The sequence below is a fragment of the Cryobacterium sp. HLT2-28 genome, assembly GCF_004402495.1.
Classification (GTDB): Bacteria; Actinomycetota; Actinomycetes; order Actinomycetales; family Microbacteriaceae; genus Cryobacterium; species Cryobacterium mannosilyticum.
Genome location: NZ_SOFH01000021.1, coordinates 1 through 57,671, shown reverse-complemented (window position 1 = coordinate 57,671; position 57,671 = coordinate 1). Strand labels below are relative to the sequence as shown.

42 protein-coding genes and 1 pseudogene (1 of these 43 running past the window's edge) are annotated in these 57,671 nt (G+C 69.7%); 24 read left to right on the top strand and 19 right to left on the bottom strand.

Annotation, left to right across the window (positions count from 1 at the left end; genetic code table 11):
• The 3 genes from E3O48_RS10420 to E3O48_RS10410 form a co-directional block, all read left to right on the top strand.
• Positions 1-494: the end of a fructose-specific PTS transporter subunit EIIC gene (locus tag E3O48_RS10420; protein ID WP_134538649.1), read on the top strand. It extends 1,513 nt beyond the left edge of the window; 494 of the gene's 2,007 nt are visible here — the last part of the coding sequence; its start codon lies off the left edge, out of view; it ends in the stop codon at positions 492-494.
• Positions 495-586: 92 nt separating this feature from the next.
• Entirely contained in the window at positions 587-2,272 is a 1,686-nt protein-coding gene (gene ptsP / locus E3O48_RS10415; protein ID WP_134538647.1) for a phosphoenolpyruvate--protein phosphotransferase, read from the top strand.
• Positions 2,273-2,355: 83 nt separating this feature from the next.
• Positions 2,356-2,634 (top strand): HPr family phosphocarrier protein, encoded by a 279-nt coding sequence (locus tag E3O48_RS10410; protein ID WP_134511029.1) that lies wholly within the window; start codon positions 2,356-2,358, stop codon positions 2,632-2,634.
• 55 nt (positions 2,635-2,689) lie between these two features.
• Here E3O48_RS10410 and E3O48_RS10405 read toward each other — a convergent pair whose 3' ends face one another.
• Entirely contained in the window at positions 2,690-6,175 is a 3,486-nt protein-coding gene (locus E3O48_RS10405) for a bifunctional RecB family nuclease/DEAD/DEAH box helicase (RefSeq protein ID WP_134538645.1), read from the bottom strand.
• Positions 6,176-6,469: 294 nt separating this feature from the next.
• Here E3O48_RS10405 and E3O48_RS10400 point away from each other — a divergent pair, with 294 nt between their 5' ends.
• The 3 genes and pseudogenes from E3O48_RS10400 to E3O48_RS18030 form a co-directional block, all read left to right on the top strand.
• Positions 6,470-6,673, top strand: a complete 204-nt coding sequence (locus tag E3O48_RS10400) for a hypothetical protein (RefSeq protein WP_134511045.1) — start codon at positions 6,470-6,472, stop codon at positions 6,671-6,673.
• A gap of 2 nt (positions 6,674-6,675) precedes the next feature.
• Positions 6,676-7,707, top strand: coding sequence for an FHA domain-containing protein (locus tag E3O48_RS10395; RefSeq protein WP_174774789.1), 1,032 nt, complete (start codon positions 6,676-6,678; stop codon positions 7,705-7,707).
• A gap of 203 nt (positions 7,708-7,910) precedes the next feature.
• Positions 7,911-9,125 (top strand): annotated as a pseudogene (locus tag E3O48_RS18030) (putative Ig domain-containing protein); the annotation flags it as partial.
• Positions 9,126-9,349: 224 nt separating this feature from the next.
• Here the strand turns inward: E3O48_RS18030 and E3O48_RS18025 are convergent.
• The 3 genes from E3O48_RS18025 to E3O48_RS10375 all read right to left on the bottom strand — a co-directional run bounded on the left by E3O48_RS18025 (position 9,350) and on the right by E3O48_RS10375 (position 13,232).
• The gene (locus E3O48_RS18025; protein WP_134538641.1) at positions 9,350-11,014 is read right to left on the bottom strand and encodes a DHA2 family efflux MFS transporter permease subunit; all 1,665 of its coding nucleotides are present in this window, start codon (positions 11,012-11,014) and stop codon (positions 9,350-9,352) included.
• Positions 11,011-11,817 (bottom strand): tryptophan-rich sensory protein, encoded by an 807-nt coding sequence (locus E3O48_RS10380; protein ID WP_134538639.1) that lies wholly within the window; start codon positions 11,815-11,817, stop codon positions 11,011-11,013. Before E3O48_RS10380 ends, E3O48_RS18025 begins: the two co-directional genes overlap by 4 nt.
• Before the next feature lie 125 nt (positions 11,818-11,942).
• Positions 11,943-13,232, bottom strand: coding sequence for an LCP family protein (locus tag E3O48_RS10375; RefSeq protein WP_134538637.1), 1,290 nt, complete (start codon positions 13,230-13,232; stop codon positions 11,943-11,945).
• Positions 13,233-13,365: 133 nt separating this feature from the next.
• Here E3O48_RS10375 and E3O48_RS10370 point away from each other — a divergent pair, with 133 nt between their 5' ends.
• Positions 13,366-13,752 (top strand): VOC family protein, encoded by a 387-nt coding sequence (locus tag E3O48_RS10370; protein ID WP_134538636.1) that lies wholly within the window; start codon positions 13,366-13,368, stop codon positions 13,750-13,752.
• Here the strand turns inward: E3O48_RS10370 and E3O48_RS10365 are convergent, their stop codons facing one another.
• Positions 13,753-14,469: an HAD family phosphatase gene (locus E3O48_RS10365; protein ID WP_134538634.1), complete on the bottom strand. Its 717-nt coding sequence runs from the start codon at positions 14,467-14,469 to the stop codon at positions 13,753-13,755.
• A 94-nt stretch (positions 14,470-14,563) separates the two neighbouring features.
• On the opposite strand from E3O48_RS10365, the gene E3O48_RS10360 reads away from it, so the two are divergent.
• Together E3O48_RS10360 and E3O48_RS10355 are read left to right on the top strand one after the other, a co-directional pair.
• Positions 14,564-16,735 carry a S9 family peptidase gene (locus E3O48_RS10360; protein ID WP_134538632.1) on the top strand — a complete coding sequence of 724 codons (2,172 nt, stop codon included), beginning with the start codon at positions 14,564-14,566 and terminating at the stop codon, positions 16,733-16,735.
• A 144-nt stretch (positions 16,736-16,879) separates the two neighbouring features.
• Positions 16,880-19,987 carry a DEAD/DEAH box helicase gene (locus E3O48_RS10355; protein ID WP_134538630.1) on the top strand — a complete coding sequence of 1,036 codons (3,108 nt, stop codon included), beginning with the start codon at positions 16,880-16,882 and terminating at the stop codon, positions 19,985-19,987.
• A 15-nt stretch (positions 19,988-20,002) separates the two neighbouring features.
• On the opposite strand, the gene E3O48_RS10350 is transcribed toward E3O48_RS10355, so the two are convergent.
• Positions 20,003-20,530, bottom strand: a complete 528-nt coding sequence (locus tag E3O48_RS10350) for a flavodoxin domain-containing protein (protein ID WP_134538628.1) — start codon at positions 20,528-20,530, stop codon at positions 20,003-20,005.
• Between the two features lie 406 nt (positions 20,531-20,936).
• Between E3O48_RS10350 and E3O48_RS10345 the strand changes: the two genes are divergently transcribed.
• The 6 genes from E3O48_RS10345 (at position 20,937) to E3O48_RS10320 (ending at position 31,020) form a co-directional block, all read left to right on the top strand.
• Positions 20,937-23,120 carry a bifunctional diguanylate cyclase/phosphodiesterase gene (locus E3O48_RS10345; protein WP_166788674.1) on the top strand — a complete coding sequence of 728 codons (2,184 nt, stop codon included), beginning with the start codon at positions 20,937-20,939 and terminating at the stop codon, positions 23,118-23,120.
• The gene (locus E3O48_RS10340; protein ID WP_134538624.1) at positions 23,117-25,387 is read left to right on the top strand and encodes a bifunctional diguanylate cyclase/phosphodiesterase; all 2,271 of its coding nucleotides are present in this window, start codon (positions 23,117-23,119) and stop codon (positions 25,385-25,387) included. The genes E3O48_RS10345 and E3O48_RS10340 overlap by 4 nt, the downstream gene beginning before the upstream one ends.
• Before the next feature lie 128 nt (positions 25,388-25,515).
• Positions 25,516-26,301 carry a hypothetical protein gene (locus E3O48_RS10335; RefSeq protein WP_134538622.1) on the top strand — a complete coding sequence of 262 codons (786 nt, stop codon included), beginning with the start codon at positions 25,516-25,518 and terminating at the stop codon, positions 26,299-26,301.
• A 161-nt stretch (positions 26,302-26,462) separates the two neighbouring features.
• On the top strand, positions 26,463-27,017 hold the full coding sequence (locus E3O48_RS10330; RefSeq protein WP_134538620.1) for an MOSC domain-containing protein: 555 nt from the start codon (positions 26,463-26,465) through the stop codon (positions 27,015-27,017).
• Between the two features lie 87 nt (positions 27,018-27,104).
• Positions 27,105-29,393 (top strand): bifunctional diguanylate cyclase/phosphodiesterase, encoded by a 2,289-nt coding sequence (locus tag E3O48_RS10325; protein WP_134538618.1) that lies wholly within the window; start codon positions 27,105-27,107, stop codon positions 29,391-29,393.
• 196 nt (positions 29,394-29,589) lie between these two features.
• Positions 29,590-31,020 (top strand): short-chain fatty acid transporter, encoded by a 1,431-nt coding sequence (locus E3O48_RS10320; RefSeq protein WP_134538616.1) that lies wholly within the window; start codon positions 29,590-29,592, stop codon positions 31,018-31,020.
• 61 nt (positions 31,021-31,081) lie between these two features.
• On the opposite strand, the gene E3O48_RS10315 is transcribed toward E3O48_RS10320, so the two are convergent.
• Positions 31,082-31,999 (bottom strand): DarT ssDNA thymidine ADP-ribosyltransferase family protein, encoded by a 918-nt coding sequence (locus tag E3O48_RS10315; RefSeq protein WP_166788673.1) that lies wholly within the window; start codon positions 31,997-31,999, stop codon positions 31,082-31,084.
• A gap of 111 nt (positions 32,000-32,110) precedes the next feature.
• Between E3O48_RS10315 and E3O48_RS17645 the strand changes: the two genes are divergently transcribed.
• The 4 genes from E3O48_RS17645 (at position 32,111) to E3O48_RS10300 (ending at position 35,432) form a co-directional block, all read left to right on the top strand.
• Positions 32,111-32,272: a hypothetical protein gene (locus tag E3O48_RS17645; RefSeq protein WP_166788672.1), complete on the top strand. Its 162-nt coding sequence runs from the start codon at positions 32,111-32,113 to the stop codon at positions 32,270-32,272.
• A 179-nt stretch (positions 32,273-32,451) separates the two neighbouring features.
• Positions 32,452-33,327: a potassium channel family protein gene (locus tag E3O48_RS10310; protein ID WP_166788671.1), complete on the top strand. Its 876-nt coding sequence runs from the start codon at positions 32,452-32,454 to the stop codon at positions 33,325-33,327.
• A gap of 381 nt (positions 33,328-33,708) precedes the next feature.
• Positions 33,709-34,803, top strand: a complete 1,095-nt coding sequence (locus E3O48_RS10305; RefSeq protein WP_134538610.1) for an S-(hydroxymethyl)mycothiol dehydrogenase — start codon at positions 33,709-33,711, stop codon at positions 34,801-34,803.
• Entirely contained in the window at positions 34,803-35,432 is a 630-nt protein-coding gene (locus tag E3O48_RS10300) for an MBL fold metallo-hydrolase (protein WP_134538608.1), read from the top strand. The genes E3O48_RS10305 and E3O48_RS10300 overlap by 1 nt, the downstream gene beginning before the upstream one ends.
• Positions 35,433-35,674: 242 nt before the next feature.
• On the opposite strand, the gene E3O48_RS10295 is transcribed toward E3O48_RS10300, so the two are convergent.
• Complete coding sequence (locus E3O48_RS10295) at positions 35,675-40,546, bottom strand: NAD-glutamate dehydrogenase (RefSeq protein WP_134538606.1); 4,872 nt, start codon at positions 40,544-40,546, stop codon at positions 35,675-35,677.
• A 230-nt stretch (positions 40,547-40,776) separates the two neighbouring features.
• On the opposite strand from E3O48_RS10295, the gene E3O48_RS10290 reads away from it, so the two are divergent.
• Together E3O48_RS10290 and E3O48_RS10285 are read left to right on the top strand one after the other, a co-directional pair.
• Positions 40,777-41,754 (top strand): NAD(P)H-quinone oxidoreductase, encoded by a 978-nt coding sequence (locus tag E3O48_RS10290; RefSeq protein ID WP_134538604.1) that lies wholly within the window; start codon positions 40,777-40,779, stop codon positions 41,752-41,754.
• Positions 41,755-41,850: 96 nt separating this feature from the next.
• Positions 41,851-42,195 (top strand): hypothetical protein, encoded by a 345-nt coding sequence (locus E3O48_RS10285; RefSeq protein ID WP_134538602.1) that lies wholly within the window; start codon positions 41,851-41,853, stop codon positions 42,193-42,195.
• Between the two features lie 46 nt (positions 42,196-42,241).
• Here the strand turns inward: E3O48_RS10285 and E3O48_RS10280 are convergent, their stop codons facing one another.
• The 3 genes from E3O48_RS10280 to E3O48_RS10270 all read right to left on the bottom strand — a co-directional run bounded on the left by E3O48_RS10280 (position 42,242) and on the right by E3O48_RS10270 (position 44,896).
• On the bottom strand, positions 42,242-43,015 hold the full coding sequence (locus E3O48_RS10280) for an endonuclease/exonuclease/phosphatase family protein (protein ID WP_134538600.1): 774 nt from the start codon (positions 43,013-43,015) through the stop codon (positions 42,242-42,244).
• A gap of 279 nt (positions 43,016-43,294) precedes the next feature.
• Positions 43,295-44,314, bottom strand: a complete 1,020-nt coding sequence (locus E3O48_RS10275; protein ID WP_134538598.1) for an LLM class flavin-dependent oxidoreductase — start codon at positions 44,312-44,314, stop codon at positions 43,295-43,297.
• A gap of 132 nt (positions 44,315-44,446) precedes the next feature.
• A complete protein-coding gene (locus E3O48_RS10270; RefSeq protein ID WP_134538596.1) occupies positions 44,447-44,896 on the bottom strand; it encodes a hypothetical protein in 450 nt (149 codons plus the stop codon).
• Between the two features lie 165 nt (positions 44,897-45,061).
• On the opposite strand from E3O48_RS10270, the gene E3O48_RS10265 reads away from it, so the two are divergent.
• Entirely contained in the window at positions 45,062-45,661 is a 600-nt protein-coding gene (locus E3O48_RS10265; RefSeq protein ID WP_134538595.1) for a histidine phosphatase family protein, read from the top strand.
• Positions 45,662-45,766: 105 nt separating this feature from the next.
• On the opposite strand, the gene E3O48_RS10260 is transcribed toward E3O48_RS10265, so the two are convergent.
• Positions 45,767-46,621 carry an alpha/beta fold hydrolase gene (locus tag E3O48_RS10260; RefSeq protein ID WP_134538593.1) on the bottom strand — a complete coding sequence of 285 codons (855 nt, stop codon included), beginning with the start codon at positions 46,619-46,621 and terminating at the stop codon, positions 45,767-45,769.
• Entirely contained in the window at positions 46,614-46,964 is a 351-nt protein-coding gene (locus E3O48_RS10255) for a hypothetical protein (protein ID WP_134538591.1), read from the bottom strand. Before E3O48_RS10255 ends, E3O48_RS10260 begins: the two co-directional genes overlap by 8 nt.
• Positions 46,965-47,005: 41 nt before the next feature.
• Here E3O48_RS10255 and E3O48_RS10250 point away from each other — a divergent pair, with 41 nt between their 5' ends.
• Positions 47,006-47,779 carry an alpha/beta fold hydrolase gene (locus E3O48_RS10250; RefSeq protein WP_134510691.1) on the top strand — a complete coding sequence of 258 codons (774 nt, stop codon included), beginning with the start codon at positions 47,006-47,008 and terminating at the stop codon, positions 47,777-47,779.
• A gap of 114 nt (positions 47,780-47,893) precedes the next feature.
• Here E3O48_RS10250 and E3O48_RS10245 read toward each other — a convergent pair whose 3' ends face one another.
• From E3O48_RS10245 to E3O48_RS10220, 6 genes are all read right to left on the bottom strand, one after another.
• On the bottom strand, positions 47,894-48,538 hold the full coding sequence (locus E3O48_RS10245; RefSeq protein ID WP_134538589.1) for a bifunctional 4-hydroxy-2-oxoglutarate aldolase/2-dehydro-3-deoxy-phosphogluconate aldolase: 645 nt from the start codon (positions 48,536-48,538) through the stop codon (positions 47,894-47,896).
• A complete protein-coding gene (locus tag E3O48_RS10240; protein ID WP_241982494.1) occupies positions 48,535-49,557 on the bottom strand; it encodes a sugar kinase in 1,023 nt (340 codons plus the stop codon). The genes E3O48_RS10245 and E3O48_RS10240 overlap by 4 nt, the downstream gene beginning before the upstream one ends.
• On the bottom strand, positions 49,533-51,077 hold the full coding sequence (locus tag E3O48_RS10235) for a UxaA family hydrolase (protein WP_134538587.1): 1,545 nt from the start codon (positions 51,075-51,077) through the stop codon (positions 49,533-49,535). Before E3O48_RS10235 ends, E3O48_RS10240 begins: the two co-directional genes overlap by 25 nt.
• Before the next feature lie 53 nt (positions 51,078-51,130).
• Entirely contained in the window at positions 51,131-52,606 is a 1,476-nt protein-coding gene (locus E3O48_RS10230; protein ID WP_198413056.1) for a glycoside-pentoside-hexuronide (GPH):cation symporter, read from the bottom strand.
• Between the two features lie 121 nt (positions 52,607-52,727).
• Positions 52,728-54,125 (bottom strand): glucuronate isomerase, encoded by a 1,398-nt coding sequence (uxaC, locus tag E3O48_RS10225; RefSeq protein ID WP_134538585.1) that lies wholly within the window; start codon positions 54,123-54,125, stop codon positions 52,728-52,730.
• A 20-nt stretch (positions 54,126-54,145) separates the two neighbouring features.
• Positions 54,146-56,536, bottom strand: coding sequence for a tagaturonate reductase (locus tag E3O48_RS10220; RefSeq protein WP_134538583.1), 2,391 nt, complete (start codon positions 56,534-56,536; stop codon positions 54,146-54,148).
• A 244-nt stretch (positions 56,537-56,780) separates the two neighbouring features.
• Here E3O48_RS10220 and E3O48_RS10215 point away from each other — a divergent pair, with 244 nt between their 5' ends.
• On the top strand, positions 56,781-57,578 hold the full coding sequence (locus E3O48_RS10215; RefSeq protein ID WP_134538581.1) for an IclR family transcriptional regulator: 798 nt from the start codon (positions 56,781-56,783) through the stop codon (positions 57,576-57,578).
• Positions 57,579-57,671 lie beyond the last annotated feature (93 nt).

Here is a 57,671-nt window from a genome sequence, read left to right as displayed (position 1 = left end):
ACAAGGTTGCCTACGCGTTCGCCGTCGCCGGCCTCGGCACCGCCACCATCGCCAACCAGGCGCCGTGGCAGATCATGGCCGCGGTCATGGCCGCCGGAATGGTTCCGCCGCTCGCCATGGCCCTGGCCACGGTGGTCGACAAGAAGCTGTTCAGCCTGGTCGAACGTGAGAACGGCAAGGCGGCCTGGCTGCTCGGGGCATCCTTCATCTCCGAAGGCGCCATCCCGTTCGCCGCGGCCGACGTGTTCCGGGTCATCCCGGCCAGCATGATCGGCGCCGGCGTCACCGGTGCCCTGTCGATGGCCTGGGGAGTGACCTCGAAGGCCCCGCACGGCGGAGTCTTCGTCTTCTTCGCCATCGACAGCTTCCCGCTCTGGGTCCTCGCGATCGCGATCGGAACCGTCGTCGCGGCGTTCGTCGTGATCGTGCTCAAGCGGTACGCAGTAAGGAAGTCCAGCGTCGACGCGGAGACCCCCGCACTCGTCAACGCGTAACCATCACGTCGGCCGCCGTGTCACAAGCACGGCGGCCGACGCGTAGCATGAAATAGCGTGGGCAAATCGCTGCGCATGAAAGAGGTTATCCCGTGCAGAATTTCTCTGGAGTAGGCGTCAGCCCAGGACGGATCATCGGTTCCGTCCGACAGATGCCGAAACCGGTCAGCGAACCCCCCGTCGGTGAGCGCATGTCGTCCTCGACGACAGCGGATGAGGCCACGGCCAGTCTGCGCGCGGCGTCGAAGGTCGTGCAAGCCGAGCTCCAGGGGCGCGCCGCGGCCGCAACGGGTGCCAGCAAGGCAGTCCTCGAGGCCACCGCGCTGATGGCAGCCGATCCCATGCTGATCAAGGCGGCCGTGAAACTCATTGCCACCGGCACCTCGGCCGAGCGGGCGATCTGGGAATCCGGCGCATCCGTCGCCGAGATGCTGCACAATCTCGGCGGCTACATGGCAGACCGGGCCACGGATGTCCTCGACGTTCGCGCACGCATCGTCGCGGAGCTGCGCGGGGTGCCTGCGCCCGGGATCCCGCAATCCACCGAACCCTTTATTCTCGTGGCGGAGGACCTCGCCCCCGCCGACACCGCCACCCTGGACCCGGCGAAGGTCCTGGCCCTGGTCACCTCCGGCGGCGGCCCGCAGTCGCACACCGCCATTATCGCCCGCGCCCTCGGCCTGCCGGCCGTGGTCGCCGCCCCCGGCGTCGACGAACTCGTCGACGGCACCGAGGTCTACGTCGACGGCGCCGCCGGCACCGTCAGCGTCAACCCCGGCGCCGACGAGCAGGCGCTGGTTGCGGCCTGGCTGCTCGCCGCTGAAACCCTCGCCGTGTTCGACGGCACGGGCAGCACCGCCGACGGGCACCTCGTGCCCCTGCTCGCCAACGTGGGCGGCGCCGTGGACGCGGTCAAGGCCGCCGAGCTCGGCGCCCAGGGCGTCGGTCTGCTCCGCACCGAGTTCTGCTTCCTCGAGCGCGACACCGAACCGACCATCGACGAGCAGGTCGTCGCCTACCGCGGTGTCTTCGACGCGTTCCCGGGCAAGAAGGTCGTCGTGCGCACCCTCGACGCCGGCGCCGACAAGCCCCTCCCGTTCCTGACCGACACCACCGAGCCCAACCCGTCCCTGGGTGTGCGCGGCTACCGCACCGACCTGACCACCCCCGGCGTGCTCAAGCGCCAGCTCACCGCGATCGCCACCGCGGCCACCGATTCCCCCGCCGAAGTGTGGGTGATGGCGCCGATGATCGCGACCGTCGACGAGGCCGCCGACTTCGCCGCGATGTGCCGCGTCGCCGGGCTGAAGATCCCCGGGGTCATGGTCGAGGTGCCGTCCGCGGCGCTGCTCGCGGATCGGATCCTCGGCGAGGTCGACTTCGTCAGTCTCGGCACGAACGACCTCACCCAGTACACGATGGCCGCCGACCGTCAGCTCGGCACCCTTGCCGCGCTGAACTCGCCGTGGCAGCCGGCCGTGCTGCATTTGATCAAGCTGACCGTCGCCGGTTCGATCGCCCAGGGCAAGAACAAGCCCGTCGGCGTCTGCGGCGAGGCCGCGGCTGACCCCGTGCTCGCCGTCGTGCTCGTCGGTCTCGGCGTCGCGACGCTCTCGATGACCGCACGTTCGCTCTCCGCCGTCGGCGCTGTGCTGAAGAGCGTCACCCTCGACGAGGCGAAGCGCCTGGCCGAGCTGGCTCTCTCGGCCCGGAACGCCGACGAAGCGCGCAGCCGCGTGCGCGTCGAGCTGCCGATCCTCGAAAAGCTGGGCCTCTGAGCCCCGACGCACCATTTCGCGGCGCACCGCGCCGCCCCACGATCGCCGGGCACAACTCGACGAGCACCAAATGAGGAGAAACCATGTCCGAACGTAAAGCCACCATCGCCAGCAGGGTGGGCCTGCACGCCCGCCCCGCGTCCATCTTCGCCGCGGCCGTCGGCGAACTGCCGATCGAGGTCACCATCGGCCTCGAGGCCGACCCGGTCGAAGACGCAATGGATGCCTCGAGCATCCTGAGCCTGATGAGCCTCGGCGCCGCCAACGGTGACGTCGTCGTGCTCCGCGCCGAGGGTGAGGGCGCCGACGAGGCCCTCGAAGCCCTCGTCAAGATCCTCGAGACCGACCTCGACGCCGAGTAACACCCGGACGTTCCCCCTGGCCGGCCTGTCCCGGTCGGCCAGGCCCGGCGCCCCGCTACGACCCGGCGGGGGTCACCAGCGTGATGAACGCGCTCAGCTGGGTGAGCACCTCGACGCTGGTCGGCAGCGACTCGGTCAGCGCCGGCGAATAGACCAGCCAGGCCGCCCACTGCGCCCTCGAGACGGCCACGTTCAGCCGGTTCGCGAGGAGCAGGAACTCGAGGCCCCGTGGCACGTCCTCGGCGGCCGACGCCGCGAGTGAGACGATCGCGACCGCCGCCTCCCGCCCCTGGAACTTGTCCACGGTCCCGACCGGCACCAGGCCGAAACCGGTCGCCTTCAGCCTGCCGCGGAGGAGTTCCACCTGGGCATTGTACGGAGCCACGACGATCACGTCTTGCTGCCCGAGCGGCGCGGTGACCCCCGCGGATGTCCAGGGTCGCCCCAGCAGGTCGGCCACGAGCCCGACCACTTCCTCCGCCTCCTCGACCGATGAGGTCGCGTTGCCGGAATGTGCCACCGGCAGCGGGTGCAGTCCGGGAGTCACCCCGGCCAGGCTGCGGTCCGACGGGTGCGAGAGCAGCTTGCCCTCATAGGACAGCGCCGAGACGGGAGCGCAGACCGCGGGGTGCATCCGCCAGCTGGTGGCGAGGAAGTAGCCGAATTCGGCCGGGAGCACACGGTGCCCGTCACTCAGCCAGCCGAGGGCGGACACGTCGACAGGTTCCGGGTGGGTGCCCTGGCTCACCTGCGGCAGTTGCTGCGGATCGCCCAGGAGCAGCAGTCGCTCCGTCGACACGGCCGCGGCGATCGTGCTGGCCAGGGAGAACTGGCCGGCCTCGTCGACGACGAGCAGGTCGAGGGACCCGCGTGGCAACCGGTCGGCGTTGCTGAAGTCCCAGGCCGTGCCGCCGACCACCCAGCCGCCGGGGCGGCCGGTGAACGCGCCGAAGGTCCGGGTGTCGAGCAGCGCCCACGGAACGGGCTTGTTCTCCTCGCCCTTCCTGGCCTTCTTGCCGACCCGGTCGGGGTCGAGGCCGACCGTTTCGCCGGCGGTGAGCACCGCGCGGAGCATGTTCTCCACTGCGGCGTGGGACTGGGCGACAACGCCGATCGTCCAGCCGTGGTTGACGACGAGGTCGGCGATCACCCTCGACCCGACGTAGGTCTTGCCGGTGCCGGGCGGTCCCTGCACCGCGAGGTAGGAATGGTCAAGGCGCAACAGGCTGTCCAGGATTGCCGGCTGCACGTCGCCGTCCCGCGGCCGGGCGAGGCCGTGCTCCGCGGTGCCTCCGGGCGCGTCGGCCGGGCCGGCCCGGAGGCGTGGCGGCCGGCGCCGGAGCAGGTCGAACGCGGCATCCGGCACCGGCTCCGGCCAGGCGCCGAGCACGGCCCGGCCCCATTCCGAGATCGCCCCGACCTGGCTGCCGGCCGGCGGCGGGGTGCCGGGGGTCAGCGCGATCGGCAGTTCGTGGTGGGTGGGGGCGTCCCGCTCGAGGATCTCCTCGACGACGAACACCGACTCGTCGATCGCCTCGACGATGGTGGCCTTGTTGTGCGCGGTGCGCGCGCCCGGCTCGGCGCTGGGCCGGATCGGCGGATACGGCGGGTCGTAGAGCAGGAACGGGTTCTGTCCGACCTTGAGAGAGCTGCCGGGGGCGAGCGCGCCCGAGATCCGCAGCAGCCGCCGGTCGAGGCGTTGCCGGCCCTCCCGGTGCCACCCCGTCTGCACGGTGACGGAGTCCACGACGAGCACATCGCGGGTGTCGGCCCACTCGTCTACGGGCGAACCGAGGCGCGAGTAGTGGTCCCACCAGAATGACTTCTGCTCCCGCCGGTGATAGTCGATCGCGGCGGCGGCCAGGGCGAGCGCGGTCTGGTCGGTGCTCCGATCGGCGGGTGCCACCGCGGCGAGGAGGTCGGTGAGCTCGAGGTAGACGGGGTCGGGCTCGCGCACCGGAAGGTCGAAGGCCGGCTCCGCGGCCGCCGCCGCGGGAACCGCGCTCTCGGCGGCGCGCTCGAGCAGCCAGTCGCGGAGCCGCCGGGTGGAGCGGCAGTCGTAGGCGTTGTACCGGGCGATGTCGGCGAGAACGTCGGCCGCGGCATCCGCGTCGCCGTCCGCCAGCAGCTCGCGCGACCGCACGTACTCGGTGATCGAGTCGGCGGCGTTGGCGACGCCCTCGCGCTCCTCGCTGCCCATGTAAAGCGGCTCGAGCTTCTTCAGCGAGTAGCTGCGGCTGCCGATGCGCAGGCCCTGCCGCACCACCGGGTAGAGGTCGACGAGGACGTGGTCCCTGAGCAGGCCGTCGACGGCGTCCTCGCCCACTCCGTGCCGGGCCGCGAGGGTGAGCAGGTGGGTGCGTTCGTAGGGGGCGTAGTGGTAGATGTGCATCCCCGGATGGCGCTCCCGCCGCGCTCGCACGTAGTCCAGGAACTCGACCAGTGCCCGGCGTTCGTCGGCGTGGCTGTGCGCCCAGAACGAGCGGAAGGTGTCGTCGGGCTCGACCAGGCCGAAGAGGTAGTCCAGCCCCCAGACAACGCCGGCCTGGCCGGCCTCGCCCGCGTCTTCCTGGTACAGCGGGTCGCCCTCGAAATCGAAGAAGATGTCGCCCGGGTCGGGTGCCGGCAGCGCCTGGAGCGCGAGCGGGTTGATCACCTCCCAGTTCACGGGCCGGTCGGCGCCGGCCGGCGTGACCTGCAGCCTGGCCTGCTCGCTGAGCGTGTGCAGCGTGGCATCCGAAAGGCCGGGGACCGGGCCCACCGCCGCCGCCAGCTGTTCGATCGTCGCCACGCCGGCGGCGCGCAGTTTCGCGCGCTGGCTGAGCCGCAGGTTGGCCACGAGCAGCACGTCGCGGTGCTGCTGCACCTGGTCGTCGCAGAGGTCGCAGCGCCCGCAGGCGGTGTAGCGCGGGTCGCCCCACTCGGTCGGCCCGGTGTCGGCGAGCCGGTCGTCGACGAGGCGTTCCAGCCTGGCCCGGCGGGTGCGGTAGACGGGCAGGATGTCCCGCAGCCGGTGCGAACTCGTGCGCCCGTCGCCGAGCAGGAGGTGTACCTGCTCCCCCGTCGGGATGCCCATCCGTTCGAGCTGGTCACTGTAGGCAGCGAGCTGGAGCAACGCGGTGATCTTCGCCTTGCGCGCCAGCTTCGTGTCGTACACCTCGTAGCTCGCGCCGTCGTCGGAGCGGATGATGAAGTCCGCGTAGCCGAGGAACCGGCCGTCGAAGAAGGCGGCCTGGAAGACCACCTCGGCGCCACCGGTGAGCGCCGCCTCGCTCGCCCGCACGGCGGAGCCGATCTCGGCGAGGGCGGGGCGTTCGATCTCGACGACCTGGCGGGTCTCCCGCAGCCGGGTGAGCATCCGCAGTTCGTGGGCATCGCCGAGCTCGGCGGTGCGCGCGAGCATGGCGTCGGCGGTCTCGGCGATCGGGTCGATCCGCCCGAGTTTCGCGTCGAGCCTGCGCATCAGCGCCCATTCGCAGCCGGCGGCGGCGCTGAGGTCGCTCGCTGAGTAGACGATGGTGCCGGGATCGAGCAGGAACACGGTTAGCCTCCAGGGGTGCTCCCCCGAGGCTAACCGAACCCTCCGACGGTGTCGTCCTGAGAGCCTGCTGTGGATTCGCTCCGGACGGTCGGGCCTCAACTACTCTGGCGTCACGGCAGGCAGTGGCGCAGCTGGTTGCCGGAGCAGACGGACCCGGATCCGGGACGGTTCCGCACCTGCCTGAGCCAGTCTCATCCCGGTGAAACCGAAAGAGAGTGCACCGTGACGAACGATTCGACCACAGACCAGACCTCGCCCGCCGAAACCGGCGCGAACGGACCCGGGGCCCACAGCATCCAGGACTGGACCGACCTCGGCAAGGAGATGTGGTCCTATCTCACCGGCAAGAGTGCCGTCATCAACTACAGCTTCATCGACATGACCGTCGAGGTGCCGCGGGACATCGGACCCGACGCACCGCGGGCGACCTGGAAGCTCAACGGCACCCTGCGCGTCACCACGAGTGAGAACGCCGGCGCCGAATCCCTCCCCCAGTAGCCATGACCGCGACCACCCGGCTGGACATCGACCTGGCCTTCTCCCTGGTCCAGCCGAGCCCGCCCCCCTCGACCGCGGCGGACCAGAGGGCGGCCGGTGCGGCGGTGCCGACGCCGACCGTCGAGACGATGTCGGGCACGGTCAAGGCCGCCGGCCTCGACGTGGAGATCTTCGCCGGCAAGCCCGAGCTGTTCGTGTCCCCGGCGGTCAGGCTGAAGGACCTTCGCCGGATCGCGGCCGATCTCGCCGACCGCGGCCTGACCGTGTCGCTGAGCGGGCCGAACGGCCTCATCGTTCGCGTGGGAGCGGTGACGTCACCCCCGCTCCAGCGGGTCCTGACCGGGTCGTCCCATATCGTCCTCGGAAGCCGGGCCGCACTCACGCCGCTGCTGCGGCGGCGGTCCCGGCGCCGGGGGGCGCCACCGCTGCCCACCGTGCCATTGCCGCCGTCGACCCTGTTCCCGTTGGTCCCGACATTCGACCGGCGGATCCGCCGCCGGATCACGACGACGCACTACGCGCCGGGTGCCGGACGGCCTCGGCTGGTGTTCGTCGTCGGCTCGGAGAACTGGAACGGACAGGCACCGCGAGAGTTCGATCTGCTGCCCGGGGTCACCACGATCGGGTCCGGACCGGACTGCGACCTCCGGCTGGACGGTCTGCAACCGGTGCACGCCGAAATCCGTCACGACCGGAACGACGAATACGTCCTGTTCCCCCTCGGCCCGGTGGCCGGCGGCACGAAGCAGGAGGTTCGGCCGCACGGCGGCGGACAGATTCTGCGCACCGGCGCCCGGATCGAAATGGGGCCGTGGCGAATGGCCTACTTCCGGGAGGAATACGCCGACCACGGTCGACCGTTCGGCGGCCGGCTTGGCGGCGAACTCGCCGTGCAGCGACCGCAGCCCGCCCGCCCCGCGGCTCCGCCGGAGCGCACCGGGGCCGCGCGGTCCGGCACCGGTGCGAGCAGCGCTCGACAGGATCGCGACGCGCGCCCTGACCTGGCTGGACGATTGGACGATTCCGAGATCTGAGGCGGACCCGGTCGCGGCGCACCCTCGGGAAGCCGGCGCACCGCAAAGCGTGCGCCCGCTTGCGTAGGGTGCGCCGCGACGGATGCCGCCGGCCGCGCCGACCCATACGCCCCGCATTCGGGGGGGTCCCGTCCCTATCGGAGTGCCCGCTGGGCGACTACTGTCCCCATCGACGGCTGTCCCCACGGACGACGGGAGACTCCATGCGCACACCCTCCGCCGGTCGTCCGGGGCTCCGGGCCGGCGCGGCACTCGCCCTGGCCGGCGCGATGGTCGTCGCCCCGGTCGCACTCGAGGCCGCCTCCGCGGCCTGGGCCGTCGCCGACACCATCCCGGTGGGCTTCAACCCGTTCGGGGTTGCCGTCGACGAGGGCACGAACACCGTCTACGTCGCCGCCGGCTCTCCCGCCGCGGTGTCGGTCATCGACGCGGGGGTCGTCGCCGCGACCATTCCCCTCCCCTCAGGAGCCACCGGCGTCGCGGTCGACCCCGTGACCCACACCGTGTATGTCACCGGTGACAACCGGGTCTCCGTGATCGACGGCGCGACGGATGCCGTGACCGGCACGATCGACCTCGGCTTCCCTGCCGACCAGGTCGCCGTGGACCCCGGAACCAGGGCCGTCTACGTCACCTCCCCGGACAGCGGCACGGTGACTCTGGTCGACGGCGCAACGGAGTCGGTCACGGGCAGCGTCACGGTCGGCACCAACGTCAAGGGAGTCGCCGTCGACACCGGCAGCCATGCCGCCTACGTCACGGACGCGGACAACGCCACGGTCACCGTGCTCGAGGGCACCAGCATCGTCGGTACCATCCCGGTCGGGGCGTTCCCCTATGGCGTCGCCGTCGATTCGACCAGCCACACCGTCTATGTCACGAACGCGGGCGACAACACCGTCTCGGTCATCGACGGCAGCACCGCCGCCGTGACCGCCACCATCGCTGTCGGCACCGCCCCGTACCGGGTCGCGGTCGACCCGTCGAACCGGACCGTCTTCGTCACCAACATCAACGGCAACACCGTGTCGGTGATCGACGCCGCCGCCAACACGGTCACCGCGACCGTCCCGGTGCCCAACGCGCCCTACGGTGTCGCCGTCGACCCGGGGACGCACCGCGCCTACGTGGGCAGCACGGATGGCAGCACCGTCACCGTGCTCGCCGACCTGCCTGCCATCACCTCCGGGCCGCCGTCCAGCGGCCTCGTCGGCAGCGCGTACCGCTTCATTCTGACGGCCTCCGGCCTCTCCAACCCCGTCTTCCGGATCATCGGCGGGTCTCTCCCCCACGGCCTGATCCTCGACTCGGCGACCGGAGTGATCGCCGGTACACCTTCGGCCGCCGGGACCAGTTCGGTCGTCATCTCCGTCGCCGATGACGACAACACCGGTGGCAACCCCGCCGCGACGGCAACCTACTCGATCGTGATCGCCCCCGCGGCAGCACCAGCCCAGCCGGGTCCGGCCGCGCCGGGCGTCCCGCGAAGCCGCACCTGGCCCGCACCGGCGTCGACCTCGGTGGGGCGGCCGCCGCGGCGGCGCTCATCCTCGCCGGTGCCGCTCTCGTGTGGCTCCGCCGCCCACGCCGGCGCCTTCCCTGACGCGGAGCCCAGGGCGCCGTGCGGTGACGCCGGGTCGATTCAGGCGGAACCGCCGACTCCGGCGGGGGCGGCATCCGCTTCACGGGGAACCCGGTGCGGAGCAGTGCCGGAGAGCCGCAGCGTCGCCAGGAAGCCGAGCACGAGGAAACCGGCGGCGGCGAAGGCGGAGTACCGGGTGCCCTCGCTGAACGCGTCCCGCGCGGCATCCGCGAGGGCCGGGCTCCGGGCCTCGAGCGCCGGGATGGCCGCACCGGCGCTGTCGACGACGGCGTCGACGATCTGGGACTGCGCGACCGCCGGGATGCCGGGGACGTCGGCGAGTTTCGCGTCGAGCGACGCCCCGACCGAGGTGAACAGCACGGTGCCGAGCACGGCGATACCCAGGGCGGAACCGATCTGTCTGGCCGTGCTCGAGGTACCGGAGCCCTGGCCGCTCTTCTCGACCGGCACGTCCTTGAGCACGACCCCGGTCAGTTGCGCCGTCGCGAGGCCGACGCCGATGCCGTAGACGAAGAGGAACGGCACGACCGACAGCCAGGTGGCATCCTTCGAGATGACGACCCCGAGACCCGTGACGCCGATGATCTCCGCGACGATGCCCAGCCGCACGATGGTCTCGGGCGAGACCTTGTTGCCGAACGCGCCGGCCAGGCCGCTCGCCACGAAGGAGCCGAGGGCAAGGGCGAGCAGCACGAAACCGGTCTGCAGCGCATCGTAGCCGAGCACGTTCTGCAGCCAGAGCGGCAGGGAGAGGATGATCCCGAACTCGCCGAGCGAGACGATCATGGCCGCGATGTTGCCGTTGCGGAACGAGGCGATCCGGAACAGTGAGAAGGCGAGCAGGGTGGTGCGGCCCGTGCGCTGGCGGTGCAGACCCCAGGCGACGAACGCCGCCCCCGCGACGAGCGTGATCGCGAACACGAACGGGATCGGCGACAGCTCGAACGGCCAGGTCCAGTCGCCGACCACCATCGCCTTGTTGGTCAGCCACCAGCCGTAGCTGCGCCCCTCGATCAGCCCGAAGACGAGCGACGCGCTGGTGATCACCGAGAGCACGGCGCCGACGACGTCAACCCGGCGCGGCTCGCCGGCATTCCGCGATTCGACCACGAAGGTGAGCACGCCGATGACGATGATGATGCCGAGGGGCACGTTGATGCCGAACGCCCAGCGCCAGGAGAAGTAGGTGGTGAGCCAGCCACCGAGAAGCGGGCCGACGGCGACCATGCCGCCGATCGTGGAGCCCCAGATGGCGAACGCGATGCCACGGTCGCGGCCGCGGAAGGTGGCGTTGATCAGCGACAGGGTGGTCGGCAGCACCATGGCCCCGCCGACGCCCTGGACCAGGCGCGCGCCGATCAGAAGATCGCCCGATCCGGAGAACGCGGCGAGCACGGATGCCGCGGCGAAGACGACGACGCCGAGCAACAGGATGCGGCGGCGCCCGTACCGGTCAGCGAGGGTGCCGAACACCAGCAGCAGCGCCGCGAAGACGAGCGTGTAGCTCTCCTGCACCCACTGCACCTGGGTGGAGGTGATGGCGAGGTCGTCGACGATCGAGGGGATGGCCACGTTGATGATCGTGGAATCGACGATGATGAGCGCGACGGCGACGCTGATGAAGACCAGGCCGGCCCAGCGGCGACGGGGAGACCCCGTGGCGTCGGCGGGTCGCGCGGCACGGTCGGAGGCGGGGATGCTCATGCGGTGGCCAATCGGGGAGCGACGGACCGTGCGCCGCGCAGGCGCAGGGTGAGGGTGAGAATGACGATGACGGCGACGGCGACCAGGGCCGCGACCGCCGCCGGAGTGGACGGCGGGCTGCCGGTCAGCCGCGCGACGGCCAGCCAGGCCAGTCCCCAGGACAGGGACACGGCGGGGGCGAGACGCCCGCGGCCGGCGACGGCGAGCAACACCCCGACGAGCCCGGCGACGGCCACGATGGCGACAGCCCACCCGTCCGGCGAGGCGCCGAACCCGTCGAAGCCGGCCGCCACGAGGACCGCGGTCACGTTGGCGGCGGTCGCCACGCAGACCCAGCCGAGGTAGAGGCCGATCGTGCCATCGGCGAGAACGGTCTCGATCAGGTTCTTCGGACGCGAAGCCAGGGTGATCCGGAACGTCAGCACGAGCACGGCGAGCAGCAGCACGATCACCGACACGCTCAACCAGAGCTGGTCGAACTGCACGCTCAGGATCCACGCCGCGTTCAGCAGGAGCGACGCCGCTACCGGGTAGCCGAGGCGACGCTGACGGGCATCCGTCTTCTGCGCGGGCAGGAACTGCCAGATGGCGTAGCCGATCAGGCCGAGGTAAATCGGGGTCCAGATGCCGAACGCCGGAACGGCGGGGGCGATAAGGGTGGCGTCGGCGGCAAGTGCACCGCCCGACGCGTTCTGGATCGGCGTGCCGCCGGCCGCACCCGAACCGATGAATGAGCCGATGATCGCCAGGATCGCGCTGACCAGCACGACGCCCTGGCGGAGAAGGTCACTGCCCTGTTTCATCTCATCCTCCTAATAGTCAATTAGCTTAGCTAGTTGACGTTAGCACTGGATGAGGGTGCGGAAAAGGGCCCGCCCGGCCCGAACCCCGCCGGGTCAGGTCGAGTCAGACGGGCTCACCAGCCGGGTCAGTAGTCGTAGGCGATGGAGCAGGTCTGCTGATTCGCGGTCTGGCCGCGCAGCCCGGCGATCGTTTCCGGCGCGGCGGGGGCCGGCGTCGCGGCCGGGTCGGTCGCGGCCGAGTCGGCCGTCTCAGCCGGTGCCGGGGTTTCTGCGGGAGCCGGCGCGGCCGGGTCCGCCTGGGCGCCGTTGCCGAGTGAGTTCTCGTCGAGGGTGAACGGCTGGTCGGCTTTCACCTTGGCGAACAGCGCAGTGGCGAGCTCCTCCGACGGCACGAGCTTCGCGGTGTTTTCGGGATCCTCCGCCGACGGGTACTGCACGAAGACGAGCTTGTTCAGGTCGATGTCCTTCAGCGCGAGCGCCATGCTCACCATCGTGGGGATGTTCGCGAGCGAGGTGGAGAGCTTGAGGTTCGTGCCGGCCGCGTTGGCCAGGCCGGTGAGCTTCGACACGTCGGTGAGGGTCGAGTTGCTCTTCATCACCCGCATCAGCGAGGACATGTAGGCCTGCTGCGACGAGATGCGGGACAGGTCGCTGCCGTCGCCGACGCCGTGGCGGCTGCGCAGGTAGGAGAGGGCCGTCTGGCCGGCGACGACGCTGGTGCCCGCGGGGAGGTTGAGGCCGGAGGCAGGGTCTTCGATGGCATCGTTGAGGCAGATCGGAACGCCGCCGACGGCATCCGCCATTGCCACGGTGCCTTCGAAGGAGATCAGCCCGGCGAAGGGGATGTCCAGGCCGGTAAGTTCGGAGACCGTCGAGACGACGCAGCCGAGGCCGCCGCGACCGTAGGACGCGTTGACCGCCTCGGCGTCGACGGCGGGGTTGACATCGCCGGTGTCGGGGTTGGTGCACTCGGGCTGGGCGATGACGAGGTCACGCGGGATGCTGACGACGACGGCGCTCTTATGGTCTGCGGAGACGTGCAGCAGGATGTTGACGTCGTTCAGGGTCGAATCGCGTTCGCCGTAGGACTGGCCCTGGGCGGTGGAGTTGTCGACACCGACGACCAGCACGTTGAAACCGCCGGCGAAGGAGGCCGCCTTTGCGGTTTTCGCAGGCTTCTTGCCGTTGGAGATGTCCACCGAGTTGGCGGCGACCTTGGTGGCGAGCTGGTTCACGGCGATGGCGGCGACGGATGCCCCGCTCACCAGTGCGACGGCCAGCGTGATCGCGACGACCTTGAGCAGCGGCCCCCAGAATTCGCGCCAGCGGGAGTGGCCTTTGTGGCGCACCAGACCGGTCGCTTTGGCCTGGCGACGGGCGTCTCCACGCCCGATCGGCTCCTGCTCCCGTGCCATTGATCTCCCTGTCTCGGTTTTTTGCACTAATCGCCCACCATATAGTCCGCACCCGTGTGCGCCCTGAATATTCCTGTGGATGCCTCACAGAGTGCGCCCCTGGGAGCCACGGCGGCCGTGCCAGACTGCCGGGATGCGGATAAACGGAGTGCACCACATCGCCATCATCGCCAGCGACTACGAAGCGTCCAAGGCGTTCTACCAGGACGTGCTCGGCGCCACCCTCGAGGCCGAGTACTTCCGGGCCGAACGGGATTCCTGGATGGGCAAGCTCGCCCTGAACGGGCACTACCTGATCGAACTGTTCTCGTTCCCGGACACCCCGCCGCGGCGCAGCGGCCCGGAGGCGCTCGGCCTGCGCCACCTGGCCTTCGAGGTCGACGACGTAGCGGCGGCCCACGCCGAACTCCTGCGGAAGGGCGTCGACTGCGAGGAACTGCGGGTGGACCCGAACAACGACAAGGCCATGTTCTTCTTCCGTGACCCCGACGGCCTCCCGCTGGAGATCTACCAGAGCTGACTAGGCCGGCAGCAGATCGAACCTGACCCCGTCGTCCTGCACCAGGATGCGAAGCCGGTCCAGGCCGGGCACGACGAGGTCGGCGACCAGGTCGGCCGCCGCGTGGGTGCCCTCGACGCCGATGGTCGCGCAGCCGGCGGCCCGGGCTGCCTCCAGGCCGGCCGGAGCGTCCTCCACGACGAGGCAGCGGGCCGGGTCGACGCCGAGGCGCGCGGCGGCGGCCAGGAACGGCTCGGGGAACGGCTTGCCCCGGCTCGTCTCCTCGATCGTCACGACGGTGGCGACGGTGGGCACGCCGGCGGCGGTCAGGCGCACCAGGCAGAGCGCCCGGGTGGCGGAGGTGACGATCGCCCGCCGGTGCTCGGGGATACTCGCGAGCAGCTCCCCCGCGCCGGGGAGGATCGCGATGTCGCCGGTGTCGGCCAGCTCGAGCTCGGTCAGCCGCACGACGGCCTGGTCGACCTGGTCGGCCGGCACCAGCGTGGCGAGCATCTGGCGGGCCGGCACCCCGTGGCGGGCACCCTGGAACGACTCGCCGAGGCCGGCTTCGTCGGCCCAGCGCCGCCAGGACCGGTTGACGGCGTTGGTCGAGTCGACGAGGGTACCGTCCATGTCGAACAGCACGGCCTCGAAGACCCGGCCGAGCAGGGTGTTCGAGGTGTCGGGAGACTCCCGAGGCGCGGTCGGGTCGGTCGGGGCGGTCGGGGCGTTCGTCATGGGTGTCCTTTCCCGGGGCCGCGATTGTCGGCTCCGGTCACCCGGCAATTCTCCCGCACCGGCGCGCACGGGTGCTCCCCCGTACGCTGGACCAATGATCATTCCTCCCCTTGCGGCGAAGAAACCGACCCGGCGGGTGCACCACGACGACGTCTACATCGACGACTACGAGTGGCTGCGCGACAAGGATGACCCGGCCGTCCTCGCCCATCTCGGCGCCGAGAACGACTACACGGATGCCCGCACCGCCCACCTCGAACTGCTGCGGGAGCAGCTCTTCGAGGAGTTCAAGGGCCGCACCCAGGAGACCGACCTCAGTGTGCCCGTGCGCGAGGGCCGGTGGTGGTACTACACCCGCACGGTCGAGGGGCAGGAGTACGGCATCCACTGCCGGGCCCCGATCACCGGGCCGGACGACTGGGAGCCGCCGGTGATCACCGCCGACGGCGACCCGGCCGCGGCCGGGCTCCCGGGCGAGCAGCAGCTGCTCGACGACAACGCCGAAGCGGCCGGGCACGATTTCTACTCCCTCGGCAGCTTCGATGTCAGCGCCGACGGGAGCCGGCTGCTCTACGCCGTCGACACCGAGGGAGACGAGCGGTACACGATCCGGGTGCGCGACCTGGCCACCGGGCAGAACCTCCCCGACGAGATCGAGGACACCGCCGAGGGCGCCCTGTTCGATCCGAGTGGCCGCTACCTCTTCTACACCACGGTCGACGACGCCTGGCGGCCGGACACCGTCTGGCGGCACGAGGTCGGCGCGGAGGCATCCGTCGACAGCGAGGTGTTCCACGAACCGGACGAACGGTTCTGGGTGGGCGTCGGCGTCACCCGCAGCCGCAAGTTCCTGCTGGTCGAGGCCGGGTCGAGCGTGACCACCGAGACCCGGCTGCTCGCCGCGGCCGACCCGACCGGCGAGTTCGTCGTGGTCTGGCCGCGCCGCGACGGCGTCGAATACGACGTGGAGCACGCCGTCGTCAACGGCGAAGACCGCCTGCTGATCGTGCACAACGACCACGCGGTCAACTTCGAACTGGTCAGCGTGGCCGCGGCGGACCCCCAGGGTCCGCAGCGGATGCTGCTGCCCCACGACGACGCCGTACGTCTGGAGGGCGTCGACGCGTTCCGCGACTTCGTCACCGCCGAATACCGCCGGGACGGGCTCACCCGGGTGGCCATCGCCCGCACCGATACCGGCTCCGGCTCTGACTCTGACTCTGGCTCCGGCTCCGGCGGGCTCGACTTCGCCGAACTCACCTTCGACGAGCCGCTCTTCACCGTGGGCGCCGGCGCCAACCCGGAGTGGGACCAGCCCACGGTGCGGTTCGGCTACACCAGCTTCCTCACGCCGTCGACCGTGTACGACCATGTCGTCGCCACCGGCGAGCGCCGCCTGCTCAAGCAGCAGCCGGTGCTCGGCCGCTACGACCCGGGCCTGTTCGAACAGCGTCGCGAGTGGGCGACGGCCGCGGACGGCACCCGCGTGCCGATCTCCCTGGTCTTCCGCCGCGACCTGGTGCGCCCGGGGGTGCCGGCGCCGACCGTCCTCTACGGCTACGGGGCGTACGAACACAGCATCGACCCCGGCTTCAGCATCCCGCGGCTGAGCCTGCTCGACCGCGGCATGGTCTTCGCCATCGCCCACGTGCGCGGCGGCGGCGAACTGGGCCGCCCCTGGTACGAACAGGGCAAGAAGCTGCACAAACGCAACAGCTTCACAGACTTCATCGACTGCGCCCGGCACCTGGTCGACCTGGACGTGACCAGCCCCGACCGGCTCGTCGCCGACGGCGGCAGCGCCGGCGGGCTGCTGATGGGCGCGGTCGCGAACCTGGCGCCGGAGCTGTTCGCCGGCATCCACGCCGCCGTGCCGTTCGTCGACCCGCTCACCTCGATCCTCGATCCGTCGCTGCCGCTCACCGTGATCGAGTGGGACGAGTGGGGCGACCCGTTGCACGACCCCGAGGTGTACGCGTACATGAAGGGGTATTCCCCGCTCGAGAACGTGCGCGCGACCCGGTACCCGCGCATCCTCGCCGTGACCAGCCTGAACGACACCCGGGTGCTCTACGTCGAGCCGGCCAAGTGGGTGGCCCGGCTGCGCGAGGTCGGGGCGGATGCGCTGCTGAAGACCGAGATGTCGGCCGGCCACGGCGGGGTGTCCGGGCGCTACGCCGCCTGGCGCGAACGGGCCTTCGACTTCGCCTGGCTGATCGACGTCGCGGGCGCGCATCCGTCCGGGGAGGCCACGCTCCCCGAGTAGCGGGCCCCGCTCCGCCCGCTCCGCCCACTCCGGGATGGAGATTCTCGCGCCACGCCGGTGCCGCCGCCGCGTTCCCCGGCGCGTCGGGATTTTCTCCGATCCAACGTGCCGCGGGGCCCGGGCCGCGCGTGAGAGCATGGAGCCATGTCGCGCTCCGGGACTCCAGCGGCATCCGCCGAGTGGAAGCGCATCGCGGGGCCTGCCGCCGAGGCGCCCGGCTCCCCCGCCGCCGGCGGCGCGCCGGTGTCGATGGGGCTGCAGTTCGAGCTGCGCGAGCAGACCCCCCGCACGAATGAGCGTTGGCGCGGGCCGACGGCGCGAGCGGTGACCACAGTCCGGCCCGGGCACGGCGAGCTCCGGCTCGGGGTGCGGCCGGTCATTCTGAGCGCGCGGGGCAGCTGGGTGCGCACGAACGTGTCCTGGAACCAGCTCGGATTCCACCTGAACCGGCTCAATCTCAACCCCGACCACCACCGATGGCTCAGCCAACTGCTCGCCCTGCACCGGGCGGTGCGCGGCGTGTACACCGGCCAGGAGGCCGACTGGCTCTACCTCGACGACTTCACCAGCCCGCTGCTCTGGACTCTCTTCGACGAGGCCGCCGCGATCGGCCTCCGTTTGGTCGGCAGCAAGAAGGATGCCGAGGTCACGGTGGGCCGCACGGCCCTCCTGAGCCTCGACGCGAGCGCCGACGCGGTCGACGAGGGTCTCCGCCTGGCCACCCGGCTGCTGATCGACGGCGACGCCCACCCCGCCGAACACGCCGGCGCCATCGGCAGCCACGGTCTCTACGCCTGGGAGCTCGGCGCCCGGCCACAGCTCACCCTGGCCCCCGCCGACCGGCCGCTCAGCCGCGAACAGCTCCGGCTGCTCGGGCAGCCGGGCAGGGTCGACGTGCCGGAGTCCGACGTGGCCGAGTTCCTGACCGTCTTCTACCCCGCTCTGCGGCACACCCTCCCGGTCACGAGCACGGATGCCTCGGTGCACTTCCCCGAGGCAGACCCGCCCGTGCTCGTGCTCACGGCACGATTCCGGCCGAAGCAGGCGCTGGAGCTCGAGTGGCACTGGGAGCACCGGGAGGGTGCCCGCGTGACCCGGAGCCCGCTCCGGCCGGTGCCCGACGCCCGCGACGCCGGCACACCCGACGCCGACACACCCGAAGCCGATACTCTCGCCACCGACACCCCCGGCCCCGAGACTGCCGACACCCCTGAAGCCACCATCCTCGCCGACGCGGCCGACACCCTCCGGCTGGAAGGCAACCCGGCGCCCGGCCCGGCACCCCGCCACCTGCACGACATCGAGACGGCCGAGTTCGCCGAGCGGAGCCTGCCGAGGCTCCGCTCGGTGCCGGGCGTGCGCGTCGACGTCGTCGGCGACCCTCCCGACTACCATGAGCTCACGGCGGTTCCCAAGCTCACCGTCAGCACGGTCGAGACCGATCAGCGCGACTGGTTCGACCTCGGCGTGCTGGTCACCGTCGACGGCCGGAGTGTGCCGTTCGGCCCCCTCTTCAAGGCCCTGGCCAAGGGGAAGGCCAAGCTGCTTCTGGTCGACAACAGCTACCTCTCGCTGCGCCAGCCGGTGTTCGAGCGGCTGCACGAGCTCATCGCCGAAGCCCGTGCCCTGCAGGAGTGGGACACCGGGTTGCGGATCAGCCGTCACCAGGCCGCCCTCTGGTCCGAGTTCGAGGACCTCGCCGACGAGACCGTGCAGGCCGTGGCGTGGCGGTCCGCCGTGGCCGGGCTGCTCGCCCTCACCGCGGGCGACCACCCCGCCGGCGGGCAGCGCGCCCTCGCCGAGCCAGGGTCCGTTTGCCTGCCGGCCGGACTCCAGGCCACCCTGCGCCCCTACCAGCTGCACGGCTTCGCCTGGCTCGCCTTCCTCTGGGAGCACCGGCTCGGCGGCATCCTCGCCGACGACATGGGGCTCGGCAAGACCTTGCAGACCCTGACGCTGCTCGCCCACGCCACCGCGCAGCCGCGCACCCCGGGCCGACGGCCGTTCCTGGTCGTCGCCCCGACCTCGGTGGTCTCCAATTGGCTCGCCGAGGCCGCCCGGTTCACGCCCGGCCTCTTCATGCGCGCCGTCACCGCGACCGAGGCGGCCGGTGGGGCACCGATCGAGGATGCCGCGGCCGGCGTCGACGTCGTCGTCACCTCCTACGCGCTCTTCCGCCTCGACTTCGAGGCCTACCAGGCCGCCGGCTGGGCGGGGCTGATCCTCGACGAGGCCCAGTTCATCAAGAACCGAGCCTCGAAGGTGCACCTCTGCGCCCGGGACCTGGACACCCCGTTCAAGCTCGCCCTCACCGGAACGCCGATGGAGAACAACCTGCTCGAACTGTGGGCCCTGTTCGCTGTCGTCGCCCCCGGCCTCTTCCCCTCGGCCCGCCGCTTCGCCGAGGATTACCTGCGACCCGCAACGGCCCCGGCCGACCCGGCGCTGATCCATCGGCTGCGCCGCCGCATCCGGCCCCTGATGCTGCGCCGCACCAAGGACGTCGTCGCTCCGGAACTGCCGCCCAAACAGGAACAGACCCTGCAGATCGAGTTGAACCCGCGGCACCGGCGGCTCTACGACACGTTCCTGCAACGGGAGCGGCAGAAGCTGTTCGGCCTGATCGAAGACCTGGACCAGAACCGGTTCATCGTCTTCCGGTCGCTGACCCTGCTGCGCATGCTCAGCCTGGACCCCTCGCTGGTCGACGAAAAATATGCCGGGGTGTCCTCGAGCAAACTGGACGCCCTGTTCGACCAGCTCGAAGACGTCGTCGCCGAGGGACACCGGGCGCTCGTCTTCAGCCAATTCACCTCATTCCTCGGCAAGGCGGCGGCACGGCTCGATGCCGCGGGAATCGCCTACTGCTACCTCGACGGGTCGACGCTGCATCGTTCGGCGGTGATCGACCGGTTCAAGCAGGGCGCCGCGCCGGTGTTCCTGATCAGCCTCAAGGCGGGCGGGTTCGGCCTGAACCTCACCGAGGCGGACTATGTCTTCCTGCTCGATCCGTGGTGGAACCCGGCCACCGAGACGCAAGCCGTGGACCGTACTCACCGGATCGGTCAGACGAAGAACGTGATGGTCTACCGGATGGTCGCCACCGACACGATCGAGGAGAAGGTGATGGCGCTCAAGGAGCAGAAGGCGGCGCTCACCGGCTCGGTGCTCGACGGTGCCGGCACGGCCGGCGACGCCGGCTTCAGCGACGCGCTCACGGCCGACGATATCCGCGGCCTGCTCGAACCCTGAGCCCCGGCGACGGGCTCAGCCCGCGGCCAGCTCCTCGGCGATCCCGGCCGCCCACTCGTCGATCGCAGCCCAGTCGCGGAAATCACCCTCGGGCAACAGCTCTCGCCCGGACGGGATGCGCCGCACCAGCCGGTCCCGGCGACCGAGCACGCCCGGATCGAGGGCGCCGAAGAACACCTGGCGCCCGCGCGGGCTCAGCGCCTCACCGAACTCCTCGAACTGCTTCGGTTCGGCTTCCTTGAGCTTGTCGCGCCCCTCGGCATCCTTCGGGTCGGTGCCGAGTGGTCCGCTGCTGAACAACCAAACCGGCTTGCCGGCCAGCTCCGCCAGGTGTCCGCGCACGAATTCGGTAGCCTCCTTGCGCCACGACCCCATGTAGACCGCACTGCCGAGCACGAAGGCGTCGTAATCCGCCGGCTTGTCCACGGATGCGAGGGGCCGGGCGATCGTGTCACGGCCCGCCTCGCGCAACTTGCGCGCGATGCGCTCGGCTATTCCCTCGGTCGCACCGTACTTGCTCGAGAACCCCACGAGTACCGTCATGATGAGTGCCTCCTGTTTTCCTGCCTGGGTACCTCAATCGTAACGACCGAGGGCCGCAGCCGGTTCCCGCCCGTCCCCCACCCGGCGAGCTCCGTGATCGGCCGCTCCGTCGTCGTCAAGCGCCGATCCGGCCGGGGGCTGGCGACCAGCTGGGTCCAGGCCGTCATCTTCACCGTCGCGATCGCCGTCGCCACCCTGAACGTCATCGACCTTTTCTCCGAATTCGTGCGGACGATGCCAGGATTGGTCCCCGGCTCGGAGCATCTCCAGCGTGGCTCACCGGCATCCCGCTGCTACGCTGAACAAACGTCAGTCCGGGAGTTCCATGCAGTTGAACAATTTTGCGCGTCTACGCGGTCCGGTACTGGGGTACTTCAGTCGGTCCGGCATGTGGCTGGTGTGGGTCATGAGCCTACTCGTCGCCGCCTGCACCGGCGCCCTGCTCCTGCACGGCCCGGGCTTCAACCTGCTCGTCGACGGCGTGCTGTCGATGCTCACCCAGTCTGTCCTGCTGACCGTGTGCTGGCTGGCGGTCGCCCGGGGCGGGCGCGGCCATCGCGAGCTGCTGCTGACGGCGGTGGCCGCATCCGGCGTCGTCGCCGCGAACGTCTACGCCCTTTCCGCGAACAGCCGCGGCGAGGAACTGCCGTTCCCCTCCCCGACCAACCTCGGCTACCTCATGTTCTACGCCCTGATGACGGTCGTGATCGGGATGCTCGTGCAGCGCAGTGCGCGCGGCCTGGCCTGGTCGGTGCTCCTGGACAGTGCCGTCGGCACCCTGGGCACGGCATCCGTGCTCGCGGCGCTGCTCTCCCCGTTACTGGACTCGATCGGCGACGCCAAACCCGACGCGACGGGCAGCATCGCGGTCGCTTATCCGCTGTTCAGCCTGCTGCTGGCCCTGGCCGTCGGCGGAATCGCCGCGTCACAGAGCACGAATGCCAACCGACGTTGGGTCCTCCTGGTCTTCGGCTTGATGATCTTCGCCTCCACCGACATCGTGTTCGCGATCATCGGCGACCGATACGTCATCGGCACCCCGCTGGATGCGGGCTGGGTGATCGGCCTCGCCCTCGTCGCGGTCTGGCTCGACTCGTCCACCCGTCCGGATGCCGTGCTCGGCCACGCGGCGCACAGCGCCGCCGCCCTCGCCCTGCCCGCGGTGTCGACCATCGCGGCCCTCGGCGTACTGGTGCTGTCGAGCCAGGTTCCGCTCGCCCCCCTCGCCATCGCACTCGCAGCCGCGACGTTGGGGCTGGCGGCGCTGCCGCTCATTTCGCGGCAGATGGTGCTCCGGCGCCAGCTCCGCACGGACGACCTCACCGGTCTGCCCAACCGCCGGGCGCTGTACACCGCCGTCGCCGGGCGGCTCGCAGCCGACCGGGCGCAGCCGCGCGCGCTGATGCTCCTCGACCTCGACCGGTTCAAGGAGATAAACGACAGTCTCGGCCACGACGCCGGCGACCGGCTCCTGATCCAGGTCGGGTCCCGCCTGGCCTCGGAGCTGGCACCCGGTGATTTCCTCGCCCGACTCGGCGGGGACGAATTCGCCATCCTGCTCAACGACTCCGGCCGGCTCGAGGCGGAAGCAGCCGCGCTCCGGCTGCGCACCGCACTCGCGGCACCCTTCACCCTCGAGGGAATCTCGCTGCAGACCAGCGGGAGCATCGGCATCGCACTGTACCCCGACCAGGGCGACGACCTCACCGGGCTGCTGCGCAAAGCCGACATGGCCATGTACAAGGCGAAATCCGGCCACAGCGGCCACCACGTCTACCGCAGCGCGGACAACAGCCACGGCGCGACCAGGCTCCGCACACTGCACGAGCTGCGGATAGCACTGGCCCAGGACCAGCTCGTGCTGCACTACCAGCCCAAGATCGAGCTGGGGACCGGAACGGTGAACGGAGTCGAAGCCCTCGTGCGCTGGAACCACCCCACCCGGGGTCTGCTCTTCCCCGACCAGTTCCTCGCCATGGCCGAGGAGGCCGGACTGATGCACGCCCTCACCCAGGTGGTGATGCGTCAGGCCCTCGACCAGGCAGCCGTGTGGCTGGCCGCCGGCCGCTCCTTCACCGTCGCGGTGAACCTTTCGGCCAGCTCCCTGGTCGACGCCGAACTGCCCGAGCGGGTCGCCGCCATGATCGAGAGCCGCGGCCTTCCGGCATCCGCCCTCACCCTGGAAATCACCGAGGAATTCCTGATGGCCGACAGGGACCGGGCCAGGGAGATCCTGACCCGGCTGCGTGCCAGCGGCATCCGGATCTCCGTCGACGACTTCGGCACCGGCTACAGCTCGCTCGCCTACCTCCGCGACCTGCCCATCGACGAGCTCAAACTCGACCAGTCCTTCGTCTTCCCGATGGCCGACGATGCCAGGGCCGCCGCCCTGGTCGCCTCCACCATCGACCTGGCCCACGGCCTCGGCCTCCGCATGGTGGCCGAGGGCGTCGAGAACGGATTCGCCTACGACGAGCTGGTGCGCTACGGCTGCGACTACGCCCAGGGGTACTTCATCTGCCGCCCCATCCCGGCCGCCGACCTGGACCAGTGGCTGGCCCGCCGCGAGATCACGGCGACCACCGAATGAGCGCCCTCCCCATCCGGCGGCGCTGGTCTCTCTGGGTCTTGGCCGGCCTGGTACTCGCCTACACGATCGGTCTCATGGTCCCGGACTCCGGGTTCAATCCCTTCGTCGACGGGTTCCTGTCCATGGCCGCCGGGTGGACGAGCGTCGCCGTGTGCTGGGCCGCCGCCTACCGGGCGGGCCGGGACCGCCGAAGCGGCCGGGGGCGCCGCGATGGCCACGGACGCCCGGAGGTGCTCCTCGCCGCCGGCGCCGTGACCGCCAACACGCTCGGTGACACCTACGAGCTGATCCAGCGCGGGACCGGTTTCGCCGGCTACCCCTCGCCGGCTGACGCGGGGTATCTCCTCTTCTACGTGCTGTTCCTGGCCTCCCTCATCGTGCTGGTGCGTCGGCAGCTGCGCGGCTCCACCAGGACGATGATCCTGGACAGCGTCGTCGGCTCGCTCGGTGCCGCCTCGCTTCTCGCGGTGCTGTTGACCCCCGCTCTCAACGCTGCCGTCGCGAAACCGCCGACACTCGGCACCGCGGTCGCAATCGCCTACCCGATGCTCGACCTGCTCCTCCTCGCCGCCATCGCCGGGATCGTCGCGTCGCACGGGCCGGAGTCAGGCCGCCGCTGGATGCTCCTCGTTTCCGGACTGATGATCTTCACGGGCGCCGACGTGGTGTTCGCGCTGGCACCTGACCTCTATCTGATCGGCACCCCGCTCGATGCCACCTGGGCGATCGCGATCGCCCTGATCACCCTGTGGGTCGACCGCTCGGGTGCCCCCCGCTCGACGGCCGGCCGCGGCACCGGAAGCATGTCGGCCGTGGCCGTGCCGGCGGTGTCGATCCTGGCCGGGCTCGGCGTGCTCATCCTGGCCAGCCAGGCTCCGGTGTCCGGGCTGGCCGTTCTGCTGGCCGCCTTGACGATGGCCGTGGCGACCATCCCGCTCATCGGCAGGCAACGGGTGCTCCGGGTGCTCTCCCGCACCGACGAACTCACCGGGTTGCCCAACCGGCGCGCCTTCTACACCGATGTGCCCGGCCGGCTCGGGGCCGTTGACGCCGGCCGGCGCAGCGCCCTTCTGCTCCTCGACCTGGACCGGTTCAAGGAGGTCAACGACAGCCTCGGGCACGACGTGGGCGACCGCCTGCTGGTGCAGGTGGGCGTGCGTCTGGCCGGACAGCTGCGCGCCACCGATCTGCTGGCCCGCCTCGGCGGCGACGAATTCGCCGTGTTGCTCGTGAACTCGGGCCACGATGAGGCCGTTCTGGTCGCCGGCAAGCTGCGCGCGGCGCTGGCCGAGCCCTTCCTGCTCGAGGGGATCACCCTGCACTCCAGCGCGAGCATGGGCATCGCCGTGCACCCCGACCAGGGGAACGACCTGACATCACTGATGCGCAAGGCCGACATGGCCATGTACAAGGCCAAGTCGACGAAGAGCGGGCACCACGTCTACCGGAGCGACGACGACAGTCACGGCGACCTGCGCCTGCGCACCCTCCAGGAGCTGCGTTCCGCGATCGGCAATGACGAGCTCGAGCTGCACTACCAGCCGAAGGTCGACCTGGCCACGGGGAACGTTCATGGCGTCGAGGCCCTCGTGCGTTGGAATCATCCCACCCGCGGCTTGCTCCTTCCGGAGCATTTCCTCGACCTGGTGGAAGAGGCCGGGCTGATGCCTGGGCTCACCCGGATCGTGCTGAACAAGGCCCTCGACCAGGCGGTGCTCTGGCGGGCCCAGGGAGAACAGCTGACGGTCGCCGTGAACCTGTCGGCGAGTTCCCTGGTCGACCGTGACCTTCCCGACCGGGTCGGCGCCATGATCGCTTCCCGGGGCCTGCCGGCATCCGTGCTGACCCTCGAGGTCACCGAGGAGTTCCTGTTGAACGACCGGGAGCGGGCACGGGACATCCTCACCCGGCTGCGGGTTCTCGGCGTGCGCATCGCCGTCGACGATTTCGGCACCGGTTACAGCTCGCTCGCCTACCTGCGCGATCTGCCCATCGACGAGCTCAAGCTCGATCAGTCCTTCGTCTTCCCGATGATCGACGACGAGCGGGCCGCCACCCTGGTCTCCTCCGCGATCGCCCTGGCCCACAGCCTGGGGTTGCAGATGGTGGCCGAGGGTGTCGAGAACAGCGTCGCCTACAACGAGCTCGTGCGCTTCGGCTGCGACTCCGCGCAGGGCTACCTGGTCTCCCGCCCGGTCCCCGCCGGGGAACTGGATGTCTGGCTCGCCGACCGCAAGGTCACCGCGATCGTTCGCGGCGCCTCCTGACCCTGCCGGCGTCGCTCAGGGCCGTTCGACCTTGTGAACCCTGACGTGCGGGAGTAGACCACGACTAGACCGGTCTTCGCGAGCAGTGGCGTTCGGGGCCATTCGAAGCCGCCTGATTGGGGTAGACGATGATGTCCCGCAGTTCCCACCGGCGGATACGCCGCACGGCCGGCCTTCTGATCGCGATTCCCGCGGTGCTCGCCCTGGCCGCCTGCGTGCCCTGGCTGCCGCTGCCCACCGACACCGCCACGCCCTCCGGCACGGCGACCACGCCGGCCACCCCTACCCCCACTCCGACCGGAACCTCCCCGGCCACCCCGCCACCGGACCAGACCGAACCGCCTCAGTCCGGCGACAAGGTCATCTCGTCCCGGCTTGCCCACGACTGGGCCTGGCCCGGACCGGACCAGCCGATCTCCGTGGTGCACGACAACACGGTTCCGATCGCGCCGCCGCCCGAGCCGCCGCTGCCCTCCCTCTACTCGATCGGCGTGGGCGCGCATCCGTCGGACAGCCCGCCGTTCGACCAGATGAGCTTCCGCTTCACGGGCGGGTTCCCCGGCTACACCCTGGAATACGTGCCGGAGCTCGACGGCGACGCCAGCGGCCTGCCGATCCCGATGCCCGGCACCAACACGATCCTGCGGGTCGTCTTCCACACCGCGCAGGCGCACACCGAAGGCGGGCAGTCGAGCGTGGTCTCGTCGCCGCCGGCCTTCGTCGGCTACAAGGCGATCACGAGGTACGCGCCCGCCGGCGATTTCGAAGGCTACGTCACCTACGGCATCGGCGTCGGCCGCCCGCTGACCTCCACCCCGCGGACCCCGGTGCGGGTCTACGAGGTCGAGAAGATCGAGCAGGGCCAGCACCTCTACGTCGTGGCAGTGCAGGTCGATGCGACAAAATGGAAGTAGGCGAGGTGCCTCGCCGGGAATGAGGGGCTGCACCCGATGGACGATCCGGTCCGGCTCGCTCGCGGCGCACCTTCCGGAACCAGGCGCTCGCTCCGCCGTGCGCCCGCTTCCCCAACCTGCGCCGAGAGCTGACGCACCCCGGGTATGGCAGACTCGGGCGCATGAATCCGAGTGGGCAGAACACGGTGGTGTCGGTGAGCCGCGATGACCGGCACCGGTTCGGCAAGCCGGCCGTCGGCAGCATCCGGTTGATCGAGGGTTTCGGCGTCGAGGGTGACGCCCACGCCGGGGCCACCGTGCAGCACCGCTACCTCGTCGCCAGGGACCCGAGCGCCCCCAACCTCACCCAGGTGCACCTCATCCCGGCCGAGCTCTTCGACGAGCTGACGGCCCTCGGCTACCAGGTTGCCCCCGGCGAACTCGGCGAAAACGTCACCACCCGGGGCATCGACCTGATCACGCTTCCGCTCGGCGCCCGCCTGCACCTCGGTGACGATGCGGTTGTGCAGATCACGGGCCTGCGCAGCCCGTGCTCCGAGATCAACGGCTTCCAGAAAGGCCTGATGAAGAAGCTCATCAGCACGGATGCCGCCGGCCGGGTCGTGCGCAAGGCCGGTGTGATGGGCATTGTCGTGCGGGGCGGAACGGTGGCTCCCCGCGACCGGATCCGGGTCGAATTGCCGGCCGGGGAGCAGCTGCCGCTCGGCGTCGTCTGACCCTCTCCCCGGCGAGCGCACGCAGCCGCGGCCGCCCGCGCCGCTAAGGTGAAGCAAGGGGATCCAGTGCGAGCGAAAGTGCAATATATGACGAAGTCCGCGCTGGCCGCCGCCTTCCGCTGGCATGCGAGCTGGCCGGCCTGGCTGCTCGGCTCCCTGCTCGCGGCATACACGGTCGGTCTGGTCCTGAAGGGCGACGCCAACAACGAGGTTTTCGAGAACGTGGCCGCGACGCTCACCCGCTGGGTGCCCGCCATCATCTGCTGGCTGGCACTGGTGCGGGTGGACAGGCGGCGCGGCGAGATGATCCTCGCCACGGCCGGGATCACCGTGAACGCCGTCGCCGACAGCTATTTCTACTTCGTCGTGCACAACAGCAGAGTCCCGCCGTTCCCGTCACCCGCCGACGCGGGCTACCTGGTCTTCTACACGCTGATGCTGGGCGCGCTCGGCGTGCTGGTGCACCGGCAACTCCGGGGGCTCTCCCGCACGGTGCTGCTCGACTGCGCCGTCGGCGCGTCCGGCACGGCCACCCTCCTGGTCGTGATGCTCGGCCCGCTGGCGGAGTCAGCCACGAACGGCCCGGAAACGCTCGGCGGCACGATCGTAACCGCCTATGCCGTGCTGGACATCCTCCTCGCGGCCACTCTCGCGGGCCTGGCCACCTCGCGCGGCCTCTTCGTCGGCCGGCGTTGGATGCTGCTGGTCACCGGCCTGGCCGTGTTCACCGGCGCCGACATCGTCTACTTCCTCACCGATTCGGGCGCTCTCTCCCTCCCCCGCGCGCCGCTGGAGATCGCCTGGGCCGGCGGGCTGGCGCTGATCGCGCTCTGGGTGCACGCGTCCGCCCGCCCGGAGGGTTCCCGGAGCCGCACCCCTCTGGCCGGCTCCGCCCTGCTCATGCCGGGCCTCGCCACGGCCGCCGGGCTCGCCGTGCTCATCGTGGGCACCCGCACGCACATGTCGACGCTCGCCGTCGTTCTCGCCGCGCTCACGATGACCCTGGCCACCGTGCCGCTGGCCTTCCGGCAGCGTGTGCTCCGTCACCAGGCCCGCACCGACGAACTGACCGGGCTGCCCAACCGGCGGGCGCTCTACTCCGAGTCGACGGTGCGGCTGGCGTCCGCGCGCCGCACCGGCACCGCCCTGCTCCTGATGGACCTCGACCGGTTCAAGGAGGTCAACGACAGCCTCGGCCACGACGTCGGAGACCGTCTGCTGATCCAGGTCGGCCTCCGGCTGACCCGCCAGCTCGGTCCGGGCGACATGCTCGCCAGGCTCGGCGGTGACGAGTTCGCCGTCCTCCTCGCGACGGCCGACCAGGACGACGCGATCGTGACGGCCATCGTGCTGCGGGCGGCCATCGCCGAAACCTTCATGCTGGAGGGCATCGTCCTGCACACCAATATGAGCATCGGCATCGCCTGCTACCCCGACCAGGGCGAGGATCTGGGCGGGCTGCTGCGCAAGGCGGACATGGCGATGTACAAGGCCAAGTCCTCCCGTGCCGGCTACCACGTGTACACCAGCGCCGACGACAGCGACTTCGGCACCCGGCTGCGCACCCTGCACGAGCTGCGGGTCGCCCTCAAGACCGACCAGCTGGTGCTGTACTACCAGCCCAAGCTCGAACTGGCCACGGGCGAGATTCGGAGCGTCGAGGCCCTTGTGCGCTGGAACCATCCCTGCCGCGGACTGCTCCAGCCCGGGGATTTCCTGCCTCTGGTCGAGGAGGCCGGGTTGATGCACGAGATGACCCACGTGCTGCTCGCCCAGGCCCTCGACCAGGCGGCGGTGTGGATGCTGAGGGAGATCCGGCTGTCGATCTCCGTCAACCTGTCCCCCAGTTCCCTGCTCGACGCGGCGCTGCCCGAGCGGATCGCCGCCATGCTGGACGCCCGCGGGCTGCCGGCATCCGTGCTCATCCTCGAGATCACCGAGGAGTACCTGATGCAGGACTACGACCTCGCCCGTGCCAGCCTGACCCGCCTGCGGGCGACGGGAGTGCGCATCTCGATCGACGACTTCGGAACCGGGTACAGCTCGCTGGCCTACCTGCGCGACCTGCCGATCGACGAGCTCAAGCTCGACCGGTCGTTCCTCACCCCGATGCAGGACGACCCGCGCGCCGCCGCTCTGGTGGCGTCCACGATCGACCTGGCCCACTCCCTCGATCTCCGGATGGTGGCCGAGGGTGTGGAGACCGCGGACGCTCTGACCGAGCTCTCGCTCTACGGCTGCGACCAGGCCCAGGGCTACTTCATCTCCCGCCCGGTGCCGGGCAGCGAGCTGGTGGCCTGGCTCGCGGACCGCGGGGCGTCCTTCCGCACCGAGGAGACCGAGGACTCCGAGGAAGACGTGCACGCCGCGCCCTGAATCCACGGCGCCGGGCTGACACCCGCACACGAGGTTGACGCCAGGGCATTGTCGAGTTGACTCCTGCCACTTCCGCCCCTAGCCTGCCAGTGGCGGGTCACCCCCGTTCGGGCGACAGTACGCGAACGGGTTGAGATGCCGGCGCGGCCCGAGTCACGACTCGCCGCACCGATCGCTCAATGAAGAGAGACCTTCCGTGACCTCCGTCCTGCCCGACACCCGCACCGAGAAGGGGCTGGCCCGCGTGGCGCAGGCCCTCGCCCGCTGGACCGAGAAGTGGTTCCCCGACGCCTACGTCTTCGCTCTCGTCGGCGTGTTCCTGGTGGCCCTGGCCGCCCTGGCCAACGGCTCCACCCCGCAGACCATCGTCGAGTCCTTTGGCACCGGCTTCTGGGACCTCACCGCGTTCACCCTGCAGATGGCGATGGTCGTGCTCACCGGCTACGTCGTCGCCACGTCACCGCCGGTGGCCCGGCTTATCTGCACCCTCGCCGCCGTACCGCGGTCCGCGGCCAGCGCCGTCAGTTTCGTGGCCCTGCTCTCGATGTCCGTGTCGTTCGTGAACTGGGGGCTCAGCCTCATCTTCGGCGGGCTGCTCGCCCGGGCCATCGCCCGCCGCGCCGACCTCCGCGTCGACTATCGGGCGCTCGGCGCCGCCGCCTTCATGGGACTCGGCGCCGTGTGGGCGCTCGGCATGTCCTCGTCGGCCGCGCAGCTGCAGGCGACGGCCGCGTCGCTGCCGCCGGCCCTGCTCGCGGTCACCGGGATCCTCGACTTCGGCAGCACCATCTTCACCTGGCAGTCCCTCACCATGTGCGCCGTCATCATCGCCCTCACCGTGGCCGTGGCGCACTTCTCGGCGCCGCGCGGCGACGCCATCCGCACTGCGCGCGATCTCGGCGTCGACCTCGACGACACGCCGGTGCCGGCGGCACCGCGCACGCGCCCGGGCGAATGGCTCGAGTACAGCCGCATCCTGCCGATCCTCGCCGGCCTGCTCACCCTCGGCTGGCTGGTCTCCCAGCTGCTCACCCTGCCGATCCTCACCGTGGTGAGCAGCCTGAACGGGTACCTGCTGGTGTTCCTCATGCTCGGCCTGGTGTTGCACGGGACACCACGCAACTTCCTCCAGGCGGTGTCGAAGGCGGTTCCGGCGACCGCCGGCATCCTGGTGCAGTTCCCGCTCTACGCCGCGATGGCGGCGATCCTCACCCGGGCGGTGGGCAACGGCGGCCTCACCGTCTCGGAGCACCTGGCCGAATTCTTCACCTCGATCGGCGGTGGCGGCGGTTTCGCCGTGATCATCGCCCTGTACACCGTGGTGTTGGGCGTCTTCGTGCCCTCCGGCGGCGGCAAGTGGCTGGTCGAGGCACCCTACGTGATGCAGTCGGCGACGGATGTCCAGATGAACCTGGGCTGGACGGTGCAGATCTACAACGTGGCCGAGGCGCTGCCCAACCTGGTCAACCCGTTCTTCATGCTCCCCCTGCTCGCCGTTCTCGGGCTCAAGGCCAGGGACCTCGTGGGGTTCACCTTCCTGCAGTTCATCTTCCACCTGCCGGTCGTGCTCGTGCTCGTCTGGCTGCTCGGCGAGACGTTCGCGTTCGTCGCCCCCGTCCTGCCCTGACCGGGCCGGTGCCCCGGCCGGGCCTGCGCCCTGCCGGCATCGGGGGCGCCGAACCCGTGCGCTACAGCGCGGTCGTGGCCTCGACGGCGTGGAACCACGGCGGGTAGACGGCGACCTTGGGCTTGTGCGTCGAAGCGGCGAGGATGCCCCGCACCTCGTCGCGCACCTTATCGTTGGCAACGCCGACCAGGGTGACCAGGTCGAACGGGAACGTCTCGGCGACGAGCAGTTCGGCGCGGAGGATCCCGTCGGATTCCGCATCCGCGCGCAGGCGGCGGAGCAGGGAGTCGGAGGTCTCCGGGGTCGCGCTGATCCGGGTCAGGGCGCCGGCGGCGTCGCCGTCGGTCACCGCGACCGCCGCGTCGGATGCGCCGGATGCGTCGGCGGCGTCCTCGGCTGCGGCCTGGGCGTCACGGAGCTTCTTGACCGTGCTGACCAGGATGACGAAATCGAAGATCTCGGCGGTGTGCGCGTCGGCGGAGAGTCGGGGATCCGTCGTGCCGGTGAGGAGACCGTCCCAGAGCCGGGCGTTCGGCGAGAGAAAGAACGGCACGTAACCGGCCACGCTCGAGCTGCCGTCGCCGGAGACCAACGCGGTGCGGCGGGCGTCCCGGTTCGGCGCCGAGGAGATGTCGACGACCGGGCGCGTGGTCCAGGCCTCACTCGTGTCGGCCAGCAGGGCGCCGCTCTCGAGGATGCCGGCCAGGTTGCGAATGTGGGTGAGGTGATAGATGCGCTGCTCGCCGACATTGTCGGCGACGACCTTGGCCGCGCCGACCACCCTGGTCGCCACGGGCGGCTTCGGCGCTCCCAGCGTCACCGTGCGCGGTGACGGCGAGCTCCGCAACGAGGGGGCGCGGGAAGCCTTGGCCCGGCTGGCCCGGGGCGCCGGCACGGTCGCCGCGATTTGAGGGGCGGCCTTCGGGAAACACAGGGCGCAGAGCCCGCCTTCAAGTCCGTGGATACATTCGTCGCTCAAGCGAAAAAAACCTTTCGTATTTCGTGGCCCCCACCGCTTCAAGACCCATGCTCGAAGACCACATATCAACGGTACGGGGGTTTCGGCCCGAACGGTGACCGATCTGGGCAATTGGCGGGCACACCTGCTCCATCCGCGGCCCTGCCCCCGGACTACATTTCGGCGGAGAAGCTCGCCACGGCCGGCGACATGTGGGAGGAATACCTGGTCGGCCCCGACAGTGGGTCGGACCCCGCGAAGTGGCAGACCCGGATCGTGTTCCCGCTGGCCTGACCCGCCCGAACCGGCGGCCGTTCCCGCCACCCGCCCTGGCACATCGCGGCCGGATGAGGGCTGCCGCGGAATACGATGGGATCAACACGCCGCGCGGACCAGGGCCCGCGGGGCCGGCTCTCCACCCCGGAGCGGCGGCCGGGCGCAGTGGCCAACGGAGGCCGGTCAGGAGGCGTCGGGTGGCCGAACATGAGGTGCCGCTGACCCGGAGCCAGCGCTGGGAGCAGTCCACCGACCGACCGCTGCTGGTGCTCGGCTTCGCGTTCCTGCTGGCCTACGCGGCGCCGATCGTGGCTCCGGAGATCGGCCCGGGCTGGCGGCTGCTGCTCGAATGGATCGAGATCGGCACCTGGGCGGCCTTCGCCGTCGACTTCATCGTGCGCCTGTCCCTCGCGCACGACCGGCTGCGCTTCGTGCGCACCCACCTGCTCGACCTGGTCGTGGTCGCCCTGCCGCTGTTCCGTCCGCTGCGGGCCCTGCGCGTGCTCTCGATCGTCATCCTCTCCGCCCGCCGGGTGAGCAAGAAGCTCAAGAACCGGGTGATGACCTACGCGGCCGTGACGGCGGTCTCCGTCTGGTTCATCGCCGGACTCGCGGTCACGGATGCCGAGCGCGGCGCGGTCGGAGCGAACATCCACTCGGTCTGGGAGGGCTGGTGGTGGTCGTTCGTCACGATGGCCACCGTCGGATTCGGCGACCTCTACCCGGTGACCGCCGAGGGGCGGCTCGTCACGGTGGGCCTCGTCGCCACCGGGATCGCCCTGATCGGCACGCTGACCGCGTTCATCGCCGCCTGGTTCGCCTCGGCCAACCGCGTGGCCGAGGAGGAGATCAAGGCCGAACTCGACGTCAGCGAGGACAAGCTCGACATCCTCGCGGCCGAGATCGCCGAGCTCAAGGCCATGGTCGCACGGCTCGTCACGGGGCGCTCGGAGTCGCCGGGACTGGCCGCCGACGGGGCGGCCGACGGGGCCACCAACGAGGCGGTCGACGGGGCCACCAACGGGGCGACCGGCGGCTCAGGCGTCGCGACTCCGAGCGCCGATACCGACTGACGACGAGGCGGGCGACTCTGGACAGGAGGTTCCCGGCCTGCCTATCCTGAAGATGAGCGAATGTCCGTTTCGGGCTGGGGAGTCGCGGTCTTTTTGCGAAATTGAGCGTCACCATGCCACCCGACGAACTGTTGCCCAGACCAACCTGCATTTCCTGCTTCGAGATCATGGAACCCGTCGCCGGGCATTGGTGGTGCAGCCACTGCGAGGAATTCGCCTCCTGAGCCGCGTGGCCCGAGCCGCGTGGCCCGAGCCGCGTGGCCCGAGCCGCGTGGCCCGAGCCGCGTGGCCCGATTCACCGCCGCACGGCCTCGTGCCAGCGCGTGTGGGTAGTCTGGCTGGATTCCCCGATCGCCTGCGGAGGCGAAGATTTGGAGTTCCATGTCGACGACCGTTCAAGGCGTCATCGCTCGATCGAAGGGCGCACCCGTTGAGCTCGTCGACATCGTGATTCCCGATCCCGGTCCCGGCGAGGTCATCGTCGACATCGAAACCTGCGGCGTCTGCCACACCGACTTCCACTACAGGGAGGGCGGCATCAACGACGACTTCCCCTTCCTGCTCGGCCACGAGGCCGCCGGCCGGGTCAGCGTCATCGGTGCCGGCGTCACCACTGTCGAGGTCGGCGACTTCGTCGTGCTGAACTGGCGTGCGGTCTGCGGCGAGTGCCGGGCCTGCACACGGGCCGAACCCTGGTACTGCTTCAACACCTTCAACGCCACCTCGAAGATGACGCTCACCGACGGCACCGAGCTGAGCCCCGCGCTCGGCATCGGCGCGTTCGCCGAGAAGACCCTCGTGCACGCGAAGCAGTGCACCAGGGTCAACCCTGCGGCGGACCCCGCGGCGGTCGGCCTCCTCGGCTGCGGCATCATGGCCGGGATCGGCGCCGCCATGAACACGGGCAACGTGAGCCACGGTGACTCGGTCGCCGTGATCGGATGCGGCGGCGTCGGCAACGCGGCGATCGTCGGGTCCCGGCTGGCCGGGGCATCCGTGATCATTGCGATCGACCGCGACGCGAAGAAGCTCGCCAAGGCGCAGCAGCTCGGCGCGACGCACACGATCGACTCGTCGGACCTCGACGAGGCCGGCGTCGTCGCGGCCGTGCAGGCGCTGACCGGCGGCTTCGGCGCCGACGTCGCCATCGACGCGGTCGGCCGCCCCGAGACGTGGCGGCAGGCGTTCTACGCCCGCGACCTGGCCGGCACAGTGGTGCTGGTGGGCGTGCCCACCCCCGAGATGATGCTGGAAATCCCGCTGCTCGACGTGTTCGGCCGCGGCGGGGCGCTCAAGTCGTCCTGGTACGGCGACTGCCTGCCCGAGCGGGACTTCCCGATGCTCACCGACCTCTACCTGCAGGGCCGGCTGCCGCTCGACCAGTTCGTCAGTGAACGGATCGGCATCGGCCACATCGAGGAGGCCTTCGGCAAGATGGCCCGCGGCGAGGTCCTCCGCTCGGTCGTGGTGCTCTGATGGCGGCCCACATCGACCACCTCGTCACCTCCGGCTCGTTCAGCCTCGACGGCGGCACCTGGGCCGTGGACAACAACGTCTGGATCGTCGGCGACGACACCGAGTGCGTCGTCATCGACCCCGCACACGACGCCCAGGCGATCCTCGAGGCGGTCGGCGACCGCAAGCTGGTCGGCATCCTCTGCACCCATGCTCACGACGACCACATCGACGCCGCAGCAGAGGTGCAGGCCGCGCGCACCGCCCCGACCCACCTGCACCCCGACGACATCGTGCTCTGGGACCGGGTCTACCCGGATGCCCCGCCCAGCCGCCCGCTCGACGACGGCCAGGTGATTCCCGTCGGCGGCATCGACCTGCAGGTGCTGCACACGCCCGGCCACTCCCCCGGCGCGGTCTGCTTCTACGCGCCGGCGCTCGGCACCGTGTTCAGCGGGGACACCCTGTTCGCCGGCGGTCCGGGCGCCACCGGCCGCTCGTTCAGCGACTTCCCCACGATCCTCGAGTCGATCAGCACGAAGCTGCTCACCCTCCCGCCGGAGACCGTCGTGCTCACCGGCCACGGCGAGCACACCACGATCGGCGCCGAGGCCGCCCTACTCCCCGACTGGATCGCCCGCGGCCACTGACCAAGGCGGCGGCTGCGGACCGCGGCGCCCCCGGCATCCGCCCCACCCTTCAGCCCCGCGGACGTCCCCGTCCGCACCCAGGCACAACTCACCCGCACAGCCATTCGCATAACTCCTGCAGATCGTCGACGACTGTCGAAACCGCCCCGTGAACACGCGGGTTCACGGGGCGGCCGGTGCTATCTGCAGGAGTTATGCGCAGGCGACGGCGATGGAGCGGCGTCCAGGCCGGCGGCGGCAGGTCAGCGGCGCACGATCGAGCGCATCAGCCTCACCACGACGGAGAGGGACGCGATGTCGTCCTGGCCGAGGGCGTTGACCTCCTCGAACACGCTCCGGGCCCGGCCGAGCTGCTCGGCATTGAGGGCCTCCCAGGCCAGCACGCGCAGGTCGGCGTTGCCGGCATCCGTCTCGGCCAGCACGGCCGCCGTGATGTCGGCGACGGTCGAGTACAGGTCGTCGCGGAGAGCGGCACGGGCCAGGGCCTGCCACCGGTCCTTCCGCGGCAGCGCGGTGATGCGTTCGAGCAGGTTGTCCACGCCGAACCGGTCGTAGACCGTGTAGTACACGGCCGCGACATCGGCCATCGGCATGTCCAGGTTCGCCGCCACCTTCGCCACGTCGAGCAGCGCGAACACCTCGAACAGCTCGGCCCAGCGCCGGCCGAGGTCCTCGGGGAGCCCCCACTCCTTCGCCGTGGCCAGCAGCGCCTTCACCCGTCTCAGGTCGCCACCTTGCAGGTAGTCCACCAGCCGGGCCCGAACCTGGTCGATCTGCGGCTTGTACTGGGCGACGACCTCGCCGACCGGCCGTGCCGCACCCTGGTTGACCTGCCAGCGCACCGCCCGGTCGAGCAGCCGGCGCATGTCCAGGTGGATCGCGGTCCAGTGCTCGGTCGGGAACGACGACGGAAGCGCGTTCAGTTCGTCGACCATCACGTCGAGCTCGAAGATCTCCCGCAGGGCCACGAACGCCCGTGCCACTGTGGCCTGGTTGGCCGAGGTCTCCTCGATCGCCCGGAACGCGAAGGTCACCCCGCCTAGGTTGATCATGTCGTTCGCGACGACCGTGGCGATGATCTCCCGGCGCAGCGGATGCGTGTCCAGGTCGGCATCGAAGCGCTCCCGCAGCTGCCGGGGGAAGTACTCGCGCAGGGTTCGGCCGAACCACGGGTCGTCGGCCAGGTCGCTGTCGCGCAGCGAGGTGGCCAGGTCGATCTTGGCGTACGCCGCGAGCACCGACAGCTCGGGCGACGTGAGGCCCTGGCCGAGGCCCTGTTCGAGCCGGTCCCGCAGCACCAGCGTCGTCGGCAGCGCCTCGAGGTCGCGTTTGAGCTCTCCGGTCGCCTCCAGCCGGTCCATCAGCCGTTCGTAGCTGGGACTCCAGGTGGCCACCTTCACCCGGTCGTTGAGCAGCAGGATGTTCTGGTCGATGTTGTCCTCGAGCACCAGCCGGCCCACCTCGTCGGACATGTCGGCGAGGAACTCCGCCCGGTCCTTCTCGGCCAGCTTGCCCGCCGCGACCATCCGGTCGACGAAGACCTTGATGTTCACCTCATGGTCCGAGCAGTCGACCCCGGCCGAGTTGTCGATCGCGTCGGTGTTGAGGATCACGCCCTTCAGGGCAGCCTCGATCCGGCCCCGCTGGGTCAGGCCGAGGTTCCCGCCCTCGCCGACGACCCTGACCCGCAGGTCACGGCCGTCCACCCGGATGGCGTCGTTGGCCTTGTCGCCGACCTGCGCGGCGGTCTCCGTGCTGGCCTTGACATAGGTGCCGATCCCGCCGTTGTAGAGCAGGTCGGCGGGCGCCATCAGGATCGCCCGGAGGAGTTCCGGCGGGCTCAGCTGGGTGGTGCCGTCGGGCAGCCCGAGCGCCACCCGCACCTCAGGGGAGATCGGCACGACCTTCGCCTGCCGCGGGAAGATCCCGCCGCCGGCGCTGATCAGGCTCGCGGAGTAGTCGGCCCAGGACGAGCGCGGCAGGGCGAACAGCCGGCGCCGTTCGGCGAAGGATGCGACGGGATCCGGGTTCGGGTCCAGGAAGATGTGGCGGTGGTCGAACGCCGCGATCAACTGGATGTGTTCGGAGAGGAGCATGCCGTTGCCGAACACGTCCCCGGACATGTCGCCGACGCCGACGACGGTGAAGCCCTCGGTCTGGGTGTCGACGCCCAGCTCGCTGAAGTGGCGCTTGACCGACTCCCAGGCGCCGCGGGCGGTGATGCCCATCACCTTGTGGTCGTAGCCGATCGAACCGCCGGAGGCGAACGCGTCGCCGAGCCAGAAACCGTATTCGGCGGCCAGCCCGTTCGCGATGTCGGAGAACGTCGCCGTTCCCTTGTCGGCGGCGACCACCAGGTAGGAGTCGTCGTCGTCGTGGCGCACCACCCGGGCGGGCGGCACTAGCTGCTCCCCGTCGGCGGTCGTGACGAGGTTGTCGGTGAGGTCGAGCAGCCCGCGAATGAAGGTCTTGTAGCTTTCGACGCCCTCGGCCATCCAGGCGGCACGGTCGACGGCCGGGTCGGGGAGCTGCTTGGCGAAGAATCCGCCCTTCGCTCCGGTCGGCACGATCACCGCGTTTTTCACCGTCTGCGCCTTGACCAGGCCGAGCACCTCGGTGCGGAAGTCCTCCCGCCGGTCCGACCAGCGCAGCCCGCCGCGGGCGACCTTGCCGAAGCGCAGGTGCACGCCCTCCACCCGCGGGGAGTACACCCAGATCTCGTACCTGGGCCGCGGGAACGGCAGCAGTTCGATCGCCGTCGGGTCGAGTTTCACGCTGAGGTAGGGCTTGCCCTGGAAGTAGTTCGTGCGCAGGGTCGCCTCGATCAGGTTGATCAGGGTACGCAGGATCCGGTCGGCGTCGAGGGTGGCGACCTGCTCCATCGCCACGGTCAGCCGGCCGCGGATCTCCTCCGAGCGACGGATGCGCTCGTCCTCGCCCAGGTCGGGGTCGAACCGGGCCTCGAACAGGGAGACCAGCCCGCCGGTCACGGTCGGGTTGGCGAGCAGGGTGTCGGCGACGAAGCCGTAGGAGTTCGTGTTGCCGGCCTGGCGCAGGTACTTGGCGTAGCTGCGCAGGATGACGACCCGGTGCCAGGGCATGCCCTCGGTGAGGACCAGCCGGTCGAGGCCGTCCGACTCGGCGGCACCGCTGACGGCGGCGCCGAAGGAGTCTGCCAGCAGGGCGCCGGTGGCGATCGGGTCGACGCCGGCCGGGTAGGTCAGGCCCAGGTCGTAGAGGTAGAAGTCCCGGCCGTCGGCGGTTTTGATCTCGAACGGTACTTCGTCGAGCACCTCGATGCCGAGGTTCTGCAGGAACGGGAGAATCTGGCTCAGGCTCTTCGGCTCCATCATGTAGAGCTTGACCCGGGCATCCTCGACCGTGGCGCCGCGTCCGGCGGTGCTCCCGTCGTCGGCGTCGGTGACGGTGTCGCCGGCGCCCGCTCCGGTCGGCAGGTAGACGTGCAGGGCAGGCCGGGCCGGGCCGGTGCCGGCGGCACTCGCCGCCGCGGCCGCCGCGGCGCCGTCCTCGAACCGCCCGATGTCCGCCAGGGCCTCTTCGAGCTCGTAGTCCACCCGGTAGCTGGCGGGGAACGCCTCCGCCCACAGCTCGGAGAGCCGCTCCGCCTCGTCCAGCGGGTGGCTCTCGCGCAGTTTCTCGCCGATCCCCTCGGGCCAGGACCGCACGGCCATCACCAGCCGGTGCTCGAGCGCGGCGGCGTCGACGACGCCGACCGTGTCGTTCTTCTGCAGCCGGATCCGGAAGAACAGCCGGGCCAGCGCCGACTCGGTCATCCGGGCCTCGAAGTCGACGGACTCCGCGTGGAAGGTGTCCCGCAGCTCCTTCTCGATCCGCAGCCGCACGGCCGTGGTGTACCGGTCGCGGGGGAAGTAGACCAGCGCGGTCATGAACCGGCCGTAGACGTCCGGCCGGAGGAAGAGCCGGGTGCGGCGCCGCTCCTGCAGCCGCTGGATCGCCAGCGCGGTGCTGAACAGGGTGGGCATGTCGATCTGGAACAACTCGTCGCGGGGGTAGGTTTCCAGGATGCCGAGGAGTTCCTTGCCGCTGTGCGAACCGGGCGGGAACCCGGCCTGGTCCATCACGGCGTCGACCTTCTCACGCAGGATCGGCACATCACGCACCGAGCTCGTGTACGCCGTGGCCGCGAACAGGCCGATGAAGCGTTGCTCGCCGGTCACGTTCCCGTCCGCGTCGAAGCTCTTGATTCCGATGTAGTCGAAGTAGGCGGGCCGGTGCACGCTCGAGCGCGAGTTCGCCTTGGTGATGACCAGGGCGCTGCGCTCGCGAGCCTTGAGCCGGCCGGCATCCGTCAGATGCTGGATCTGGTGGCCGTCGTCCATGGAACGCAGCAGCCCCAGGCCGCTTCCGTCACGGATGCTCAGCACATCTTCTCCGTCGATGGTCTCCAGGTCGTACTCCCGGTAGCCGAGGAAGGTGAAGTTGTCGCGGTCGAGCCAGCGCAGCAGGTCCTGCGCCTGCTTGATCTCCTGGATGCCCTCGGCGTGGGCGACGTGGCCGAGGTCGTCGGCGATCTGCAGGGCCTTCGTGCGCATGGCCTGCCAGTCCTCGTTCGCGGCGCGCACGTCGCCGAGCACCTTGGCCAGCCCGGCGACGAGGGAGGCTCGGGCCTCGTTGCCGGCGGTTTCGATCTCGATCGCGATCCACGACTCGACCTGGGTGACGGTCTCGTCGGCGGCACCCGGACGGGTACCGTCGCCCCCGTGCACCCGGCTGACGCCGACCAGCTCGTTGGTGTCACGGTCCCGGGTGACGACGAGGAGCGGGTGCACCTCGAGGTGGATGGCCGAGTGCTGGCGCACGAGTTCGGCGGTGACCGAATCCACCAGGAACGGCATGTCATCGGTGACGATGTAGACGACGCTGCGGCCGGCTTCGTTCTCGATCTGGATGTTCGGGGTGTGGGGCGTGCGGCTCCGGGCGACCTCCCAATGGCGGATGGCCCGCTCCCGGAGCAGGTCGGTGGGGTAGTTCTGGGCGTCTTCACGGGCCAGGTGCTCGTAGTAGTCGCCCAGGAAAGCGTCGAGTGTGCTGCCTGCCGGGGATTGCCCGGTGCGGGTGGACTCAGGCGTCATTGAATTAAGCCTCCATCAGAAAATCTCCGCGTCATTGCGGAATTACGTGCGCACGATCCGGGGCATGCGACTGCCACGCCCCCTGTCTACCATCGTAGATTCGTCGGCGGGCTTCCGCGCACCGAACCACCGGGCAGTGCTGGATCGAGTGGCGATGCACCGGTGATCGAGCCTGTCGAGGTTCGACACACCGCACGCCAGGTGCCAGAGACCGAGCGTAGGCTGACCCGATGCGCGCAATCATCGTCGAAACCCCCGGGGGCCCCGAAGCCCTCACGCTCAGCACCGTCGCCGACCTCAGCGTCGGGGCCAGGGACATCCGGATTCGGGTGGCCGCGGCCGGCGTGAACCGCGCGGACGTGGCCCAACGCCTCGGCGCCTACCCCTCGCCGGCCGGGGCGCCGGGGTGGCCCGGGCTCGAGGTGTCCGGCGTGGTGACCGAGGTCGGGCCCGAGGCGACCCGGTTCGCGGTCGGCGACCGGGTCTGCGCCCTGCTCGCGGGAGGCGGCTACGCCACCGAGGCCGTGGTGCACGAAGAGCTGGCCCTGCCGGTTCCGGACTCGGTCGATCTCGTCGACGCGGCCGGGCTGCCCGAGGCGCTGGCCACCGTGTGGTCCAACGTGTTCATGAGCGCCGGCCTTGCCGCCGGCGAGACCCTGCTCGTGCACGGCGGCGCCAGCGGCATCGGCACCACCGCGATCCAGCTGGGTACGCTGGCCGGCGCGCGGGTGGCCGTGACGGCCGGGTCGGCCAAGAAGCTGGCCGTGTGCCGCAGCCTCGGCGCCGAGATCCTGATCGACTACCGCGAACAGGATTTCGCGGCGGAGATCGCCGCCGCGACCGACTCGCACGGCGCCGACGTGATTCTCGACATCATCGGCGGCTCCTATGCGGCACGCAATGTGGAGGCGCTCGCCGTGAACGGGCGCATCATGGTGATCGCCAACCAGAGCGGCGAGAACGCGAGCTTCAACCCGTTCCACCTGATGCAGAAGCGCGGCCGTTACTGGGGCACCACGCTGCGCGCCCGCCCGTTCGCGGAGAAGGCCGCGATCATCCGCGGGCTGCTGACGGATGTCTGGCCCTGGCTGGAGTCCGGAGCCTTCCACCCGGTCATCGACAGCCGGTTCTCGTTCGCCGAGGCGGCGGACGCGCACCGCCGGATGGAGGCATCCGCTCACGTGGGCAAGATCGTGCTGGTGCCCTGACGGCGAGTGCGGGGTGTCGACAGGCTCGACCACCGGCAGCTCGACCACCGGCAGCTCGACCACCGGCCGCTCGACCACCGCCCTACACTGGCGGGCATGATGATCACCCAGCTGGAACCAGGCGAGGTCTTCGTGTTCGGCTCCAACGCCGCTGGCTGGCACGCCGGCGGGGCGGCCGCCACGGCGTTGGAGCGATTCGGCGCGATCTGGGGCGAGGGGCACGGCCTGCACGGCCAGTCCTATGCGATCGACACGATGAGCGGGTTCGAGACGCTCGCCGCGGAGGCGGCGGCGTTCCTCGGGTTCGCGGCCGAGCATCCGGAACTCAGGTTTCTGGTCACGGAGGTCGGCTGCGGAATCGCGGGCTATTCCCCCGCCGAGGTCGCGCCGTTGTTCCGTGGGGCAGGGGCGAACGTGGTGCTGCCCGAGCGTTTCCGATGACGGGGCGGACCCCGAGCCGGCCGATGGATGCCGGCCCGGCGCCCGACTAGATGTCGAACTCCTCCGGTACGCCCGCCGAGGTCCTCGCCGCGCCATCGGCCTCGCGCAGTGCCTGCCGGGCGGTCTGCCGCACCGTCTCGTGCACAGACTCGTCGGTGTAGGTGGACGTGACGAGGATCGGCATGTGGTCGGAAGTGCCCTGGGGCAGCGTCTCGACGTTGTCGATGGTGAGCCCGGTGGAGGTGGCAAGGTCGAAGTGCCCGCGGAAGAACTTGTACCGGGTGTAGGTGCGGGAGTCGCTCAGGGTGAGGTCGTAGCCGGACTTGTTGATCTTGTCGCCGAGGTTGCGCTTGAAGATCGGGTAGTTGTAGTCGCCGACCATCAGGGTGGGCAGCCCCGGCCCGAGCAGGTTCAACTCCTCGTGCGCCGACTGGATCTGGTTGCGGCGGAGGGAGTTCAGCGCGGTGAGTGGTGCGGCGTGAAACGAGGCGACGACAAGTTCCCGGTCGGCGACCCGGTCGATCAACCGGGTGCCGATCAGACGCTCGTGGGCGGGGGTGAGCAGCCGGTCGTGCAGGGATTTCTTGAGTGCGAACGCCTGCGTCGTGACCGCCTCGAACCGGTCCTTGCGGTAGTAGATCGCGAGGCCGAGCCGGTTCGTCAGGGTGGAGTCGGCCAGGTGCAACAGGCCGATCTCGGAGGGCAGCTCGAGCGTGTCGCACTCCTGCAGGCAGAGGAGGTCGGGCTCGTATTGCTCGTCCAGCGCACTGAGCTCACCGCTGGCACGGTTCTTGCGGAGGTTGTAGCTGATGACCCTCACGGCAGACCTGTTTCCGACTCGATGGATGGGCTTCCAGCCTACGTTTCCCCGGCGCAGAACTTCCAATCGAGTCTCCGCCACCGCTGCGCGGCCCGGATCCGGCCCGGCGGGCTGGGGTCTCGGCGGTCCCACCTGCGTAACTCCTGCAATTTCGCGGGCCGGCTCCGAAGTCCGGGCAGAATTCCGCGGGAGGCGATTCCCACATCCATGAATTGCAGGAGTTATGCGCATGAACAGGGGACGGGCCGGCTGGGCGGCAGGGTGGGCGGCAGGGTGGGGTCAGCGCCAGCCGAGGGCCGGGGCCACGTGCCGCACGATCGACTCGAGCAGGTGCGCGTTGTAGACGACGCCGAGCTGGTTCGGGATGGTGACCAGCACCGTGTCCGCCTCGCGCACCGCCGCGTCGTCGGCCAGTTGCGCGGCGATCAGGTCGGGCTCCCCCACGTAGCTCTTGCCGAAACGGGCGAGGCCGCCGTCGAGGTGGCCGACCTGGTCTTCCTCCCCGGCACCGGCCTTGCGGCCGAAGTAGGCACGGTCCTGGTCATTGACGATCGGCAGGATGCTGCGGCTCACCGACACCCGCGGCGTGCCCGGGTGGCCGGCCTCGGCCCAGGCGGCGCGGAAGATGGCGATCTGCTCCGCCTGCAGGTCGCCGAACGGCACCCCGGTGTCTTCGGTGAGCAGGGTCGAGCTCATCAGGTTCATGCCCTGCTCGCCGGCCCACCTGGCTGTCTTGCGGGTGCCGGAGCCCCACCAGATCCGTTCGCTGAGCCCGGGTGATTGCGGCTGGATCGGGAGCAGGCCGGCGCGCCCGGTCATCTGCGGGTTCGCCGGGGCGATCCCGGCACCGGCGATCGCAGCCCGGAAGATCGCAGTGCGGGCACGGGCATCGTCCGCGTCCGTGCTGCCCTCCGCCGGCACGTACCCGAACGATTCGTAGCCGCGGAGGGCGGTCTCGGGCGAGCCGCGGCTGACGCCGAGTTGGAGCCGTCCGTTGCTGATCAGATCCGTGATCGCGGCCTCCTCCGCCATGTAGAGCGGGTTCTCGTAGCGCATATCGATCACGCCCGTGCCAAGATCGATCCGGCTGGTGCGAGCGGCCATCGCGGCGAGGAGCGGGAACGGCGAGGCAAACTGGGGCGCGAAATGGTGCACCCGCACGTAGGCACCGTCGACGCCGAGCTCCTCGGCGGCCTCGGCCAGTTCCACGGTCTGCACGAGGGCGTCCCTGGCGGTGCGCGCAAGCGAACCCTGCACGGGCTGGTGATGGCCGAACGAGAGGAATCCGATGCGTTTCATGTCGGATGCAGCGCCCGAGGTCCGCGCGCTATTCCCGGCCGCGTCACTCAACCGGGCCGACGGCTGTCTCGCGCCGCGACCGCGTCGAGTCAGCGCGGGCTCATTGCACGCTCAGGTGATCAGGGCGCGGGGTCACCCCTCCGTCCCGACTCTTCGACCGTCCGACCCTCCGGCCCGACCCTTCAACCGTCCGACCCTTCGCACGTGGAGCGTGTCGAGTCGACGTTCCACGACGGCCCCGACGGGCAGCGCCGAGGCGAAACCGACGAGATCGTCGAGCATGTTCGGCGCCTCGCGTGCGAAGCAATCGCGACACCAGCCTTCGGCGACGAAGCATTCCGCGAGGGCTTGCTCGTAGCCCTCAAGGGTGAGTCCGGAGACCTCGATCACTCTGGCCGTAGTCGTGGACTGGAGCGAGCTCATTCCGAGGAACGAGCGCCCGCACGCGCACTTTCGGCCGTAGAGATCGAGCCAGCTGGTCAGGCACGGGTCGAGCATGAACACCAACTCGCCCTCCGTACAGCGATTCTCATCGCTCGGCCGCGTGCCCTGGGTGGATCGGGTCGCCACAAGTACCTTCATTGTCATCTCCTTGGTCTCGGCACGAGCGTCAGGGAGCATCCGGTGGTCAGCTGGTCAGCTGTGCCTGACGGTAGTGGCAGCCACCGACATTCATGCCGAGGATGCCCCGCGCCGCTGAATAGACTCGTCAGCACGGGCGAGCAACGCCGGGGAGGTGGAACCGAGATGGCCCAGAACGACATCGTGCTGGTGCGGCACGGGCAGACCCAGTGGAGCATCTCCGGGCGGCACACCGGGCGCACCGACATCCCACTGACCGACCTCGGCCGCCAGCAGGCGGATGCCCTCGGCGAGATGCTGGACGGCCGGGACTTCTCGATGGTGCTGTCGAGCCCGCTGAAACGCGCCTGGGAGACCATGCAGCGCGCCGGGTATGCCGACCAGGGCATGCCTGACGAGAACATTCTCGAGTGGGACTACGGCGTGTTCGAGGGTCGCACGACAAGGGACATCCGCTCATCGGAGCCCGACTGGTCGGTGTGGACCTCCCCCATCGTCGGCGGCGAGACCGTCGACGAGGTCGGCGCTCGGGCCGATCTGGCCATCGAACGCTGCCTCGCCGCCCCCGGGCCGGTCGCCGTATTCGCCCACGGGCATTTCCTGCGGATCATGACGGCCCGCTGGATGGGGTTGCCCGCTGCGGCGGGCCGGCACCTGAGCCTCGGCACCGCCACCGTGTCCACGCTGGGCTGGGAACGCGAGAACCGCGTGCTTCAGATGTGGAATGACGCCTGCCACCTCAACTCGATGGACCCCGTGGTCTGAGCCGGCCGACTCGGCTGACCCGACTCGGCTGACCCGGCAGGGCTGAGCCGGCAGGGCTGACCCGGCAAGGCTGACCCGCCAGGGCAGACCGGGCCGAGTCGACGGTCAGGCCCGGCGGCGGTGCGCGCGGGGTGTCGACGAAGTGCCCGCGACCCGGGAATCGCCGAGGAAGCCCAGCACCTCCTGCACGAAGCCGGGCGCCGTTTGCGTGCCCAGGTGCCCCCTCCCGGGATAGAGGATGAGCTGCCCGCTCGGGATCAGCGCCGCCGTCTCCGTGAATAGTTCCGGGCTGTAGTACGCGTCCCGGTCGCCGCCGATCACAAGGGTCGGCGCGGTGATCCAGCCCAGGCGGACGCGCAGGTCGAAGCCGTCTTCGGCGTGGATGGTGGCGAGCAGGTCGGAGGTGCTCGTGCGGAAAAAGGCCGGGCCGATCAGCCAGCCGAGCGCCGCGAAGATCCTCCCGGTGCCGGCGGTCGCACCGAGCAGCCCGAACATCTCGGCGGCCGCCCGGCGGGGGCGATCCGCCCGCAACTCCTCCGCCACCCGCAACTGCACCGGGGCGCCGTGCGGGCCCAACCGGTAGGCGGCGGAGACGATCACGAGCCGCTTGACGACATCCGGGTGGTCGACGGCGAGCTGGAGCGCGACGCTGCCGCCGGTCGAGAAGGCCAGCACGTCGACCGGGCCGTCGAACCGGCTCCGCAGGGCCTCGGCATAGTCACGGGCCAGCTCAGCCATGGTCGCGTCCAGGGCCAGGCACGGGCGACGGTTGACCCACCAGACGCGGCGGGCCTGGGCGAATGGCAGCAGCGGCTGGGTCAGGGCCCGCCGTTCGCCGCCGGCCGGGGCGGCGTGGTTGGCGCTGATCCCGGGCAGCACGACCAGCGGCGGCCCCGACCCGAAACTGAGAAACGGCATCCCGCCGCGCAGGGTGCCGAAAACGCGTGTGCTGTCAGGCATCGAATCGACCCTTCACTGGGCGGCTGTCCCGGATGCCGCGGCCCGGCTCCGGAGGAGCCTGTGCCGAGAATACCCCGGCTGGTTCGACCGCCGCCACACTGCCGCGGTCAGCAATGTGGCCATCGACCCGGCTCCCGGTCGTGCTGTTGGAGATGACGATGTGGGCGATCACGATGCCGATCGCCACCGGCACGAGCAGGGTCGTCAGCCACAACTGCTTCCACTTGAGGGTGCCGGTCACCTGGTCGGCGTCCTTCCGGCTGACCTGGTAGTGCGGCGAGGCCGGGCGGATGTGGGGCGAATGCCGGGCGGATGCGGGGCGGATGCGGGGCGGATGCGCCACAATCAAAGCAACGCCACGCGCCACCGACGAGGGAGTCCCCCATGTTCCAGACCGTGCAATCCGCCGACGGTACCCTGATCGCCTACGAGACGACGGGAACCGGGCCGGCCGTGATCGTCTCCGGCGGTGCCTTCAACACGCGGATGTCGCCCGGCGCGCTCGTGCCGCTGCTCGCCCCGCATTTCACGGTCTACAGCTATGACCGCCGGGGCCGCGGCGACAGCACCGACACCCAGCCGTATGCCATCGCCCGCGAGATCGAGGACCTCGCGGCGCTGGTCGCCGCGGCCGGCGGGTCCGCCATGGTCTACGGGCACTCCTCCGGCGCCGTGCTCGCACTCGAGGCCGCCGCCGCGGGGCTGCCGATCACGAAGGTGGTCGCGTACGAGCCGCCGTTCACCGCCGAGGAGAACGGGCCGGGTTCCCTGGCCTGGGCCGACGAGGTGCGGGCCGCGATGGATGCCGGCGATCGCGAGCTGGCCGCGACCCGGTTCCTGCTCGGCATCGGCGCCGATCCCGACGGCGTGGCCGCCCTGACCCGGCAGCCGTGGTGGCCCGGCATGCTTGCCATTGCACACACGCTCCCCTACGACCTCGCCCTGGTCGGGGACGGGCTGGTCCACGCCGACCGGATCGGCAGGGTCGCGGCCCCGACGCTGCTCATCGACGGAGCCGAGAGCCCGCCGTGGGCCGGCACCGCGGCATCCGTCGCTGCGGAGACAATCCCCGGCGCCCGGCGGCTCACCCTCGACGGGCAGGACCACAACGTCGACCCGGCTGCCCTGGCGCCGGTGCTGATCGGGTTCTTCGCTTAGCCCGCGGGGCATGCCCCGGGCGGCGTTACGGAGAAAGCACCCTGGCGAAAGCCCGCCAGAGTGTGCCAGGGCGCTTTCTCCGCAACTCGGCCGACGGAGCGGCAAACGAAACCGTCAGGCCAGGGTGCTGGCGACCTCGCGGCTCGCGGCGATCATCCGGCGCACGGTCTCGAGCTGGATGTCGTCGGCGAAGGCGCTGCTGAGGCCGACCACGCTGACGCCGTTGGCGAGGAATTCCGGGGCGTTGACGGCGGTCAGACCGCCCGTGGCGACGAAGTTCATCTCCGGGTAGGGGCCTTTCATCGCCCTCGCCCACTGCGGACCGAGCACGGAGGCCGGGAATATCTTCGCCCAGTGGAGGCCGAGGGCCCTGGCCTGGAGGATCTCGCTCGCGGTGGCGACGGCCGGCAGGTGCGCGATGCCCCGGCGGGCGCTCTCAAGGACGATCTCCGGGTCGAGGCCGGGCGAGACCGTGAAGGAGACACCCACTCCGGCGGCGGCGTCGAGCTGTTCTAGGGTGGTCACGGTGCCGGCTCCGATGAGGAGTCCGTGCGCGGCCGCGGCGGCGGCCACGGCCCGGAGCGCGGGAACCGCGGCCGGGGTCTGGATCGGGATCTCGACGTGCTCGACGCCGGCAGCCCAGGCACGTTCAGACAGGCGCACCGACTCGTCGGCCGACAGCCCGCGCAAGACGGCGATGACGGGAACGCGGAAGAAGCCTTCGGAGAACCATTCGCTGGCGACGGTTGAGTGGATCATGCGATTTGTTTCCTTAGGTCGGGGGCGAATCTGTTGGGGGCGTGCGGGCCGTGGCCCGGGCGGAAGTCCTCCCGGCTGCCCAGCGCCCAGGACGCGAGCGAGTGGCCGCGGTTGAGACGCTCGGCGGATGCCGCGCCATTGATCAGTGCGGACAGGTAACCGGCCGCGAACGCGTCTCCGGCTCCCACCGGCTCGACCACCTCGACCTCATGGGCGGGCACCGTTGTCTGGGTTGCGGTGCCGTCGGAGTGCCGGGCGAATTCCGTGGCGTCGATGGATGAGTCCTTGACGATTAGGTACGGCACGTCGGGGAGCAACTCGTGCACGTCGACGGAGGTGGCGCAGCCCCAGAGGGTGGCCGCCTCGTCCAGCCCGACGAGCACGACCGAGGCCTTGCGGGCGAGTCCGAGAAGCCGGGGCGCCGCCTCACTCACCGGCCACAGTCCGGCGCGGTAGTTGACGTCGAAGGAGACGGATGCGCCCCACTCGGCCGCGGTGTCGAGCACATGCTCGACAAGGGCCGCGCAGCTCGGCGACAGTGCGGGTGTGATGCCGCTGGTGTGGATCCACAGGGCGGTCCTGGTCGGCCAGCCCGCGGCATCCGTCACCCCCAGCTCGGTCGCGGCGGAACCGGACCGATAGTAGAAGACGTGGGCGCCGGAGCCGGTGTCGGGTTCCTTGAGGTAGAGCCCGGTGGGTGAGGACAGGGTGCGGTTCACCCAGCGGGTGTCCACGCCGCCGCGGTCGAGGGTGGCGATGACCTTGGTGCCGACCGGGTCACGGCCGACGTTGCCGGCCCAGGCCACCAGGTGGCCGAGCTCGGCGAGGTGCGCCGCCACGTTGGATTCGGCACCGCCGATGTTGAGCTGGAAGCCCTCGGCACGGTCCAGGGGCAGCGACGCGGCGGGGGTGAAGACTCCCATAGTCTCGCCGAAGCAGAGCACGTCGGGTTTCGCGGTGATCGGGGTGGCTTCGTGGTCGATCCGGTGCTCGATCATGTCACCGCTCCAATGTGCCACGGCACGAATTCTTCCTGGCCGACGTCGAACTCTTCGCTGGTGGTCTGGGTGCCGGAGGCGACGGCGATGATCATCTCGAGAATCTCGGCGCCGACTTCGTCGACGCTGGCGGTTCCGTCGGCGATCCGCCCGGCGTTGATGTCGACGTCGTCGCCCTGGCGCAGGAACAGCTCGGTGTTGGTGCCCACCTTGATGCTGGGGGTGGGCTTGCAGCCGAAGACGGAGCCTCGGCCAGTGGTGAAGACGACGACGGTGGCGCCGCCCGCGACGAGGCCGGTGACAGACACCGGGTCGTAGCCGGGGGTGTCCATGAAGCCGAGGCCGCGCACGGCCATCGGTTCCGCGTATTCGTAGACCGCGGCGAGGTCGGCGCGGCCGGCCTTGGCGACGGCACCGAGCGACTTCTCCAGGATGGTGGTGATGCCGCCGGCCTTGTTGCCCGGTGAGGGGTTGTTGTCCATGGTGCCGCCGCCGGTGACGATGTACTTCTCCCACCAGTCGATCCGGTCGATCAGCTTGAGGCCGACCTCCCGGGTGGTGGCGCGGGCGGTAAGCAGGTGCTCCGCCCCGTAGATCTCGGGTGTCTCGGCGAGAACGGATGTCCCGCCGTTGGCCACGAGCACGTCCGACGCCCAGCCGAGGGCCGGATTCGCCGTGATGCCGGAGTAGCCGTCGGAGCCGCCGCAGTTGAGCCCGAGCACGAGTTCGGAGATGTCGATCGGTTCGCGGCGGCGTTCGTCGAGCTTCTCCGCCATGGCGAGGATCTTCTCCACGCCGGCGGCGACGGTGGCGCGCATGCCGCCGGTCTCCTGGATCGACATGGTCTCGACCAGGGTGTCGGCCGGCAGGTCGCCGCCGGAGAGGATGACGTCGGCCGGCGTCATCTCGCAGCCGAGGCTGAGCACGAGCACGCCGGCGATGTTCGGGTGCGCGGCGTAGCCGTTGAGGGTGCGGACGAGCATCTGTGCGCCCTCGCTCTCAAGCACGAGGCCGCATCCGCTCTGGTGGGTGAGGGCGATGACGCCGTCGACGTGCGGGAAACGGTCAAGCACCCCTCCCCGGAACCGGTCGGCGATCAGCTTCGCGGTGGTGCCGGAGCAGTTCACCGTGGTCAGGATCGCGATGTAATTGCGGGTTCCGGCTCGGCCATCCGCCCGGCGGTAACCGTCGAAGGTGCGGCGCTCGGTGGGAACCGGCAGCTCGGTATGCACAGTGCCGAACTCGTGCACCCGGGCGCCGAGGTCCATGCCAAGGTTGTGGCTGTGTACGTGCTCGCCGCGCTCGATCGGCGCCGTTGCGACGCCGATCGACTGGCCGTACTTGTGCACGGTCACCCCGGCGTCAACGTGGCCCAGGGCGATCTTGTGACCGCTCGGAACGGCGGCGACCACGGTCAGGACGCCGTCTGGGAGGTCGATGGTTTCCCCGGGAACGAGGTCCCGGAGGGCGACGGCGACGTCGTCACCCTTCGCCATGACGAGCACGGAGGTGCCCGTCGCGATGCTGCTGATGTGGCTCATGAGATCTTTCTCTCGTGTTGACGTACGGGGTGAGACGGGTGGGGACGGTGGGACTAGGCGCGCGCCGCGGGGGCCTCTTCGCCGATGACGCCGTTCTCCCAGCGGCCTTCCTCCAGGTCGATCGCGATGGCGTGGTACTTCTTGTCGCTCAGGCTGTAGAGGAAGTAGATGATGACGGCCGCGATCGCGAGGGCGACGGCCGGGTAGAGGGTCATCACGCTCTTGATGCCGGCGAGCGTGGCATCCGACTGGCTGGTCGCCTTGGCGACGTAGCCGGTGATGGCGAGCATGCCCGCTCCGACGAGCGCGGCGAGGGACTGGGCGACCTTGCGGGAGAAGTTGAATGCCGCGTAGGTCATGGTCTCCTTGCGAACACCGGTGTGCCACTCGCCGTAGTCGATGGTGTCGGAGACGAAGGCCCAGGTGACGCCGTTCGGAATCGCGAGGGCCGCGTAGCCGATGGTGACGAGGATCATGAACGTCCAGAGGTTCGTGGGGATGATGAAGTTCAGGCCGTTGGCGACGATGGAGACGACGAAGCCGAGCATGGCCGTCTTCTTCTTGCCCCACTTGGCCACCATCTTCGGGATGAACATGATGCCGACGATGGAGGCACCGATCATGACGAGATTGAGCACGGCCTGGAGGGCGATGTTGCCGAGGTTGTACTGGGCGAAGAAGATCATCATCATGTTGTTGACGTTCATCGAGGAGATGGTGAAGAGCGTCATCAGCACGAGGGCGAGCAGGGGCTTGTTGGTGAAGACGGCGCGGGCGTAGTCCTTGACGCCGTTCTTCTCGAAACCGACCGAGCGGTTGACGTACACGCGCTCCTTGGTGCCGCGGTAGCAAACGTAGAACGAGACGACACCGATGATGGCCATCACCATCGAGGCGAACATGAAGTTCCGTGCGGTCATGCCGCCGAAGATCATCATCATAGGGATGAACGCGAATCCGGTGATCCACTGCGCCCCGAGCGACCCGGCCTGGCGGGTGGTGGCGAGTTCGGCGCGATCCTTGATGTCGCGGGTCATCACCGAGGCCAGCGAGCCGTAGGGGTCGTTGGTGAAGGAATAAATGATGCCCCAGATCGCATACGTCGTGGCGGCGAAGGCGATCTTCCAGCCCATCTCCACGTCGGGCATTGTGAAGGTGACCACGGTCATCACGGCCAGGAGGATGGAGGAGACCATCATCACCGGCCGGAACTTTCCGCGCTTGCCGAATCGGCGGCTGTCGATGAACGCGGCCGCGATCGGGTCCATGAACGCGTCGAACAGTTTGCTGAGCGTGAAGATCAGGGCGACCACCGCGGGGGCGATGCCGGCCGTGTCGATCCAGAACTTGGTCAGGTAGCTCTGGCCGAGGTCGAACATGAAGCCGTTGCCGAAGTCTCCGAAGCCGTAGGCGACCTTCTCCTTGCGGGAGATCCGGTCGATGACGGTGACGCCCGCGGTTCCCTCCGGCCCGGTCGCGCCCATGGCTCCCGGGATGGTCCTGACGCGTTTTTCCTTGCTGATACTCATGATGCGAAATCACTCCTTCGTGCTGGATATGGGGATCGAACCGTGCTGATGTCGCCGTGCTGTTTATGCGTGTCGTGCGTGTTCATGGAGCCGGAACGCGGGTCTGAAGCGGTGTGGTCGCTCAGAACCCGAAGTAGGTGTTGGCGTTGTTGTAGGAGATGTCCTCGACCATCCGCCCGAGCACCTCCTCGTCGTCGGGCACCTCGCCGAGGGCCGCCCACTCGCCAAGCAGTTCGCAGAGGATCCGGCGGAAGTATTCGTGGCGCGGGTAGGAGAGGAAGCTGCGCGAGTCGGTCAGCATGCCGACGAAGTTGGAGAGCAGGCTCTCCTCCGCGAAGACCGATAGTTGCGTGCGCATCCCGTTGCGGGTGTCGTTGTGCCACCAGGCGTTGCCGAGCTGCAGTTTCTGCACGACGTCCTTCTGGTACGAGGCCATCAGGGTGACGAGCGGCAGCCAGTCGTTGGGGTTGAGCGAGAAGATGATGGTGCGGGGAACCGCGTCCTCGGTTTCCATCGCGTTGAACAAACGAGCGAGCGGCTCAGCGATGTTGCGGTCGTTGATCGCGTCGTAGCCGGTGTCGGCGCCCATCCGGGCGAATCCGGGGTCGTTGATGTTGCGCATAGCGTGGATGTGGAACTGCATCGTCCAGTCCTTCACGTTGTAGATGCGCATCAGGGCCTTGAGCAGCGCGGTACGGTACTGGGCGATTTCCGTCGCGCCGAGCGTCGTGCCGGTACGGGCCGCGGTGACGATCGCGTCCAGCTCGGCATCGGTCGCATCGGCGTATACGACGATGTCGAGGGCGTGGTCGGAGAGCCGGCTTCCCCTGGTGTGGAAGAAGTCGACGCGCCGGCTGAGCGCCTCGACGACATCCGCGAAGCCGTCGATGGTGACACCGGATGCCGCACCGAGCGTTTCGAGGTAGGCCGGGTAGCCGGCCTGGTCGATGTTGAGGGCCTTGTCCGGGCGGAAGGCCGGCAGCACGCGGAACGCGGTCTCGCTCCCCAGGAGTTCGTGCACGTGCAGGTCGTCCGCCGGGTCATCAGTGGTGACGACGATCTTGACGTTCATGCTCCGGATCAGGCTCCGGCGGGAGAACTCGGGCGTGGCCAGCAGCAGGTTGGCCGCGTCGTAGACCTCACGCGCGGTGTCGCGGGTGAGCACGGTGTCGATGCCGAAGAAGCGCTTAAGCTCCAGGTGCGCCCACACGTAGAGCGGGTTGCCGAGGGCCTTCTCGAGGGTGCCCGCCCAGGCGTAGAACTTATCGAAGTCCGCGCCGTCGCCGGTGATCAGACGCTCGGGCACCCCGTTGGTGCGCATCAGGCGCCACTTGTAGTGGTCGCCGTAGTTGTCGCCGCCGAGCCAGGCCTCGGTGATCGTGGCGAAGTTCCCGTCGTCCAGGATTTCCTGCGGGCTGAGGTGGCAGTGGTAGTCGACGATCGGCATGTTCTTCGCGTGGTTGTGGAAGAGTGCTTTCGCCATCGGTGTGGTGAGCAGGAAGTCGTCGTTCAAGAACATCAGTTTCGGTCCCTTGTCGATTACGCGTGGGCGGCGGTCGGCGCCGATGCCGTCACGCTGAGGTCGGCCAGGGTGGCGCGCACGCCGCGGCCTCGCAGGCTCTCGATGCCGGCCGCGACCTGGGCGGTGAGGCCCGCAACAGCGGTGAGGTCGGTTCCCCACAGGGTGTCGGTGGCGAGGATCGCGCCGACGTAGGCCTTGAGGTCGCCGGGCGCGGCGAGGTACTCCGCGTGGAAGATCTCGAGGGTTTCGGCTCCGTCGACCGGCTGCACCGTGACCGCGGGGTCGCCGCTGTAGGTGAGCAGCAGGGCGGAGAGCGCGAGGGTGATCCGGGGCGGGAGGGCGTTGTTCTTCGTGTGGAAGCTGAGCAGGATGGGCAGTAGGCGCGACCGGAATTTTGAGGCGGTGTTGAGGGCGATCGAGGCCAGTTCGTGGTGCATGAACGGGTTCTCGAAGCGTTCCTTGACGGATTCCGCATAGGCCGCCAGTTCGTCGTGCGGGAGGTCGAGCACTGGGATGATCTCCTCGTACATCTCGGCGTTGATGAACGCGGCGAGTTCGGCATCCGTCATCACGTCGCGCACCGTCTCGACGCCGTCGAGCCGGAAGATCGCGGCCATGGTCGTGTGCGGGCCGTTGAGCAGGAAGACCTTGCGTTCGCGGTACGGCGTCATGTTGTCGGTGACGGTCACGTTCAGGCCGGCGCGGCGAAGCGGCAGGATGTCTTCGAGCGCCTTCGGGCCCTCAATCACCCAGAGCAGGAACGGCTCTGCCTTCACGAGCGAGCTGTCCTCGTAGCCGAATTCCTCGGCGAGGGCCGCGGCGCGGTCGGCCGGGTGGCCGGGCACGATCCGGTCGACGAGCGTGGAGTAGAAGGTGTTGCTCTCGTTCAGCCAGGCGTCGAAGTCGGCGCCGAGCGACCACAGGGCGGCGGTCTTCTGCACGGCCTCCTTGAGCTTGGGACCGTTCTGCTCGATCAGCTCGCACGGGATGATGTGGAATCCCTTCTTGCCGAGGGTGAATCGTCTGAAGAGGAGCGCGGTCAGCTTGCCGGGGAAGCTCGGTTGCGGGGCGTCGTCGAGGCGGTCGCGGGTGTCGAAGGCGATGCCGGCCTCGGTGGTGTTCGAGACGATGAACTCGATGTCGTCGTCGGCGGCCAGGCCGAGGTAGGCCTGGTAGTCGAGGTAGGGGTCGACGGTACCGTTGACCACGGTGATCACCTCGTGACTCTCGACCTCCTCGCCCTCGTGCAGTCCCTCCAGGAGCACGGTGAACAGCCCGTCCTGGGCGTCGAGGTCGGCGACGCGGCCGCCGGCGAGCGGTTGCACGATCTTCACGCCGCCGTTGAAGAGGCCCTGGTCGTTCATCTGCTGGATCTGCCAGTCGACGAACGCCCGCAGGAAGTTCCCCTCGCCGAACTGGATGACCTTCGTCGGCAGTTCGGTCCGGGCGGGAACGACGCTGTTCGAGAGTTTCTGCATGGGGGTCCGTTCGGTCGTGGAGTCGGTGTTCGAGGTGTTCGCGGGCGACTTCGTCGCGGTGATGGCAACCTGCATCCGGTGCGTCACGCCCGGCGCGATGGTGACGAGGTTGTCGCCGACATTGCAGGTCTCGACGCAGGCGGTCCGGGTCCACTCGGCGTCGCCGAAGTCGGCGATGGCGGATGCCTTCAGCTCGCCGGCATTCCAGACCACCGTCTGCGCGGCGTTCCAGGCGACGGCGGTGATGCTGCGGTCGTTCGCCGGGTCGACGAGCGTGAGCTCGGGCGGCATCGGGTAGAGCCGGTCGATCTCCCGGCCGTGGAAGGTGACGGGCAGCAGCGAGCTCCCGGTGGACGCCGGCGTGATCGAGCGGTCCAGGTAGGGCAGGGTCTCGAGTCCGGTCAGCACGCTCGTCGTGACGTCGCCGACGCCGAAGTAGGTGTGGAAGGCCTCTTCGAAGCTCAACAGCGTCGCGCCGTCGTTGCGCACGGTGAGCTCGAGTTCCAGCTGGGCGCCGACCGTGACGAAGTAGTGGGCCGTGAACGGGTGGAACCCGGCCGGCACGCCCGCACTGTTCTGGGTGAGCTCGAAGGTGAGTCTTGCCGCGTCGCCGAGGCGTTTGGTGTCGACGAGCGACCAGCCGGCCAGGCGGGCCCAGCCGTGGTTGGGGGCTGCGGCATCCGTTTTGTTCGGGCCGAACCAGGGGAAGCAGATCGGAACGCCGCCGCGGAGGGGTGCGTCGTCGGAGAAGACGCCGAACTCGCTCATCCAGAGCACCGGCTGGTGGCCGGCCGGGGTGAAGCCGGCGACGTGGGCACCGTGCAGGTAGATGAGCGCCGTTGCCGCGGGAACGGTGACCTCGACCGCTGCCAGGCCGCCGCGGCCGTCGACCAGGCGGATGCCCGGGGCGAGCCGGTCGGCGACGGGCATCACGATGCCACGGCGCAGTCCGATACGAAATGACTCGTATGGGTGTTCATTTCTACCTCCTCGATGAGATCAGGTCCTGACGGTCGTTCCGTCCAGCAGAACATCTTTCCGTCTGAAAGAACACTAGCAGTTACATAGGCAGGTTAAGAACCTGATTCCGCGATAGAATGAGCCTCAAGCGTTCCACCGGACAGAACAACCAGTTCACGGTCAATAAACGCAGTTCCAATTCACGAAGGGATCGATGTCAGTGACCCTGACCAACTCAATTCAGACGATTCCCACTGGCGCGTCCACCAAGGACAGCGCGGCCCGCAAGCTACTTCGAGTGCTCGAGGCCGTCTCCAGTCCGAGCGAGGCCCACCGGCTGAGCGACCTGGTCAAGGAGACCGGCCTGACCAAGACCAGCGTCTTCCGGCTCCTCTCCGAGCTGGTCGACGAGGGGTATGTCAGTCGCACCACCGACGGCACGTATTCCCCTGGACGTGCCCTGCGTGTGCTCGCGCTCCGGCTCGCCAAGAACAGCACGGATGACTCAGACCAGGTACGCACCCGGTTGAAGCGACTTCAGGAGGACGTGCAGAGCACCATTCACTTCGCCCTGCGCACCGGTGACTGGGCAACCTATGTCGAGAAGGTCGAGGACACCGCGCAGCCGATCCGGATGGCGTCGCGGATCGGGGCCCAGATCCCATTGCATTCAACGGCCATCGGCAAGGCAGTGCTGGCCTACCTGCCCGAGAGCGAGGTGCGCAAGTACGCCGCGAAGACGGGCCTTCCGCGCCGCACGGACAAGACGATCACCGACGTCGAGAGTCTGCTGACCGACGGCGAACTCGTGCGCAACCGCGGCTACTCGATCGACGACGAGGAGAACGAGGAGCACATCCGCTGCATGGCGACGCCCGTCTTCGACACCCGGAACAACCTGCTCGGCGGCATCGGCATCACCACGATCGCACCCCTGGTCACGCAGCAGAAGCTGGAGTCGTTCGCGCCACTGCTGCTCACCGCGGCGCGCGACATCATGGGCCTCGTCTAGATGAGTGAGTCCTAATCGATTGTCGGTAGCGGTACACGTCTAGTCAGATCGGACTGGCCCGGCGTGGACGCTGTTAATCGAAGGCGGAGGGTG

What these genes read in the sequence shown, in the direction of transcription:
- E3O48_RS10410 (WP_134511029.1), top strand. Translation starts at nt 2,356, where the DNA reads ATGTCCGAACGTAAAGCCACCATCGCCAGCAGGGTGGGCCTGCACGCC.
- E3O48_RS10395 (WP_174774789.1), top strand. Translation starts at nt 6,676, where the DNA reads ATGACCGCGACCACCCGGCTGGACATCGACCTGGCCTTCTCCCTGGTC.
- E3O48_RS18025 (WP_134538641.1), bottom strand. Translation starts at nt 11,014, where the DNA reads ATGAGCATCCCCGCCTCCGACCGTGCCGCGCGACCCGCCGACGCCACG.
- E3O48_RS10380 (WP_134538639.1), bottom strand. Translation starts at nt 11,817, where the DNA reads ATGAAACAGGGCAGTGACCTTCTCCGCCAGGGCGTCGTGCTGGTCAGC.
- E3O48_RS10375 (WP_134538637.1), bottom strand. Translation starts at nt 13,232, where the DNA reads ATGGCACGGGAGCAGGAGCCGATCGGGCGTGGAGACGCCCGTCGCCAG.
- E3O48_RS10370 (WP_134538636.1), top strand. Translation starts at nt 13,366, where the DNA reads ATGCGGATAAACGGAGTGCACCACATCGCCATCATCGCCAGCGACTAC.
- E3O48_RS10365 (WP_134538634.1), bottom strand. Translation starts at nt 14,469, where the DNA reads ATGACGAACGCCCCGACCGCCCCGACCGACCCGACCGCGCCTCGGGAG.
- E3O48_RS10360 (WP_134538632.1), top strand. Translation starts at nt 14,564, where the DNA reads ATGATCATTCCTCCCCTTGCGGCGAAGAAACCGACCCGGCGGGTGCAC.
- E3O48_RS10355 (WP_134538630.1), top strand. Translation starts at nt 16,880, where the DNA reads ATGTCGCGCTCCGGGACTCCAGCGGCATCCGCCGAGTGGAAGCGCATC.
- E3O48_RS10350 (WP_134538628.1), bottom strand. Translation starts at nt 20,530, where the DNA reads ATGACGGTACTCGTGGGGTTCTCGAGCAAGTACGGTGCGACCGAGGGA.
- E3O48_RS10345 (WP_166788674.1), top strand. Translation starts at nt 20,937, where the DNA reads ATGAGCCTACTCGTCGCCGCCTGCACCGGCGCCCTGCTCCTGCACGGC.
- E3O48_RS10340 (WP_134538624.1), top strand. Translation starts at nt 23,117, where the DNA reads ATGAGCGCCCTCCCCATCCGGCGGCGCTGGTCTCTCTGGGTCTTGGCC.
- E3O48_RS10335 (WP_134538622.1), top strand. Translation starts at nt 25,516, where the DNA reads ATGATGTCCCGCAGTTCCCACCGGCGGATACGCCGCACGGCCGGCCTT.
- E3O48_RS10330 (WP_134538620.1), top strand. Translation starts at nt 26,463, where the DNA reads ATGAATCCGAGTGGGCAGAACACGGTGGTGTCGGTGAGCCGCGATGAC.
- E3O48_RS10325 (WP_134538618.1), top strand. Translation starts at nt 27,105, where the DNA reads ATGACGAAGTCCGCGCTGGCCGCCGCCTTCCGCTGGCATGCGAGCTGG.
- E3O48_RS10305 (WP_134538610.1), top strand. Translation starts at nt 33,709, where the DNA reads ATGTCGACGACCGTTCAAGGCGTCATCGCTCGATCGAAGGGCGCACCC.
- E3O48_RS10300 (WP_134538608.1), top strand. Translation starts at nt 34,803, where the DNA reads ATGGCGGCCCACATCGACCACCTCGTCACCTCCGGCTCGTTCAGCCTC.
- E3O48_RS10295 (WP_134538606.1), bottom strand. Translation starts at nt 40,546, where the DNA reads ATGACGCCTGAGTCCACCCGCACCGGGCAATCCCCGGCAGGCAGCACA.
- E3O48_RS10290 (WP_134538604.1), top strand. Translation starts at nt 40,777, where the DNA reads ATGCGCGCAATCATCGTCGAAACCCCCGGGGGCCCCGAAGCCCTCACG.
- E3O48_RS10285 (WP_134538602.1), top strand. Translation starts at nt 41,851, where the DNA reads ATGATGATCACCCAGCTGGAACCAGGCGAGGTCTTCGTGTTCGGCTCC.
- E3O48_RS10275 (WP_134538598.1), bottom strand. Translation starts at nt 44,314, where the DNA reads ATGAAACGCATCGGATTCCTCTCGTTCGGCCATCACCAGCCCGTGCAG.
- E3O48_RS10270 (WP_134538596.1), bottom strand. Translation starts at nt 44,896, where the DNA reads ATGAAGGTACTTGTGGCGACCCGATCCACCCAGGGCACGCGGCCGAGC.
- E3O48_RS10265 (WP_134538595.1), top strand. Translation starts at nt 45,062, where the DNA reads ATGGCCCAGAACGACATCGTGCTGGTGCGGCACGGGCAGACCCAGTGG.
- E3O48_RS10260 (WP_134538593.1), bottom strand. Translation starts at nt 46,621, where the DNA reads ATGCCTGACAGCACACGCGTTTTCGGCACCCTGCGCGGCGGGATGCCG.
- E3O48_RS10250 (WP_134510691.1), top strand. Translation starts at nt 47,006, where the DNA reads ATGTTCCAGACCGTGCAATCCGCCGACGGTACCCTGATCGCCTACGAG.
- E3O48_RS10245 (WP_134538589.1), bottom strand. Translation starts at nt 48,538, where the DNA reads ATGATCCACTCAACCGTCGCCAGCGAATGGTTCTCCGAAGGCTTCTTC.
- E3O48_RS10235 (WP_134538587.1), bottom strand. Translation starts at nt 51,077, where the DNA reads ATGAGCCACATCAGCAGCATCGCGACGGGCACCTCCGTGCTCGTCATG.
- E3O48_RS10230 (WP_198413056.1), bottom strand. Translation starts at nt 52,606, where the DNA reads ATGAGTATCAGCAAGGAAAAACGCGTCAGGACCATCCCGGGAGCCATG.
- uxaC (WP_134538585.1), bottom strand. Translation starts at nt 54,125, where the DNA reads ATGTTCTTGAACGACGACTTCCTGCTCACCACACCGATGGCGAAAGCA.
- E3O48_RS10220 (WP_134538583.1), bottom strand. Translation starts at nt 56,536, where the DNA reads ATGCCCGTCGCCGACCGGCTCGCCCCGGGCATCCGCCTGGTCGACGGC.
- E3O48_RS10215 (WP_134538581.1), top strand. Translation starts at nt 56,781, where the DNA reads ATGTCAGTGACCCTGACCAACTCAATTCAGACGATTCCCACTGGCGCG.